At 71.6% G+C, this 57,671-nt stretch carries 49 protein-coding genes, 1 pseudogene and 1 riboswitch (1 of these 51 only partly in view); of the genes and pseudogenes, 20 read left to right on the top strand and 30 right to left on the bottom strand.

Going from position 1 to position 57,671, the window contains the following annotated elements:
* On the bottom strand, positions 1–723 hold the beginning of the coding sequence (locus DC008_RS25490; protein WP_244221414.1) for a type IV secretory system conjugative DNA transfer family protein. The gene continues 1,581 nt to the left of window position 1, outside the view; the window shows 723 of its 2,304 coding nt (coding positions 1–723); it begins with the start codon at positions 721–723; the stop codon falls past the left edge of the window.
* A 344-nt stretch (positions 724–1,067) separates the two neighbouring features.
* Between DC008_RS25490 and gabT the strand changes: the two genes are divergently transcribed.
* Complete coding sequence (gene gabT, locus DC008_RS25485; RefSeq protein WP_108708940.1) at positions 1,068–2,402, top strand: 4-aminobutyrate--2-oxoglutarate transaminase; 1,335 nt, start codon at positions 1,068–1,070, stop codon at positions 2,400–2,402.
* Between the two features lie 193 nt (positions 2,403–2,595).
* Positions 2,596–3,459 (top strand): phosphatase PAP2 family protein, encoded by an 864-nt coding sequence (locus DC008_RS25480; RefSeq protein ID WP_108708939.1) that lies wholly within the window; start codon positions 2,596–2,598, stop codon positions 3,457–3,459.
* Here the strand turns inward: DC008_RS25480 and DC008_RS25475 are convergent.
* The 8 genes from DC008_RS25475 to DC008_RS25440 form a co-directional block, all read right to left on the bottom strand.
* Complete coding sequence (locus DC008_RS25475) at positions 3,398–5,191, bottom strand: chitinase (RefSeq protein WP_108708938.1); 1,794 nt, start codon at positions 5,189–5,191, stop codon at positions 3,398–3,400. The genes DC008_RS25480 and DC008_RS25475 overlap by 62 nt on opposite strands.
* Before the next feature lie 65 nt (positions 5,192–5,256).
* Positions 5,257–5,724, bottom strand: a complete 468-nt coding sequence (locus DC008_RS25470; RefSeq protein ID WP_108708937.1) for a bifunctional DNA primase/polymerase — start codon at positions 5,722–5,724, stop codon at positions 5,257–5,259.
* Positions 5,725–5,854: 130 nt separating this feature from the next.
* On the bottom strand, positions 5,855–7,282 hold the full coding sequence (locus DC008_RS25465) for an NAD(P)/FAD-dependent oxidoreductase (protein ID WP_108708936.1): 1,428 nt from the start codon (positions 7,280–7,282) through the stop codon (positions 5,855–5,857).
* Positions 7,283–7,304: 22 nt separating this feature from the next.
* Entirely contained in the window at positions 7,305–8,105 is an 801-nt protein-coding gene (locus DC008_RS25460; protein ID WP_108708935.1) for an ABC transporter permease, read from the bottom strand.
* Complete coding sequence (locus tag DC008_RS25455; protein WP_108708934.1) at positions 8,105–9,040, bottom strand: ABC transporter permease; 936 nt, start codon at positions 9,038–9,040, stop codon at positions 8,105–8,107. The genes DC008_RS25460 and DC008_RS25455 overlap by 1 nt, the downstream gene beginning before the upstream one ends.
* Entirely contained in the window at positions 9,040–10,209 is a 1,170-nt protein-coding gene (locus DC008_RS25450; protein ID WP_108708933.1) for an ABC transporter ATP-binding protein, read from the bottom strand. Before DC008_RS25450 ends, DC008_RS25455 begins: the two co-directional genes overlap by 1 nt.
* A 4-nt stretch (positions 10,210–10,213) precedes the next feature.
* Entirely contained in the window at positions 10,214–11,461 is a 1,248-nt protein-coding gene (locus tag DC008_RS25445; protein WP_108708932.1) for a polyamine ABC transporter substrate-binding protein, read from the bottom strand.
* Positions 11,462–11,510: 49 nt separating this feature from the next.
* Positions 11,511–13,046, bottom strand: coding sequence for a gamma-aminobutyraldehyde dehydrogenase (locus DC008_RS25440; RefSeq protein ID WP_108708931.1), 1,536 nt, complete (start codon positions 13,044–13,046; stop codon positions 11,511–11,513).
* 198 nt (positions 13,047–13,244) lie between these two features.
* On the opposite strand from DC008_RS25440, the gene DC008_RS25435 reads away from it, so the two are divergent.
* Positions 13,245–13,805 (top strand): NADAR family protein, encoded by a 561-nt coding sequence (locus DC008_RS25435; protein WP_208645977.1) that lies wholly within the window; start codon positions 13,245–13,247, stop codon positions 13,803–13,805.
* Between the two features lie 16 nt (positions 13,806–13,821).
* Here DC008_RS25435 and DC008_RS36075 read toward each other — a convergent pair whose 3' ends face one another.
* Positions 13,822–14,580 (bottom strand): DUF4190 domain-containing protein, encoded by a 759-nt coding sequence (locus DC008_RS36075; protein WP_235074436.1) that lies wholly within the window; start codon positions 14,578–14,580, stop codon positions 13,822–13,824.
* Positions 14,581–14,736: 156 nt separating this feature from the next.
* Between DC008_RS36075 and DC008_RS25425 the strand changes: the two genes are divergently transcribed.
* The 3 genes from DC008_RS25425 to DC008_RS25415 all read left to right on the top strand — a co-directional run bounded on the left by DC008_RS25425 (position 14,737) and on the right by DC008_RS25415 (position 17,859).
* Positions 14,737–15,798, top strand: a complete 1,062-nt coding sequence (locus DC008_RS25425; protein ID WP_108708929.1) for an adenosine deaminase — start codon at positions 14,737–14,739, stop codon at positions 15,796–15,798.
* 17 nt (positions 15,799–15,815) lie between these two features.
* Entirely contained in the window at positions 15,816–16,511 is a 696-nt protein-coding gene (locus DC008_RS25420) for a glycerophosphodiester phosphodiesterase (RefSeq protein ID WP_108708928.1), read from the top strand.
* A 187-nt stretch (positions 16,512–16,698) separates the two neighbouring features.
* Positions 16,699–17,859, top strand: coding sequence for a serine hydrolase domain-containing protein (locus tag DC008_RS25415; protein ID WP_108708927.1), 1,161 nt, complete (start codon positions 16,699–16,701; stop codon positions 17,857–17,859).
* On the opposite strand, the gene DC008_RS25410 is transcribed toward DC008_RS25415, so the two are convergent.
* Complete coding sequence (locus DC008_RS25410; protein WP_108708926.1) at positions 17,849–18,385, bottom strand: hypothetical protein; 537 nt, start codon at positions 18,383–18,385, stop codon at positions 17,849–17,851. The genes DC008_RS25415 and DC008_RS25410 overlap by 11 nt on opposite strands.
* Positions 18,386–18,512: 127 nt before the next feature.
* Between DC008_RS25410 and DC008_RS25405 the strand changes: the two genes are divergently transcribed.
* The 4 genes from DC008_RS25405 (at position 18,513) to DC008_RS25390 (ending at position 27,641) form a co-directional block, all read left to right on the top strand.
* Positions 18,513–19,865, top strand: coding sequence for a diacylglycerol/lipid kinase family protein (locus tag DC008_RS25405; protein WP_108708925.1), 1,353 nt, complete (start codon positions 18,513–18,515; stop codon positions 19,863–19,865).
* 242 nt (positions 19,866–20,107) lie between these two features.
* Entirely contained in the window at positions 20,108–20,545 is a 438-nt protein-coding gene (locus tag DC008_RS25400) for a hypothetical protein (protein ID WP_108708924.1), read from the top strand.
* Positions 20,546–20,655: 110 nt separating this feature from the next.
* Entirely contained in the window at positions 20,656–22,689 is a 2,034-nt protein-coding gene (locus DC008_RS25395) for a flotillin family protein (RefSeq protein ID WP_164492372.1), read from the top strand.
* A gap of 95 nt (positions 22,690–22,784) precedes the next feature.
* Positions 22,785–27,641, top strand: a complete 4,857-nt coding sequence (locus DC008_RS25390; RefSeq protein WP_108708923.1) for a DNA repair ATPase — start codon at positions 22,785–22,787, stop codon at positions 27,639–27,641.
* Between the two features lie 67 nt (positions 27,642–27,708).
* On the opposite strand, the gene DC008_RS25385 is transcribed toward DC008_RS25390, so the two are convergent.
* Positions 27,709–29,148 carry a gamma-aminobutyraldehyde dehydrogenase gene (locus tag DC008_RS25385; RefSeq protein ID WP_108708922.1) on the bottom strand — a complete coding sequence of 480 codons (1,440 nt, stop codon included), beginning with the start codon at positions 29,146–29,148 and terminating at the stop codon, positions 27,709–27,711.
* A 181-nt stretch (positions 29,149–29,329) separates the two neighbouring features.
* Between DC008_RS25385 and DC008_RS25380 the strand changes: the two genes are divergently transcribed.
* The 7 genes from DC008_RS25380 to DC008_RS25350 all read left to right on the top strand — a co-directional run bounded on the left by DC008_RS25380 (position 29,330) and on the right by DC008_RS25350 (position 35,995).
* On the top strand, positions 29,330–29,848 hold the full coding sequence (locus tag DC008_RS25380; protein WP_108708921.1) for an Lrp/AsnC family transcriptional regulator: 519 nt from the start codon (positions 29,330–29,332) through the stop codon (positions 29,846–29,848).
* A 19-nt stretch (positions 29,849–29,867) separates the two neighbouring features.
* Positions 29,868–31,241: an aspartate aminotransferase family protein gene (locus DC008_RS25375; protein WP_055623261.1), complete on the top strand. Its 1,374-nt coding sequence runs from the start codon at positions 29,868–29,870 to the stop codon at positions 31,239–31,241.
* Positions 31,242–31,420: 179 nt separating this feature from the next.
* Positions 31,421–32,161: an ABC transporter ATP-binding protein gene (locus DC008_RS25370; protein WP_108710845.1), complete on the top strand. Its 741-nt coding sequence runs from the start codon at positions 31,421–31,423 to the stop codon at positions 32,159–32,161.
* Positions 32,143–33,489 carry a hypothetical protein gene (locus DC008_RS25365; protein ID WP_108708920.1) on the top strand — a complete coding sequence of 449 codons (1,347 nt, stop codon included), beginning with the start codon at positions 32,143–32,145 and terminating at the stop codon, positions 33,487–33,489. Before DC008_RS25370 ends, DC008_RS25365 begins: the two co-directional genes overlap by 19 nt.
* 96 nt (positions 33,490–33,585) lie before the next feature.
* Entirely contained in the window at positions 33,586–34,005 is a 420-nt protein-coding gene (locus DC008_RS25360) for a VOC family protein (RefSeq protein WP_108710844.1), read from the top strand.
* Positions 34,006–34,039: 34 nt separating this feature from the next.
* Positions 34,040–35,161, top strand: coding sequence for an LOG family protein (locus tag DC008_RS25355; RefSeq protein WP_108708919.1), 1,122 nt, complete (start codon positions 34,040–34,042; stop codon positions 35,159–35,161).
* Positions 35,162–35,344: 183 nt separating this feature from the next.
* Positions 35,345–35,995 carry an LAETG motif-containing sortase-dependent surface protein gene (locus tag DC008_RS25350; RefSeq protein WP_244221413.1) on the top strand — a complete coding sequence of 217 codons (651 nt, stop codon included), beginning with the start codon at positions 35,345–35,347 and terminating at the stop codon, positions 35,993–35,995.
* 102 nt (positions 35,996–36,097) lie between these two features.
* Here DC008_RS25350 and DC008_RS25345 read toward each other — a convergent pair whose 3' ends face one another.
* The 6 genes from DC008_RS25345 to DC008_RS35730 form a co-directional block, all read right to left on the bottom strand.
* Complete coding sequence (locus DC008_RS25345) at positions 36,098–36,895, bottom strand: maleylpyruvate isomerase family mycothiol-dependent enzyme (protein WP_108708917.1); 798 nt, start codon at positions 36,893–36,895, stop codon at positions 36,098–36,100.
* A 24-nt stretch (positions 36,896–36,919) separates the two neighbouring features.
* Positions 36,920–37,939 carry an ABC transporter ATP-binding protein gene (locus DC008_RS25340; protein WP_108708916.1) on the bottom strand — a complete coding sequence of 340 codons (1,020 nt, stop codon included), beginning with the start codon at positions 37,937–37,939 and terminating at the stop codon, positions 36,920–36,922.
* A complete protein-coding gene (locus DC008_RS25335) occupies positions 37,940–39,607 on the bottom strand; it encodes an ABC transporter permease (RefSeq protein WP_164492370.1) in 1,668 nt (555 codons plus the stop codon).
* Complete coding sequence (locus DC008_RS25330; protein ID WP_108708914.1) at positions 39,583–40,662, bottom strand: thiamine ABC transporter substrate-binding protein; 1,080 nt, start codon at positions 40,660–40,662, stop codon at positions 39,583–39,585. Before DC008_RS25330 ends, DC008_RS25335 begins: the two co-directional genes overlap by 25 nt.
* 76 nt (positions 40,663–40,738) lie before the next feature.
* Positions 40,739–40,844: riboswitch (TPP riboswitch) on the bottom strand.
* Positions 40,845–40,868: 24 nt separating this feature from the next.
* On the bottom strand, positions 40,869–41,975 hold the full coding sequence (gene rlmN / locus DC008_RS25325) for a dual-specificity RNA methyltransferase RlmN (RefSeq protein WP_108708913.1): 1,107 nt from the start codon (positions 41,973–41,975) through the stop codon (positions 40,869–40,871).
* A 125-nt stretch (positions 41,976–42,100) separates the two neighbouring features.
* Positions 42,101–42,385 (bottom strand): hypothetical protein, encoded by a 285-nt coding sequence (locus DC008_RS35730; protein WP_208645975.1) that lies wholly within the window; start codon positions 42,383–42,385, stop codon positions 42,101–42,103.
* Positions 42,386–42,767: 382 nt separating this feature from the next.
* Here DC008_RS35730 and DC008_RS25315 point away from each other — a divergent pair, with 382 nt between their 5' ends.
* A complete protein-coding gene (locus DC008_RS25315; RefSeq protein ID WP_108708912.1) occupies positions 42,768–44,744 on the top strand; it encodes a hypothetical protein in 1,977 nt (658 codons plus the stop codon).
* A gap of 260 nt (positions 44,745–45,004) precedes the next feature.
* Positions 45,005–45,247 (top strand): hypothetical protein, encoded by a 243-nt coding sequence (locus DC008_RS25310; RefSeq protein WP_208645974.1) that lies wholly within the window; start codon positions 45,005–45,007, stop codon positions 45,245–45,247.
* 51 nt (positions 45,248–45,298) lie between these two features.
* On the opposite strand, the gene DC008_RS25305 is transcribed toward DC008_RS25310, so the two are convergent.
* The 6 genes from DC008_RS25305 to rpsB all read right to left on the bottom strand — a co-directional run bounded on the left by DC008_RS25305 (position 45,299) and on the right by rpsB (position 51,197).
* The gene (locus DC008_RS25305) at positions 45,299–45,772 is read right to left on the bottom strand and encodes a hypothetical protein (protein ID WP_123954032.1); all 474 of its coding nucleotides are present in this window, start codon (positions 45,770–45,772) and stop codon (positions 45,299–45,301) included.
* Positions 45,773–46,448: 676 nt separating this feature from the next.
* The gene (locus DC008_RS25300; protein WP_108708910.1) at positions 46,449–47,609 is read right to left on the bottom strand and encodes a phosphatidate cytidylyltransferase; all 1,161 of its coding nucleotides are present in this window, start codon (positions 47,607–47,609) and stop codon (positions 46,449–46,451) included.
* Positions 47,609–48,166, bottom strand: a complete 558-nt coding sequence (frr, locus tag DC008_RS25295) for a ribosome recycling factor (protein ID WP_055623354.1) — start codon at positions 48,164–48,166, stop codon at positions 47,609–47,611. The genes DC008_RS25300 and frr overlap by 1 nt, the downstream gene beginning before the upstream one ends.
* 168 nt (positions 48,167–48,334) lie before the next feature.
* Positions 48,335–49,093, bottom strand: a complete 759-nt coding sequence (gene pyrH, locus DC008_RS25290) for a UMP kinase (protein WP_055623272.1) — start codon at positions 49,091–49,093, stop codon at positions 48,335–48,337.
* A 194-nt stretch (positions 49,094–49,287) separates the two neighbouring features.
* Positions 49,288–50,124 carry a translation elongation factor Ts gene (gene tsf / locus DC008_RS25285; RefSeq protein ID WP_108708909.1) on the bottom strand — a complete coding sequence of 279 codons (837 nt, stop codon included), beginning with the start codon at positions 50,122–50,124 and terminating at the stop codon, positions 49,288–49,290.
* Positions 50,125–50,303: 179 nt separating this feature from the next.
* On the bottom strand, positions 50,304–51,197 hold the full coding sequence (gene rpsB, locus DC008_RS25280; protein ID WP_055623274.1) for a 30S ribosomal protein S2: 894 nt from the start codon (positions 51,195–51,197) through the stop codon (positions 50,304–50,306).
* A gap of 270 nt (positions 51,198–51,467) precedes the next feature.
* Here rpsB and DC008_RS25275 point away from each other — a divergent pair.
* Positions 51,468–52,082 (top strand): annotated as a pseudogene (locus DC008_RS25275) (M23 family metallopeptidase); the annotation flags it as partial.
* Between the two features lie 136 nt (positions 52,083–52,218).
* On the opposite strand, the gene DC008_RS25270 reads toward DC008_RS25275, so the two are convergent.
* From DC008_RS25270 to DC008_RS25245, 6 genes are all read right to left on the bottom strand, one after another.
* Positions 52,219–52,776, bottom strand: a complete 558-nt coding sequence (locus tag DC008_RS25270) for a TetR/AcrR family transcriptional regulator (protein WP_108708907.1) — start codon at positions 52,774–52,776, stop codon at positions 52,219–52,221.
* A gap of 94 nt (positions 52,777–52,870) precedes the next feature.
* Complete coding sequence (gene whiG, locus DC008_RS25265) at positions 52,871–53,713, bottom strand: RNA polymerase sigma factor WhiG (protein ID WP_108708906.1); 843 nt, start codon at positions 53,711–53,713, stop codon at positions 52,871–52,873.
* 300 nt (positions 53,714–54,013) lie between these two features.
* Positions 54,014–55,183 carry a DNA-processing protein DprA gene (dprA, locus tag DC008_RS25260; RefSeq protein ID WP_108708905.1) on the bottom strand — a complete coding sequence of 390 codons (1,170 nt, stop codon included), beginning with the start codon at positions 55,181–55,183 and terminating at the stop codon, positions 54,014–54,016.
* Positions 55,180–56,805, bottom strand: coding sequence for a YifB family Mg chelatase-like AAA ATPase (locus DC008_RS25255; protein ID WP_108708904.1), 1,626 nt, complete (start codon positions 56,803–56,805; stop codon positions 55,180–55,182). Before DC008_RS25255 ends, dprA begins: the two co-directional genes overlap by 4 nt.
* Before the next feature lies 1 nt (position 56,806).
* Complete coding sequence (locus DC008_RS25250) at positions 56,807–57,169, bottom strand: YraN family protein (RefSeq protein ID WP_108708903.1); 363 nt, start codon at positions 57,167–57,169, stop codon at positions 56,807–56,809.
* A 163-nt stretch (positions 57,170–57,332) separates the two neighbouring features.
* Entirely contained in the window at positions 57,333–57,641 is a 309-nt protein-coding gene (locus DC008_RS25245) for a DUF2469 domain-containing protein (RefSeq protein ID WP_003993268.1), read from the bottom strand.
* Positions 57,642–57,671: the final 30 nt, after the last annotated feature.

Below are 57,671 nucleotides of genomic sequence, written 5' to 3'. Positions count from 1 at the left end.
CTCCCCCTGCGCCGCATGGGCGCGGGCGGCGAGCCGGTCCCGGGCCAGTTCCCACCAGCCGCCCAGCCGGGCGAACGGCCACACGACGAGGGCGGTGACGAGCAGATGGAGGACGGTCTCCCAGGGCGCCGAGTAGACGTCGTAGGAGTCGCTGAGCAGCACGATCAGGGAGAACAGCGGGCTGACCACGGGCAGCGGGTCCCAGCCGGCACCCGGGAAGGTGTCCGGGTAGACCAGGGTCAGGGCGGCCAGGGCGCCGAACGCCGCCCACAGGGCGCGAGCCGGCTGGGGCCTGGTGTCCAGCAGATGCCGGACGACCGCGGGCCAGCTGCCGAGCCGGGCGACGGTGTAGAGGAGCAGCGCGAAGAAGAGGCCGTTGTAGACGTCCAGCGCCTCGACGCCCGGGTACTGCAGCGCCTGGTCCTCCAGGTGCTTGGGCCGGGCCATGGTGCCGCCCCACCACCAGTCCTCCGGGGTGAACAGCCGCAGCACGGTGAACTGGTACGGCAGCGCGCCGCGCCGCCAGAACGACCACACCAGGAGGGCGACGGCCAGCGGGATCAGCATGCCGACGACGACGGTGGGGCTGATCCGTTCGGTCCGCGCGGCCTTCGGCGGCCGGTATCCGAGACGCCAGATGCCGGGCTCCGTCGCGGGCCGGGGCTCGTCCAGCCAGGCGGCCACTGAGGTGCCGGGGGCCTGGCCGGGCGGGGCTGCGGGCATCGGGGGCAGGGCGGAGCGTGATCGGGGCACGGGTGTCGCGTGCGTGCCCCGTGCGTCCTGCGTCCCGTCGCCGTCTCTCACCCTTGCCCCCTGACCAGCCGTTCCGTGCAAGCGTCAGCCAGTCAATCTAGTGCCCGGCACCCGTCCGTCCACCGCTTACGCGGCCGACGCGGCGGACCCGGGTGTTCCGGTCGCGTCCCGGGGGCCCCGCCCCGCCATGTCCACCACGGACAACCGGATGCGCGGACAACGCCCACATGGAGCATGCCCACCCCCCGCTGTCCGCCCTAGCCTGCGAGAAAAGAGAAGACAAAACGTCCGTAGAGCACCCCCAGGAGCCCGTCATGAGCGCACTTCCCCAGGAGCGCCGCGTCGTCACCGCCATTCCCGGCCCGAAGTCGCAGGAACTGCAGACCCGCCGTACCGCCGCGGTCGCGCAGGGCGTGGGCTCCGTCCTCCCCGTGTTCACCGCGCGCGCGGGCGGCGGCATCATCGAGGACGTCGACGGCAACCGCCTCATCGACTTCGGCTCCGGTATCGCCGTGACCTCCGTCGGCGCCTCCGCCGAGGCCGTCGTACGCCGGGCGTCCGCGCAGCTCGCCGACTTCACCCACACCTGTTTCATGGTCACGCCGTACGAGGGTTACGTCGAGGTCGCCGAGGCCCTGGCGGAGCTGACGCCGGGCGACCACGCCAAGAAGTCCGCGCTGTTCAACTCGGGCGCCGAGGCCGTCGAGAACGCCGTCAAGATCGCCCGTGCGTACACCAAGCGCCAGGCCGTCGTCGTCTTCGACCACGGCTACCACGGCCGTACGAACCTGACGATGGCGCTGACCGCGAAGAACATGCCGTACAAGCACGGCTTCGGCCCGTTCGCGCCCGAGGTCTACCGCGTCCCGGTCGCCTACGGCTACCGCTGGCCGACCGGTGCCGAGAACGCCGGCCCCGAGGCCGCGCAGCAGGCCATCGACATGATCACCAAGCAGGTCGGCGCCGACAACGTCGCCGCGATCATCATCGAGCCGGTCCTCGGCGAGGGCGGCTTCATCGAGCCGGCCAAGGGCTTCCTGCCGGCGATCGTGAAGTTCGCCAACGAGAACGGCATCGTCTTCGTCGCCGACGAGATCCAGTCGGGCTTCTGCCGCACCGGCCAGTGGTTCGCCTGCGAGGACGAGGGCATCGTCCCGGACCTGATCACCACCGCCAAGGGCATCGCGGGCGGTCTGCCGCTCGCCGCCGTGACCGGCCGCGCCGAGATCATGGACGCCGCGCACGCGGGCGGCCTGGGCGGCACCTACGGCGGCAACCCGGTGGCCTGCGCCGGTGCGCTCGGCGCCATCGAGACCATGAAGGAGCTCGACCTCAACGCCAAGGCGAAGAACATCGAGTCCGTCATGAAGGCGCGTCTGTCCGCGATGGCCGAGAAGTTCGACGCCATCGGCGACATCCGGGGCCGCGGCGCCATGATCGCCATCGAGCTGGTCAAGGACCGCGCCACCAAGGAGCCGAACCCGGAGGCCACCGCCGCGCTGGCCAAGGCCTGCCACGCCGAGGGCCTGCTGGTCCTGACCTGTGGCACCTACGGCAACGTCCTCCGCTTCCTGCCGCCGCTGGTCATCGGCGAGGACCTGTTGAACGAGGGCCTCGACATCATCGAGCAGGCCTTCGCCCGTATCTGAGGTCACGGCGAAACCACTGGTGGGGGCGGGTGCACCGGCCCCCATCGCCTCATCCGCCCCACCCCTTTCACCGCGTACGGTTCCGGGGGCTGGGGCGGCCGGCGTCAGAGCGTGTGAAGAAGGTGTGCGAGGTGGATGGCAGGACGCGATTCCGACTGTCTAACGCCATCTCCCTGCCGTAGGTTCTAACCAGATGAGAGATACACCCCGCCCGGAGGGGACTCTGGGCGACATCAGGCCGGGGCCTCCCCAGCTTCGACCTGGTCGTGCCCTCGCGCACACAACCGGCGCCTTCGGCTCCGGATCTCCTCACCGATCGGACAGTCGCCCGCCCCAAACCCCCCGGGGCGCGCGACCATCCGATCCGGACGGCCGCCCCGGAACCACCCCCCCTGTTCCGGGGCGGCCGACCTCCCTCCTTCTCCTTCTCGGGCTTCCCGCCCTGCTCTTCGCGCTCATCACCTGGCAGGTGGTGACGGACGGCCCGCTGGTCGGTCTCGACGAGACCGCCAGTCGGGCCCTCGTGCGTCCCGGCCGCCTCTCCGAACTGCTGGCCGATCTGGGCAACATCCAGGTCGCCGTGCCGGTCCTGGCCGCCGCTCTCGCCTGCGTCACCTGGCGGCACCGCCGCATCGGTACAGACCAATGGTGGCTGCCGGGTGTGTCCGCGGCCCTGCTGATGACCCTGGTCCCGGTGCTGGTGATCCCGCTGAAGGTGCTCACCGACCGTCCGGGCACCCCGGCCGTGCCGCCCGCGACCGGCTACTACCCGTCGGGGCACACGGCCACGGCCGCCGTCGCGTACGGGGCCGCGACCCTGCTCCTGCTGCCGCTGCTGCGCTCGGCCGGCGCCCGCCGGGTCCTCCTCCTCGTCTGCGCCGCGCTGAACCTCGGCGTCGGATTCGGGCTGACCCGGCGGGGCTACCACTGGCCGTTGGACGTCCTGGCCAGCTGGTGCCTGGGCACGATCCTGCTCACCGCCCTGTGGCTGTTCCTCAGCCGAAGTAGCCGTCGAACGTCCGCTGGAACTCCCAGCCGCCGAACCGGTCCCAGTTGACCGACCAGGTCATCAGGCCGCGCAGCGCCGGCCAGGTGCCATGCGTCGCGTACGAACCGCAGTTGGTCCGCTTGGTCAGGCAGTCGAGTGTCTTGACGACCTCGGCCGGCGGGACGTGCCCGTTGCCCGCGTTGGGTGTGGCCGGCATGCCGATCGCCACCTGGTCCGCGCGCAGCGGCGGGAAGACGTTGTTCGCGTCGCCCGCGACCGGGAAGCCGGTCAGCAGCATGTCGGTCATGGCGATGTGGAAGTCGGCGCCGCCCATGGAGTGGTACTGGTTGTCCAGACCCATGATCGGACCCGAGTTGTAGTCCTGGACGTGCAGCAGGGTGAGGTCGTCGCGCAGGGCGTGGATGACCGGGAGATAGGCCCCGGCGCGCGGGTCCTGGCCGCCCCACTTGCCGGTGCCGTAGTACTGGTACCCGAGCTGGACGAAGAAGGTCTCCGGGGCCATGGTCAGCACGAAGTCGTCGCCGTACCTGGCCTTCAGGGTCTTCAGCGCCGAGATGAGGTTCACGATCACCGGGGTCTTCGGGTTCCTGAAGTCGGTGTCGTCGGCGTTCAGGGAGAGGGAGTGGCCCTCGAAGTCGATGTCGAGTCCGTCGAGGCCGTACTCGTCGATGATCTTCGAGACGGAGGACACGAAGGTGTCGCGTGCGGCCGCGGTGGTCAGCTGCACCTGGCCGTTCTGGCCGCCGATGGAGATGAGCACCTTCTTGCCGGCCGCCTGCTTCGCCCGGATCGCCGCCTTGAACTCGGCGTCGCTCTCGACGTTCGGGCACTCGGTGACGGGACAGCGGTTGAAGCGGATGTCGCCGGAGGTGACCGAGGTGGGCTCGCCGAAGGCCAGGTCGATGACGTCCCAGCTGTCGGGGACGTCGGCCATCCGGGTGTAGCCGGAGCCGTTGGCGAAGCTCGCGTGGAGGTAGCCGACCAGCGCGTGCGCCGGGAGGCCGGTGTCGCCGCCGCCGGTGGGTTCGGCGGTCGTGGCGGTCACCGTGGCGGAGCGCGCGGACTCGCCGGCCTCGTTGAGCGCGGCGACCTGGAAGGCGTACGCGGTCGCGGGTGACAGTCCGGTGATGGTGGCCGAAGTCCCGGTCACCGTGCGGACCTTGGCGCCGTCGCGGTAGACGGCGTAGCCCGTGGCGCCGGGGACCGCCGACCAGCTGAGGGCGACGCTGGTGGAAGTGACGGACCCGGTGGTGAGGCCGGTCGGGGGCGCCGGCGGCTGGGTGGCGTCGCCGCCGGGGCCGATCAGCGAGATGTCGTCGGCGTGGTAGGCGCCGGTGCCGTACCAGCCGTGGGTGTAGATCGTGACGCGGGTGGTGCTGGGGCCGGTGCGGAAGGTCGTGGTGAGCTGCTGCCAGTCGGGGGCGGACTGGGTCCAGGCGGAGACGTCGGTGGTGCCGGTGCCGCTCGCGCCCAGGTACACGTAGGAGCCTCGGACGTGTCCGGAGAGCGTGTACGCCGAGTCCGGTTTCACGGTGACGGTCTGCGAGCAGCGGGCGTTGTCGCTGCCGGCCGGGGTCGCCCGGAGGGCGGAACGGCCGCTGCGCACGGGCGAGTCGGCCGTCGTACCGGCCGTGCAGGTCCAGCCGTCGAGGCCGGATTCGAAGCCGCCGTTGCGGACGACGTCGGCGTCGGCCGCACGGGCGGCCGACGAGAGCGCGGTGAGACCGGGCAGGGTCAGTGCCGCGGCGATGAGGAGGGCGAGCGGTCTGGAGCGGTCCACAAGTGCCTCCGGGCATGGGGGATTTGGAGGGCCGCCCCCAACTTGGTCCAGACCAATTCACCGTGTCAAGGGTTCCGGCGCTCCCCGTCCGTCCGCTGGGCGAGGCTTGCGGCCGCCTCGTGCATGGCCAGTTCGAGCAGGGACGGGTCGGTGAGCGTGCCGCCGGCGTCCGGGGGCACCAGCCAGCGGACACCGCCCGAGGCCCGCCCCGGGTACGGCACGACGATCCAGGTGCCCGCCCCGGCGGTGCGGATCCCGGTGCCCAGCCAGCGTGCCGCCGTGCCCGGCGGGACGAAGAACCCCATGCGCGCGTCGCCGAAGTCGACCAGGACCGGGCCCGGCCGGTCGAGGATGCGGGTGAGCACGTCGAGCGTGGGATAGCCCAGCTCGGCCGGCAGGATGAGCACGTCCCAGGCCCGCCCGGCCGGCAGCAGCGCGACCCCGAGCGGATTGCGCTCCCACTCCCAGCGGCAGCTCTCCGGATCCGGCGCGACCGACGCCAGCCATTCCACCGCCGACTTCTCCCCTGTCATGACGATGACCTCCCTCTTCGTCGTGGACGCCCGACGGCGTCACGAGGGAGAGGGAGGTCACCGGCGTGCATTACGCGGCTTTCGCACCTCGATTGGGTGATGTGGATCACATGGAGATCACCGGCGGGCGTCAGCTGTCGAAGCCGAGGCCCAGCCGGTCCATCGTCCGCAGCCACAGATTGCGCCGCCCGCCGTGCGCGTCGGCGCGGGCCAGCGACCACTTGGTGAGCGCGATCCCGGTCCAGGCGAACGGCTCGGGCGGGAACGGCAGCGGCTTTCTGCGCACCATCTCCAGCTCGGTGCGCTCGGTGCGCTCCCCCGCCAGCAGGTCCAGCATCACGTCGGCGCCGAACCGGGTCGCACCGACGCCGAGGCCCGTGAAGCCGGCCGCGTACGCCACCCGGCCCTGGTGGGCGGTGCCGAAGAACGCCGAGAAGCGCGAGCAGGTGTCGATCGCGCCGCCCCAGGCGTGCGTGAAACGCAGGCCCTCCAGTTGCGGGAAGCAGGTGAAGAAGTGCCCGGCCAGCCTGGCGTACGTCTCCGGGCGGTCGTCGTACTCGGAGCGCACCCGGCCGCCGTACGGGTAGACGGCGTCGTAGCCGCCCCACAGGATGCGGTTGTCGGCGGAGAGCCGGAAGTAGTGGAACTGGTTCGCGGAGTCCCCGAGGCCCTGGCGGTTCTTCCAGCCGACCGACGCGAGCCGGTCCTCACTGAGGGGCTCGGTCATCAGGGCGTAGTCGTAGACCGGGACGGTGTAGGCGCGCACCCGCCTCACCAGGTTCGGGAAGATGTTGGTGCCGAGCGCGACCCGGCGGGCGCGGACCCGGCCGTAGGGCGTGCGGACGGCCATCCCGGCGCCGTACGGCTTGAGGTCCAGGGCCGGGGTGTGCTCGTAGACGCGGACGCCGAGCTCCTTGCAGGCGCGCTTGAGGCCCCAGACCAGCTTGGCCGGGTGGAGCATGGCGACGCCCCTGCGGTCGTACAGGCCGGCCCGGAAGGTCGGCGAGTCGACCTGCGCCCGCACCGCATCGGCGTCCAGGAACTCGACGCCCTCGTCCAGGCCCCGGTCGCGCAGCTCGTCGTACCAGGCGCGCAGTTCGGACGCCTGGTACGGCTCGGTGGCGACGTCGATCTCACCGGTGCGCTCGAAGTCGCAGTCCAGGGAGTACCGGGCGACCGCGCGCTCGATCTCGTCGAGGTTGCGGGCGCCCAGCCGCTCCAGCGTGTGGATCTCCCCCGGCCAGCGGGCGAGCCCGTTGGGCAGCCCGTGGGTGAGGGAGGCGGCGCAGAAGCCGCCGTTGCGGCCGGAGGCGGCCCAGCCCACCTCGCGGCCCTCGACCAGCACCACGTCCCGCGCGGGGTCGCGCTCCTTGGCGATGAGCGCGGTCCAGAGTCCGCTGTACCCGCCGCCGACGACCAGCAGGTCGCAGGTCTCGGCGGTCGTGAGGGCGGGCTCGGGGCGGGGCCGGCCGGGGTCGTCCAGCCAGTACGGGACCGGCTGGGCGTCGGAGAGGGACTTCGTCCAGTGACTGCCAGAACTCATGGCGCTCGGGGCCATGATGTCAACTCCCTACAGGGGTCTATGCCTTCTGCTTCTTGCGGCGGTTCCCGACCGCCATGGAGGCCAGGACGAACAGTACGGCGACGACGAACATGGCCGTGCCAATGACGTTGATCTGAACGGGCGTTCCGCGCTGTGCCGAGCCCCAGACGAACATCGGGAAGGTGACGGTGGAGCCGGCGTTGAAGTTGGTGATGATGAAGTCGTCGAACGACAGCGCGAAGGCGAGCAGCGCGCCGGCCGCGATGCCCGGCGCCGCGATCGGCAGCGTCACCCGCAGGAACGTCTGCACCGGTCCGGCGTAGAGGTCCTGCGCGGCCTGCTCCAGGCGCGGGTCCATCGACATCACACGCGCCTTGACCGCCGTCACGACGAAGCTGAGGCAGAACATGATGTGGGCGATGAGGATCGTCCAGAAGCCCAGCTGCGCGCCCATGTTGAGGAACAGCGTGAGCAGCGAGGCCGCCATGACGACCTCGGGCATCGCCATCGGCAGGAAGATCAGCGAGTTGATCGCGCCGCGCGCCCGGAACCGGTAGCGGACCAGCGCGAAGGCGATCAGCGTGCCGAGGAGGGTGGCGCCGAGGGTCGCCCAGAAGGCTATCTGGAGGCTGACGGACAGCGAGCCGCACAGTCCGGAGACCCCGCACGGGTCCCGCCAGGCGTCCGTGGAGAACTCCTGCCACTCGTAGTTGAAGCGGCCCTTGGGGCGGTTGAAGGAGAACACCGTCACGACGACGTTCGGCAGCAGGAGATAGGCGAGCGTGACCAGTCCCGCGATGACGACGAAGTGCCGCTTGAGCCAGTTGACGACGGCCATCAGACCAGATCCTCCGTTCCGGACCTGCGGATGTAGACGGTGACCATGACGAGGATGGCGGCCATCAGGATGAAGGAGAGGGCCGCGGCCGTCGGGTAGTCCAGGATGCGCAGGAACTGCGACTGGATGACGTTGCCGACCATCCGGGTGTCCGTGGAGCCGAGCAGGTCGGCGTTGACGTAGTCGCCGGTGGCCGGGATGAAGGTCAGCAGGGTGCCGGAGACGACGCCCGGCATCGACAGCGGGAAGGTGACCCGGCGGAAGGTGGTGACCGGCCGGGCGTACAGGTCGTTCGCCGCCTCGTGCAGCCGCGGGTCGATCCGCTCCAGCGAGGTGTACAGCGGCAGGATCATGAACGGCAGGAAGTTGTACGTCAGACCGCACACCACCGCGAGCGGGGTGGCCAGCACGCGGTCGCCCTGGGTCATGCCGAGCCAGCTCGTGACGTCGAGGACGTGCAGGGTGTTCAGGGCACCGACGACCGGTCCGCCGTCGGCGAGGATCGTCTTCCAGGCGAGGGTGCGGATCAGGAAGCTGGTGAAGAACGGCGCGATCACCAGGATCATGATCAGGTTCCGCCAGCGGCCCGCGCGGAAGGCGATGAGGTAGGCGAGCGGGTAGCCGAGGAGCAGGCACAGGATCGTCGCGGAGCCGGCGTAGAGCACCGAGCGCAGGAACTGCGGGTAGTACTCGGACAGGGCGTCCCAGTACGTCGCGAAGTGCCAGGTGACCTTGTAGCCCTCCTCCAGGGAGCCCGTCTGCACGGACGTGGAGGCCTGGTAGACCATCGGCAGCGCGAAGAAGACCAGCAGCCACAGGATGCCGGGCAGCAGCAGCCAGTACGGCACGAGACGGCCGCGCCGGCGTGGCGGCTTCGTCTTCTTCTCGGGGGCGGCGGGGGTGAGAGGCGGGGGCGCCTCGGTGAGGGTCGCCATCAGACCGCCGCCTCTTCCTCGGTGCCGGCGTCGATGTCCTGGGTGGCGTCGAGCCCGAAGGTGTGCGCGGGGTTCCAGTGCAGGACGACCTCCGCGCCGGGCACCAGCCGCGGGTCGCGGTCGATGTTCTGGGCGTAGACCTCGAACTCGGGGCAGACGGGGCTGTCGACGACGTACTGGGTGGAGACACCGATGAACGAGGAGTCCGCGATCCGGCCGGATATGCGATTGCGGCCCTCGGGTATCTCGCCGGCCTCGTCGGCGTGGGTGACGGAGATCTTCTCGGGGCGCACGCCCACCAGCACCTTGCCGCCGGTCGTCGTCGGCGCGGAGCAGCGGGCCTCGGGGAGGACCAGCTTGCCGCCGCCGGCCTTGAGGACCAGGCCGTCGCCGCCGCGGGAGTCGATCTCGGCCTCGATGAAGTTGGAGGAGCCGAGGAAGTTGGCGACGAACGTGGTGCGCGGGTTCTCGTACAGGTCGGCCGGGGAGCCCAGCTGCTCGACGCGTCCGGCGTTCATCACGGCGACCTGGTCGGCCATGGTCATGGCCTCCTCCTGGTCGTGCGTGACGTGCACGAAGGTGATGCCGACCTCGGTCTGGATGCGCTTGAGCTCCAGCTGCATCTGGCGGCGCAGCTTCAGGTCGAGGGCGCCGAGGGGCTCGTCGAGGAGGAGCACCTTGGGGTGGTTGATCAGGGCGCGGGCGACGGCCACGCGCTGCTGCTGGCCGCCGGAGAGCTGGTGCGGCTTCTTGCGGGCCTGCTCGCCGAGCTGGACGAGCTCCAGCATCTCGTCGACCTGCTTCTTCACGCTCTTGATGCCGCGCCGGCGCAGACCGAAGGCGACGTTCTCGAAGATGTCGAGGTGCGGGAAGAGGGCGTACGACTGGAAGACCGTGTTCACCGGCCGCTTGTACGGCGGGAGGGCGGTGACGTCCTGGTCGCCGAGGTGGACGGTGCCCGCGGAGGGCTCCTCCAGGCCGGCGATCATGCGCAGGGTGGTGGTCTTGCCGCAGCCCGACGCGCCGAGCAGGGCGAAGAACGAGCCCTCGGGGACGGTCAGGTCGAGCGGGTGGACGGCCGTGAAGGAGCCGTAGGTCTTGCTGATGCCGGTGAGGCGGACGTCGCCGCCGTGGGCGGCGGACGTGGTGGTCTCTTTGGTGGTCTTCATCTCGTCACGCCCCAGTGAGCTTCGCGAACTTGGCTTCGAAATCCGTGTCTTCCTTGCTGCTCAGGGAGCGGAAGGCACGGGACTTGGCCTGCATGGCCTTGTCGGGGAGGATCAGCGGGTTGTTCGCCGCGTCCTCGTCGAGCTTCGCGAGCTCGTCCTTCACCCCGTCGACGGGACAGACGAAGTTGATGTAGGCGGCGAGCTCGGCGGCCGGCTGCGGCTCGAAGTAGTAGTCGATCAGCCGCTCGGCGTTCGTCTTGTGCCGCGCCTTGTTGGGGATCAGCATGTTGTCGCTGGAGAGCATGTAGCCGCTGTCCGGGATGACGAAGTCGATGTCCGGGTTGTCTGCCTTCAGCTGGACGACGTCACCGGCCCAGGCGACACAGGCGGCGAGGTCGCCCTTGGTCAGGTCCGACGTGTAGTCGTTGCCGGTGAAGCGGCGGATCTGGCCCTTGTCCACGCACTTCTGGAGCCGGGCGAGCGCCGCGTCGTAGTCGTCGGCGGTGAAGTCGCGCGGGTCCTTGTCCATGTCGAGCAGCGCCATGCCCATGGTGTCGCGCATCTCGGTGAGCAGCCCGACCCGGCCCTTGAGCTTGGGGTTGTCGAGCATGTCGGACAGGCTCTTCACCTCGACTCCGTCGAGCGCCTTCTTGTTGTAGGCGATGACGGTCGCGATGCCCTGCCAGGGATAGGAGTAGGCGCGGCCCGGGTCCCAGTCGGGGCTCCGGTACGACGACGCCACGTTGGCGAAGGCGTGCGGCAGGTTGGAGGCGTCGAGCTTCTGCACCCAGCCGAGGCGTATCAGACGGGCGGCGAGCCAGTCGGTGAGGACGATGATGTCGCGGCCGGTGTCCTGGCCCGCGGCGAGCTGCGGCTTGATCTTGCCGAAGAACTCGGTGTTGTCGTTGATGTCCTCGGTGTACTTCACCTTGATGCCGGTGCGTTTGGTGAACGCCTCCAGCGTCGGGTGCTTGCGCCCGCTGTCGTCGATGTCCATGTACTCGGTCCAGTTGGAGAAGCTGACGGTCTTCTCCTTCGCCGAGTGGTCCTCCGCCGAGACGCCGCCCTTGGTGTCGCCGGCCGCGGGGATGCCGCAGCCGGACAGCGCCCCGAGACCGCCGGCCGCGAGCGCGCCGCCCGCGGAGGCGCGCAGCAGGCTGCGGCGGGTCATGGCGGCCCTGCCGTTGCGCAGGCTGCGCCGCATGGCGGCCACCTGGGGCGGGGAGAGGCGGTCGGGCTCGTACTGCTCCATGCGCGTGGTGCCCTTTCGGGAGTCGGCCGCGGGTCGGGCGGCCTGGCTGCTATCGGTCCCCGAATACGGTGCGGTGCCAGTCCTTCGCGGCGACCGCGGTGTTGTCGAACATGACGTGTTTGATCTGGGTGTACTCCTCGAAGGAGTACACGGACATGTCCTTGCCGAAGCCGGACGCCTTGTAGCCGCCGTGCGGCATCTCGCTGATGATCGGGATGTGGTCGTTCACCCACACGCAGCCCGCCTTGATCTCGCGGGTGGCGCGGTTGGCCCGGTAGACGTCACGGCTCCAGGCGGAGGCGGCGAGGCCGTACGGGGTGTCGTTGGCCAGCGCGATGCCCTCGTCGTCCGTGTCGAAGGGGAGGACGACCAGCACCGGTCCGAAGATCTCGGACTGCACGACCTCGCTGTCCTGCGGTGCGTCGGCGACCAGGGTGGGGCGATAGTACGCGCCGTTCCTGAGATCTCCCCGTGGGGCCTCGCCGCCGGTCACCACGCGCGCGTAGCCGCGCGCCCGGTCGACGAACCCGGCCACCCGGTCGCGCTGGGTGTGGGAGATCAGCGGGCCGAGGTCGGTGCCGGGGGCGAACGGGTCGCCGAGGCGGACGCTCTCCATCAGGGCGGCCGTGCGCTCGACGAACGCCTCGTACAGCGGCCGCTGCACATAGGCGCGGGTCGCGGCCGTGCAGTCCTGCCCGGTGTTGATGAGCGAGCCGGCGACGGCGCCGTGCGCGGCGGCCTCCAGGTCGGCGTCGTCGAAGACGACGAACGGGGCCTTGCCGCCGAGTTCCAGATGGATCCGCTTGACGGTGGCGGTGGCGATCTCGGCGACGCGCCTGCCGACGCCGGTGGAGCCGGTGAACGACGTCATGGCCACGTCGGGGTGGCCGACGAGGTGCTCGCCGGCCTCCTTGCCGGTGCCGGTGACGATGTTGATCACACCGTCGGGGATGCCGGCGTCGGTGGCGGCCTGCGCGAACAGCAGCGAGGTGAGCGGGGTCGGCTCGGCGGGCTTGAGCACGACCGTGTTGCCCGCGGCGATCGCCGGGAGGATCTTCCAGGCGGCCATCTGCAGCGGGTAGTTCCAGGGGGCGATCGAGCCGACGACCCCGATGGGCTCACGCCGGACGTACGACGTGTGGTCGCCGGAGTACTCCCCCGCCGACTGGCCCTGGAGATGGCGGGCGGCGCCCGCGAAGAACGCGGTGTTGTCGATCGTGCCCGGCACGTCGAACTCACGGGTGAGCTTGAGCGGCTTGCCGCACTGCAGGGACTCCGCGCGGGCGAAGTCCTCCGCGCGCTCCGCGAGCACGGCGGCGAAGCGGTGCAGGGCGTCGGACCGCTCGGCGGGGGTGGCGCCGGACCAGCCGGGGAAGGCGGCGCGCGCGGCGGCGACGGCGGCGTCCACGTCGTCCGTTCCGGCCAGCTCGTACGTGTACACCTCCTCGCCCGTGGCGGGGTCGACCACGGCGTGGGTGCGCCCCGAGGTCCCCTTCGTCAACCGGCCCGCGATGAACTGGGCGCCGTCGGCGAAGCGGTCCTGGGCCGGGAATCGTTCCGGGGTCGGGTTGCCCGGGTTGTGCATGTCGCTCCCTCCGTGCCCCGGAGTGGGGCCGGCGTGGCTCAGGCTCGATTTGAGTGCCGATCCTGACAGAGCAGGTGGACTCCAACAAGTGATTCCGTTGTTGCCATTTGGTTACGCGACGGAATCTGTCGACCAGGTGTCGAGTCGGCACGGAAAACCGAGGACGGGTTGTCGGTGGTGCGTGCCAGACTCGGGCACATGGTGAGGATCGATTCCTGGGACGCCCTGAAACAGGAGGTCCGCACGGGGGCGAGGGTCAAGTATCTCCACTTCTGGGGACACCGGCCGCTACCGGACGGACGTGTCGGCGCGAGCTGTCTCAGCCAGTGGTGGCCGTCGCCGTTCACGGTGGACGGCGTGCGCTACCCGACGGCCGAGCACTGGATGATGGCCGCGAAGGCACGGCTCTTCCGGGATGCGGAGGCAGAGCGGCTGGCGCTGGCCGCGGAGCATCCGGCGGAGGCGAAGAAGGCGGGCCGGCTGGTGCGCGGGTTCGACGACGCGGTGTGGGCGCGGGAGCGCTTCCGGATCGTCGTGGAGGGCTCGGTGCACAAGTTCGCCGCCCATCCCGAGTTGCGCGGCTACCTGCTCGGCACCGGCGACCGGGTCCTGGTGGAGGCCAGCCCGGTGGACCGGGTGTGGGGCATAGGACTGGCGGCGACCGACCAGGGAGCCGCCGACCCGGAGCGCTGGAAGGGCCCGAATCTGCTGGGGTTCGCCCTGATGGAGGCGCGCGAGCGGCTGCGGGCCACCCCGTAGGAGACCCGCCGGGCCCCTACAGGCTCGCGAAGACCGAGATCACCAGCAGGCCCACACCGAGGACGATGCCGGTGATCCCGCAGATGATCCCGGCGAGCGCCTGACCGGGGTTCGTGGCCTCGCCGCGCCGCGCCTTGCCGCGTCCGATCGCGCCGAAGATCAGCGCCAGCACACCGAGCACGATGGCGATCGGCCACAGGCAGAAGATCGCCGCGGAGATGATGCCGAGCACCAGTCCGGCCGTCCCCATGCCGTTGCTGGGCAGGGGGTGGTGCATCCCGGGCCAGCCGTAGGACGGTCCGGCGCCGGGCGCGTGGGCGCCCGGGTGACCAGGGGTGCCGGGATAGCCGTACGGCACCTGGCCCGGTCCCTCGGGGCCGATCGGCGGCGGCGGGACGGGCTCGCCGTACGAGGCGGCCGGGCCGTAGGGGCCGGGGTACGCCGGCGGTGCGAAGGGGTCGGACGGCGGGACCGCCTGGCCGGGCGCCGCGGGGTGCGCCCAGGGCGACGGGCCCGGCTGTCCGGGGCCCGGGGTGGGCAGCGCGGCCATCGTCCGCTGGTCGTGCACGGTCGGGCCGGCCCAGGCCGACGGCTCGTTCGCGGCGACGGTGTGTCCGGGGCCGCCCGGCGCGGGCGGCGCCCAGGGGTCGCGCTCCTCGGCGGCGGGCACGGGCGGGCGCCCGGTCTTCTCCAGCGAGGTCTTCGGGGCCGCGGCCCCGTCCTCGGGCGCCCCGGGGCCTTCCGGCACCTCCGGCGCCTGCGTGTCGTCGGACATGCGCGGACCCCCCTCAGTCGTACGTTCCGTCATGCTAAGGCCCCGGCCGGCCGGTCGCGGTCCCGGCCTACGATGATCCCGAGTCACCGATCAGCCGATCACCCGCGCCCCGCCGCCGGCACCCCGGCCGCGCGGACGCCGTTCCGGGGAGGAACCTTGACCGACCATCTCGTCGACGCCGACGCTCCGCGCGACCTGCACGCGTTCATCGCCGGGCTGCCGAAGGCCGAACTGCACGTCCACCACGTCGGCTCCGCCTCCCCCCGCATCGTCGCGGAACTCGCCGCCCGGCACCCCGACTCCAAGGTCCCCACCGACCCCGAGGCGCTGGCCGACTACTTCACGTTCACCGACTTCGCGCACTTCATCGACGTGTACCTGTCCGTCGTGGACCTCATCCGCACCCCCGAGGACGTGCGGCTGCTGACCTACGAGGTGGCCCGCGACCTGGCCCGCCAGCAGGTGCGCTACGCCGAGCTGACGATCACCCCCTTCTCCTCCACCCGCCGCGGTATCGACGAGCGGGCCTTCATGGAGGCGATCGAGGACGCGCGCAAGGCGGCCGAGGCCGAGTTCGGGACCGTGCTGCGCTGGTGCTTCGACATCCCCGGCGAGGCCGGGCTCGAGTCCGCCGAGGAGACCGCGCGGCTCGCCACCGACGACCGGCTGCGCCCGGAGGGCCTGGTCTCCTTCGGGCTCGGCGGGCCGGAGATCGGTGTGCCCAGGCCGCAGTTCAAGCCGTACTTCGACCGGGCGATCGCGGCCGGGCTGCACTCGGTGCCGCACGCCGGGGAGACGACCGGCCCGCAGACCGTCTGGGACGCGCTCACCGAGCTGCGCGCCGAGCGCATCGGGCACGGCACCAGTGCCGCACAGGACCCGAAGCTGCTCGCCCACCTCGCCGAGCACCGGATTCCGCTGGAGGTGTGCCCGACGTCCAACATCGCCACGCGCGCGGTGCGCACGATCGAGGAGCACCCGCTGGCGCGGTTCGTGGAGGCCGGGGTCCTCGTCACGATCAACTCCGACGACCCGCCGATGTTCGGCACCGACCTCGACAACGAGTACGCCGTCGCCACCCGGCTCCTCGGCCTCGACGAGCGGGGCCTGGCGGAGCTGGCGAAGAACGCCGTGACCGCGTCCTTCCTGGACGAGCCCGGCAAGGCCCGGATCGCCGCCGAGATCGACACGTACACGGCGGGGTGGCTCGCGCCCTGAGCGGCCACAATGACCCCATGCACCATGTGACCGCCGTCGCGCACCGCGGCGACCCCTACCGCGTCCGCGAGAACACACTGGACTCGCTGCGCTCCGCGCTCGTCCTGGGCGCGGACGCGGTGGAGATCGACGTACGGCTCACCCGGGACGGTGTGCCGGTGCTGCTGCACGACGCGACGCTGCGCCGGCTGTGGGAGCTGGACCGGCCGCTGCTCTCGCTGTCGGCGGCCGAGGTACGGGGACTGACGGCGGGCGGGGTGCCGACCCTGGAGGAGGCGCTGGCGGTCTGCGAGGGGAGCCGGATGATGCTCGATCTGCCCGGCACCCCCGATGTCCGGACGGCGCGGCGGATCGTGGACGTGGTGCGGGCGTGCGGCGCCGGGGAGCGGGTGTACTACTGCGCGGGCGCCCCCGCCATGCTCGCGGTGCGGGCCGCCGACCCGGCCGCCGAGATCGCGCTGACGTGGACGACGAAGGCGCCGCCGCGCCCCGGTCTGCTGGCGGCGGTCCGGCCGCGCTGGCTCAACTGCCGCTTCACCCTGGTGGATCGCGCTCTCGCCGAGCGCGTCCACCGGGACGGGCTGCTGCTGTCGGCCTGGACCCCGGACACCGGGCGCTCCATGCGCCGTCTGCTGGACGCCGGCGTGGACTCGATCACCACGAACCGCGTCGACGTCCTGCTGGCCGTCCGGGACCGGAGCAACCGGTCCTGACACCTGGCCGGCGCGGGGGCCCGTAGGGGCCATCCCCCATCAACTCCCGTGCCAGGCACGGCTTTTGCTCGGGGCCCACTCAGGGTCCCGGCCCTCCTCGGCGACGATCCGGCTGCGGCCGGTCCGGCCGGACGATGATCACGCACCGTCCGCCGGATCACCGGTCCCTCGTCACCAGGAGCAGCAGATGCCCGTACGCCCGTTCCCCGCGCTCGTCACCTCCGCGCTCGCGCTCGCCCTGACCGCGCTGCCGCTGGCCGGCACCGCGTCCGCCCGGCCTGCCACCGGCACCTGCTCGGCCGCGGCGATCGAGGCCGCCGACCCCGACGGCCCCGACGTCGAGGCCCTGTGCGCGGCGCTGAAGGGGCTGCCCGACCACGACGCCACGGCCGCGCTGATCCGTGTGGGCGGCCGGGGCGGCTGGCACGGGGTGGCGGGGGTGCGGGACGTCCGGTCGGGGGCGCCCGCGCTGGAGGACGCCCGGTTCCGGGCCGGCTCCACCACGAAGATCGTCACGGCGGCCCTCGTGCTGCAGCTCGCGGCGGAGGGGCGGATCTCGCTCGACGGCACCGTGCAGCGGTACCTGCCCGGTCTGCTCACCGACGACTTCGCACCCGTCACCGTTCGGCAGTTGCTGAACTTCACCAGCGGTCTGCAGCCCGGCGCCTCCCTCGGCGACGACGTCGACACCGCCTACGAGCGCCGGTTCGAGACGCTGACCCCCGAGGAGGTGGTGGCCGCGTCGGTGGCCAAGGGCCCCGACCCGGAGCACGCGCCGGGTGAGTTCCAGCGGTACGGCAACATCCACTACACCGTGCTGGGCCTGCTGATCGAGAAGGTCACCGGCGACTCGTACGCCCATCAGGCGGCCGTGCGCATCTTCCGTCCGCTCGGTATGCGGCACACGTCCTTCCCGGCCGGGCCCGACCCCCGCATTCACGGCCCGCACAACCGGGGCTACGACTGGATCGACGGGCGGCTCGTCGACGTGACCGACTGGAACATGAGCGACCGGTTCGCCGCCGGCGATCTGATCAGCACGACGGCCGATCTGGAGCGGCTCCTGGTCGCCCTGTTCAGCGGCCGGGTGGTGCCGAAGCCGCAGCTGAAGGAGATGTTCACGGTGCCGGACGTCGACGGGGCGACGATGGCCGCCGGTCTGGAGCGCTTCGAGCTCAACGGCAAGGTGATCTGGGGGAAGACGGGCTCCCGGCCCGGTTATCACACGGTGGTCGCCGCCACCCGCGACCTGTCCCGGACGGTCGTGTACTCCGTCAACTCCACCGATGCCAAGGGCGACGGCCTGGCCATCGCCCAGCGCTTCGCCTTCCCCGCGTTCAACCGCTGACGGCTGCGGCGGGGGCCCCGGGCGCCGGCGCCCCCGTGAGCGCCTCCAGGCGCTTGATCCTTCGGCGCACGACGTACAGCGGTATCACCCCGACGACGCCGAACGCCATGTCGATCACGGACCACCACAGCGGGATGCCGCGGATCGGCCCGCAGATCAGGGCGAGCGGGATGATTCCGGCGCAGGCGATCATCCCGAACTCGACGACCCAGATGTTGCGGACGGGGTCGCGGTAGGGGCCGTAGAAGGCGACGGCGATGACGAGGTGGGCGAAGGCCAGCCAGTCCGTGCCGTAGAGGAGGAAGGGGTATTCGGCGTCCGCGGTGTCGAGTCCCTGCCGGACCCGCGCGATCCAGTCCGTCAGGCCGGGAAGGCTCTCCTGGACGGACAGGGCCCGCAACAGGTCCTCCGTCCAGCGCAGTTCGTGGACGAGGGGGAAGGCCGTGGCCCCGCTGAGCACGAGGCAGACGACGAAGAGGACCAACCACACACGGATGCCCTTGAGCAGGGCGGCTCTGTCGCTCATGGCCGTACCCTACGCCTGGGTTGAACATGTTCAAAAGCGGGTTCGCGGTAACGGGGTTCGACGCGGCCGTGGCGAGCATCCGTAGACAGACCGGTCCTACGATGTGCACGGGGCGAACGGAGGAACGATGGCCCTCGACCTGAGCGGGCGCGCCTTTGTGAAGCAGCGGTGGGCGGCCCGTGGCGCGCTCGTCGCCGCCGCGCTCGCCGTGCTCGTGCCGTTGGTCCACGGCGGCGGTGTCGGCCTGCTGCTCCTCCTGGCCGCGGCGGTCGGACTGGCCGTCAGCGCGGTCGCGCTGTGGTGGACGCTGACCCTGCGCGGCCCCCTGCGCTGGGTCGCGGCCCTGGTGGCGCTGATCGTGCCGGCCGCGCTCGTCGCCCTGTTCGCGCTCACCCTGCTGTGGTCGCTGCTGGTGTCGGTGGCGCTGTGGGCGGTGGCCGTCGTGAGCGGGCGGTACGCGCTGGGGAGCACGGGCGAGACCCGGGTGCGGGTGATGCGCGAGCGCAGGGCGCCGCCCGCACGGCGGCCGTTCCTGATCATGAACCCGCGCTCGGGCGACGGGAAGGTGGGCCGGTTCGGGCTGAAGGAGAAGGCGGAGCGGCTCGGCGCCGAGGTCGTCCTCCTCGACCCCGAGCGGCAGCAGGACGTCACCGCGCTCGCCCGTGAGGCCGTCGCGAAGGGGGCGGACCTGCTCGGGGTCGCGGGCGGCGACGGCACCCAGGCGCTGGTCGCGGCGGTCGCCGCCGAGCACGGGCTGCCGTTCCTGGTGATCAGCGCCGGCACCCGCAACCACTTCGCGATGGACCTGGGCCTCGACCGGGACGACCCGTCCACCTGCCTCGACGCGCTCACCGACGGTGTGGAGCTGCGCGTCGACCTCGGCTTCGCGGGCGACCGGCCGTTCGTCAACAACGCGTCCTTCGGGGCGTACGCGGCGATCGTGCAGAGCCCCGGCTACCGGGAGGCGAAGATCGGCACCAGTCTGGAGCTGCTGCCCGACCTGCTCCTCGGCGAGCAGGGCCCGCGGCTGACCGCCCGCGCAGGGCGGACCACGCTGGAGGCTCCACAGGCCGTGCTGGTCAGCAACAACGTCTACCGCACCGACGACCCCTTCGGGCTCGGCTACCGCGACCGCCTCGACGGCGGGGTGCTCGGCGTCCTCGGCATCCGCGTGGACAGCGCCGCCCAGGCCGCCGCACTGCTGCTGACGCCTGGACCACACGGCCTCACCCTGGTCACCGCACGGGAGGTGGTGGTGGACGCCGACCGGCCCGAGATCGAGGCCGGTGTGGACGGGGAGGCGCTGCTGCTGCCCACCCCGGTGCGCTGCCGGGTCCGGCCGGGCGCCCTGCGCGTCCGCGTCCCGCGCGAGCGACCCGGCGTCCCCCGCCGCAAGGCCCGGCTGGACTGGCGCCGGCTCGGCCGGATGGCGGCGACGGTGGGCCGTACCGCCGTCCACCACCGGCACCACACCGCGTGACCTCCGCGGAACGGCGCGCTCCGGCCCGCGGGCGAGCCGTCCGGCATGTAAACGTCGGCGAACATTGCCGGAAACCGGCAATGCGCGAGCGGGATGGCCTCCGGCAACATGGTCCGCGGGGAGCACGACGGACGGGCGCGATGCCGGACACCGGCAGGTGTCCCGCATCGCGCCGTACGCCGCGCCGCACCCCGGACGACACGCGCCGCCGTTCTCGGCGCACAGGGAGAGGGGGCTCGGAGATGCGCACGGTTCTGACCGCCGCCACCGGCCTGCCCACCCTGCTGCTGAGCGCCGCCCTCGTCGTGGCCGTCTGCTACTGGCTCCTGGTCGCCGCCGGACTGGCCGGTGTCCGCGGCTTCGACGCCGACGTGGACCTGCGCGGCTGGGGGCTGGGCGGGGTGCCCGTGACGGTCGCGCTGTCGCTGCTGACGTTCCTCGCCTGGTCGCTGAGCGTCGGGGCGGCCGTGCCGCTCGCCGTCCTCGTCCCCGCCGGGAGCGCCGCCGGCCCGCTGCTGCGGCTCGCCGTGCCGGTCGCCGCCCTGGTCCTGGCCTGGTCCGCGACCCGCCTTCTCGTCCGGCGGCTGCACCGCCTCTTCCCCGACGAACCCGGGCCGGCCGCGCGTCGCGCGGACCGCGCGGGCACCCCCGCGCTCCGGACGCGGGACCGCGCAGCCTGAGCCGCGCCGCCGCCCCCACCTGCCGAGCCGCGCCCGCGCACCCGCCTGCGCCCGCGCGCCCGCTCACCCACGCCTGTTCTCCGCACACCTACGCCTGAAGGACGTATGTCATGGTTCCCATGATCGTCGGCATCGGCGCGCTCGTCGTCGCCTGCCTGCTGGTCGTACTGGTCGTCGCCCGGTTGTTCCGCAAGGTCGAGCAGGGCAAGGCCCTGATCGTCTCCAAGATGCGCAAGGTCGACGTGACCTTCACCGGGCAGGTCGTGCTGCCCGTGCTGCACAAGGCCGAGACCATGGACATCTCGGTGAAGACCATCGAGATCACCCGGGCCGGCAAGGAAGGGCTGATCTGCCGCGACAACATCCGCGCGGACATCCGGATCACGTTCTTCGTCAAGGTCAACAAGACGGTCGAGGACGTCATCAAGGTCGCCCAGGCCGTCGGCACCGCCCGCGCCAGCGACCGGAACACGCTGCAGGAGCTGTTCCACGCGAAGTTCTCCGAGGCGCTGAAGACCGTCGGCAAGCAGATGGACTTCACCGACCTCTACACCAAGCGCGAGGAACTGCGGTACCGGATCATCGAGGTCATCGGCGTCGACCTCAACGGCTACCACCTGGAGGACGCGGCGATCGACTTCCTGGAGCAGACGCCGCTCACCCAGCTCGACCCCGCCAACGTCCTGGACGCGCAGGGCATCCGCAAGATCACCGAGCTGACGGCCGTCGAGCACGTGCGCACCAACGAGGCCCAGCGCACCGAGGAGAAGGAGATCACCCGGCAGAACGTCGACGCCCGCGAGGCCATCCTGGAGCTGGAGCGCCGGCAGGCCGACGCCGAGATCAAGCAGCGCCGGGAGATCGAGACCGTACGGGCGCGCGAGGAGGCCGAGACGGCGCGGGTGGTGGAGGAGGAGCGGCTGCGGGCCCAGGCCGCCTTCCTCAAGACCGAGGAGCAGCTCGGTGTGCAGCGGGAGAACCAGGCCCGCGAGGTCGCCGTCGCCGCGAAGAACCGCGAGCGGGTCATCGCCGTCGAGAGCGAGCGCATCGAGAAGGACCGTCTGCTGGAGGTCATCGCCCGTGAGCGGGAGACGCAGCTGACCCGGATCGCGGCCGACAAGGAGGTCGAGGCGGAGAAGCGGCAGATCGCCGAGGTGGTCCGCGAGCGGGTCGCCGTGGACCGTACGGTGGCCGAGCAGGAGGAGGCCATCAAGCGGCTGCGGGCCGTGGAGGAGGCCGAGCGCGACCGGCAGGCCGTGATCATCGCCGCCGAGGCGGAGGCACAGGAGCGGCTGGTCAAGGACATCAAGGCCGCCGAGGCCGCCGAGCAGGCAGCGGTGCACCGCGCGGCCGAGGAACTGACTCTGGCCGAGGCCCGGTTGAAGAGCGCCGACCTGGACGCGCGGGCCAAGCTCCGCCTCTCCGAGGGCATCCAGGCGGAGGCGGCGGCCGAGGGGCTGGCCGCGGTGCAGGTCCGCGACAAGGAGGCCGAGGTCATCGAGAAGGCCGGCCGCGCGGAGGCCGAGGCCACCGAGGCCCGGATGCGCGCCGAGGCCGAGGGGGCGCGGGCCAAGGCGCTCGCCGAGGCGCAGGGCGTCGGCGAGAAGCTCAAGGCCGAGGCCGCCGGACTCACCGAGAAGGCGGCGGCGATGGCCGCGCTGGACGACGCGTCCCGGGGCCACGAGGAGTACCGGCTGCGTCTGGAGGCCGAGAAGGACATCCGGCTGGCCGGCCTGGAGGTGCAGCGGCAGGTCGCCGAGGCGCAGGCCACGGTGCTCGCCACCGGTCTGGAGAACGCCGACATCGACATCGTCGGCGGCGACTCGGTCTTCTTCGACCGTCTGGTGTCGTCCATCGCGCTCGGCAAGGGCGTCGACGGGTTCGTCCGGCACTCCGAGACGGCGCAGGCGCTCGGCCGGCCCTGGCTGGACGGCTCGCGGGACCTCGGCGACGACCTCACCCACGTTCTCGGTTCCGTCTCCACGGCGGACGTGCAGAACCTCACCGTGTCCGCGCTGCTGATGAAGCTCATGAAGTCGGGCTCGGCGGACTCCGGTCAGCTCCAGCGGCTGCTGGACCGGGCGGGCGAACTGGGTCTCGCGGAGACCCCCCTCGCCTCGCTCAACGGCAGCGCCCAGGGCTGACCGGCCCGTGGTCCGGAGCCGCCGCACAGGGGACGGCGGCTCCGGACCACGCCTTCGCCGTCCGCCGAGACCCCGAGACGTCCGAGAGGGATCCCATGACCACCGGGACGACGAGCCTGGACACCGGCACCTACGAGGTGCTGCGGGACCGGCTCACCGCGCAGGCCGCCGAACTCGCCCGGCGCGCCGAGGAGCTGAACGCCCGCCGGGCCGAGGAGTTCGGCTCGGCCCGCCTCGAACTCGCCGGCACCGGTCGGCTGCACACCGGGCACGCCTGTGTGCCCCGCGACCTCGTGGCCGTCGGGGACGTCCTGCTCTTCGGCCACGGCCTGCCGCCGGGCGCGGGGACCGAGCCGGCCGTCGGCGACGTGTTCGCGCTGCACGACCGCGAGCTGAAGCGGCTGCCCGAGGACGCCGTGCCCGGCCTCCTCGACGACCCCGTGTTCGTCCGGGAGTTCGGCGCGCTGCACCGCTACTACCGGCAGGCCCGGCTGCTGCGGCTGCGGCTCGTCGAGGGCAGGCTGCTGGCCGTCTTCCAGACCGGTGAGACGGCGGACGACATCCGGGTGCTGCGCTGGGCGGTGACGGACGGCGGCGAGGTGTCCTTCCTGGACGCGCGCGGCGACCGCGACCATGTGGCGCCGCCCGCCCACGACTTCACCTGGACGCCGGCCACCCGCGCGGACCACCGGCTGGGCCGGCACCCCCATGTGTCCGTCGGGGACGAGTTGTTCGTCGCGACCGTCGGCGGCACTCTCACCGTGAAGACCGAGGACGACACGGAGACGGGCCAGGGCGTCTACGCCGAGCCCGTCGACGAGCCGTTGCAGGCCCTCGCGGACGCCGAGATCGCCCACGCCCGGGTGGGCGCGCTGATCCTGCTGCGGATCCGCCCCTACAACGAGGACGCCCACCGGTACCTGGTGTTCAACACGCTGACCAGGGCCGTCGTACGCCTCGACGGGATCGGGCAGGCGTGCCGCCGGCTCCCCGAGGACCAGGGGATCGTCTTCCCCGGCGGGTACTGCCTGGCGAGCGGCGCGCACAAGATCTTCGAAGGGGTCGCGGAGGAGCCCGGGCTCCTGGAGTTCGAGCGGACCGTCCGCTCCCCCAACGGCGAGGACGTCCTGTTCACGTTCCACGCGCGGGGTGCGGGCCGCGCCCTGCTGCTGCCGTACAACGTGATCCGCAAGGAGGTGTCGACACCGCTCGCCAGCGGCGGGTGGGCCCTGTTCGGCGACGGCGGGCTGGTCCTGCTGGGCGCCGAGAGCGCCGAGCCGGGCCGCGTCCACCCGGTGCGGCTGTGGACCTCCCCTTTCGTCTCCGACGTCCACGCCGCCGCGCAGCCGGCCGGTGCCGGACCGCTGGCCCGGGTCGGCAACGCCGATCTGGTGCGCGGCATCTCCGACTGCCTGTCCGTCGCCGGAGCCGTCGCCGACACCACCCCCACCGTCGAGATGTACGAGGCGCTGACGGCGGCCTGCGTCCGCGCGGCCGACGCCCACCACTGGCTGGACGAGCCGGAACTCGGCGATCTGGCCGGCCCGTTGGGGCGGGTGCGGGCGACCGCCGAGCAGGTGCTGACCGAGTTCCGTACCGTGCGGGCGCTGACCCGGCGGGCCGCCGAGGCGCTCACCGAGGCCGCCGAGCGCGTCGCCGCGGTCGTCCGGCGGCTGCGCGGCGAGGCACCCCGGGGCGCCGACGCCTGGGTGTCGGGGCTCGCCGAACTGCGCCGCGCGCAGGGGCATCTGCTCACGCTGAAGGACCTGCGGTACGCCGACACGGACCGGATCGACGCGCTGGCCGCCGACGTGGCGTCCGACCTGGACGCGTTCGGCCGCCGGGCGGTCACCGACCTGGCCCGCGAGGACGCCTTCGCCGCCCACCACGAGCGGGTCGACACTCTCCTCGCGGACGCCGCGGGCATCGCGACCGCCGCCGAGGCCGGTCCCGTCGCCGCCCGGATCGACGAACTCGCCGAGGGGCTGGACACGGTGACGGAGGTCGTCGCCGGTCTCGACATCGCCGACGTCACGGTCCGTACGGCCGTCCTGGGACGGATCGCCGAGGTCGCGGGCGGCGTCAACCGTGCCCGTGCCGTCCTCGACGGCCGCCGCCGCGAACTCGCCGACCAGGAGGGGCGGGAGGGGTTCGCCGCCGAGTTCGCCCTGCTCGGGCAGGCGGTCACCGCCGCCCTCGCGGCCGCCGGCACCCCCGACGCGTGCGAGGAGCAACTGGCCCGCCTGCTGGTGCGGGTGGAGACCCTGGAGTCGCGGTTCGCCGAGTTCGACGACTTCCTCGGCGCGCTCGCCGACCGGCGCGACGAGATCCACGAGGTGTTCACGGCCCGTAAGCAGGCCCTCGCCGACGAGCGGGCCCGGCGCGCCGAGCGGCTGGCCGGCTCCGCGGAGCGGGTGCTGCGGTCCGTCGCCCGGCGGGCCGTCGCGCTGCCCGACGCGGACGCCGTCGCGGCCTTCTTCGCCTCCGACCCGATGCCCGCCAAGGTCCGCCGGATCGTCGGCGAGCTGCGTGAACTCGGCGACCAGGTACGGGCGGAGGAGCTGGACGGACGGCTGAAGGCCGCCCGCCAGGAGGCAGGGCGCGCCCTGCGGGACCGTACCGACCTGTACGCCGACGGCGGCCGCACCCTGCGCCTGGGCGGGCACCGCTTCGCCGTGCACACCGAGCCGCTCGACCTCACCCTGGTCCCGGACGGCGACGGACTCGCCTTCGCCGTGACCGGCACCGACCACCGCTCCCCGCTGACCGACCCCGAGCTGGTGGCGGCCCGTGCCCACTGGGACCGACCGCTGCCGTCGGAGTCCCCGGACGTCTACCGCGCCGAGCACCTGGCCGCCCGGCTGCTCGACACGCACGGCGCCGAGGGCCTGGCCGGCGCGGACCTGCCCGAACTCGTGCGCCGGGCCGCGCGGGAGGCGTACGACGAGGGGTACGAGCCCGGCGTCCACGACCACGACACGGCGCTGATCCTCACCGCGCTGCTCGGCCTGTACGAGAGCGCGGGCCCGCTGCGCCACGAGCCGTCCGCCCGGGCGCGGGCCCAGCTGTTCTGGGCCCATGGCACGACGGAGGAGGCCCGCGCGGACTGGGCCCGGCGCGCGGTGTCGCTGGCCCGCGCCCGCGACACGTTCGGTCTGGCGCCCGCGATCGCGGAGCTGTGCCGGGAGCTGGCGGAGGCGATCGGCGGCGAGGGCGGCCGGCCCGCCGCGGACTACCTCTTCGACGAACTGACCTGCGGCCCGGACGGCTTCGTCGTCAGCGCCGGCGCCCGCACCCTGCTGGACAAGTTCCGCCGTACGGTCGGCACCTCCGCCTACGACGACGACCTCGCGGCGCTCGGGGGCCTGGCCGCCCGCCGCCAGCTGGTCGAGGCGTGGCTGTCCGCGTACACGGCCTCCACCGGCACCGACGTCACCGCCGGGGACCTGGCGGAGGCCGTGGCCGCCGAGCTGTGCCCGGGCCTCCCCCGCTACGAGTCCGAGGCGCCGCTGACCGCGACCGTGGAGGGCCTGCTCGGCGCCCACCCCCGGATCGGCGGCGGCCGGCTCACGCTCCGCGTCGACGAATTCCTCGCCCGGACCCGGGCGTTCGCCACGCACGAGGTCCCCGCGCACCGCGCCTATCTGCGCCGCCGTACCGCCGTGACGGCCGCGGAGCGGGACCGGCTGCGGCTCGACGAGCACCGCCCGCGGGTGATGCCGGCGTTCGTCCGCAACCGGCTCATCGACGAGGTGTACCTGCCGCTCGTCGGCGACAGCCTCGCCCGGCAGCTCGGCACCACCGGTGACACCAAGCGGACCGACACCGGCGGTCTGCTGCTGCTCGTCTCCCCGCCCGGCTACGGCAAGACGACCCTCGTCGAGTACGTCGCGGACCGGCTGGGGCTGATGCTGGTCAAGGTGAGCGGTCCCGCGCTGGGCCGGGGCGTGACCTCGCTCGACCCCGCCGAGGCCCCGAACGCGACCGCGCGCCAGGAGGTCGAGAAGATCAACTTCGCGCTGGCGGCGGGCAACAACACCCTGCTGTACCTGGACGACATCCAGCACACCTCGCCGGAGCTGCTGCAGAAGTTCATCCCGCTGTGCGACGCCACGCGCACCATCGACGGGGTGCACGACGGCACGCCCCGCACGTACGACCTGCGCGGCAAGCGGTTCGCGGTCTGCATGGCCGGCAACCCGTACACCGAGTCCGGCGGGCGCTTCCGCGTCCCCGACATGCTCGCCAACCGCGCCGACGTGTGGAACCTCGGCGACGTCCTCACCGGCAAGGAGCAGGTCTTCGCGCTGAGCTTCATCGAGAACGCGCTCACCGCCAACACCGTGCTGGCGCCGCTCGCCGGACGCGACCGGGCCGACCTCGACCTGCTCGTCCGGCTGGCCGAGGGCGACCCGACGGCCCGCCCGGACCGGCTGGCCCACCCCTACGCGCCCGCCGAACTGGAGCGGATCCTCGCGGTGCTGCGCCATCTGCTGACGGTGCGGGCGACCGTGCTCGCGGTGAACGACGCCTACATCGCGTCCGCCGCGCAGGCCGACGCCACCCGCACGGAGCCGCCGTTCCGGCTCCAGGGCTCGTACCGGAACATGAACAAGATCGCGCAGCGCGTCCAGCCGGTCATGAACGACGCGGAGCTGACCGCGCTGATCGACGACCACTACCGGGCCGAGGCGCAGACCCTGACGACCGGCGCCGAGGCCGACCTGCTGAAGCTGGCCGAGCTGCGCGGCACGCTCACCGCCGCGCAGGCCGCCCGATGGGCGGAGGTGAAGGCCGCGCACGTCCGCACCCAGGCGCTGGGCGGTCCGGAGGACGACCAGCTGACCCGCGCGGTGGCCGCCCTCGGTCTCCTCGCCGACCGCATCGCCGCCGTCGAGTCGGCCATCACCCGCGCCATGAACCCTCCTGCCGGGGGCGCACCGGACGCCTGACGGCCGCGGCCCCGGTCCCGGCGTGATGCCGGGAGCGGGGCCGCGTCCTCGCGCTCGGAAGGGAGCGTCAGACGTCCAGGGACGTCATGACGTGCTTGATACGCGTGTAGTCGTCGAAGCCGTACGCCGAGAGGTCCTTGCCGTAGCCGGACTTCTTGAAGCCGCCGTGCGGCATCTCCGCGACCAGCGGGATGTGGGTGTTGATCCACACGCAGCCGAAGTCGAGGGCCTTGGACATCCGCATCGCGCGCCCGTGGTCCTTGGTCCACACCGAGGAGGCGAGCGCGTACTCGACGCCGTTCGCCCACTCGATCGCCTGGGCCTCGTCGGTGAACGACTGGACGGTGATGACCGGCCCGAAGACCTCCTTCTGGATGATCTCGTCGTCCTGCTTCAGCCCGGACACGACGGTCGGGGCGTAGAAGTACCCCTTGTCGCCGACCTGGTGGCCGCCCGCCTCGACCTTGGCGTGGGCGGGGCGCCGGTCGATGAACCCGGCGACCTGCTTGAGCTGGTTCGGGTTGTTGAGCGGGCCGAACAGCACGTCCTCGTCGTCCGGCTGACCGGTCTTGGTGTCGGCGGCGGCCTTGGCGAGCGCCCGCACGAACTCGTCGTGGATGGACTCCTGGACGAGCACACGGGTGGCGGCCGTACAGTCCTGCCCGGCGTTGAAGAAGCCCGCGACCGAGATGTCCTCGACGGCCTTGGCGATGTCGGTGTCCTGGAAGACGACGACGGGGGCCTTTCCGCCCAGCTCCAGGTGGACCCGCTTGAGGTCCTTGGCCGCGGACTCGGCGACCGACATGCCGGCGCGCACGGAACCGGTGATGGAGGCCATCGCGGGGGTCGGGTGCTCGACCATCATGCGGCCGGTGTCACGGTCGCCGGTGATGACGTTGAAGACGCCCTTCGGCAGGATCGCGCCGATGATCTCGGCGATCAGGACGGTCGACGCGGGGGTCGTGTCCGACGGCTTCAGGACGACCGTGTTGCCCGCGGCGAGGGCCGGGGCGAACTTCCACACGGCCATCATCATCGGGTAGTTCCACGGCGCGACCTGCGCGCAGACGCCGATCGGCTCACGGCGCACGATCGAGGTCAGGCCCTCCATGTACTCGCCCGCGGAGCGGCCCTCCAGCATCCGCGCCGCGCCGGCGAAGAAGCGGATCTGGTCGACCATCGGCGGGATCTCCTCGGACCGCGTCAGGCCGATCGGCTTGCCGGTGTTCTCCACCTCGGCGGCGATCAGGTCCTCGGCGCGCTCCTCGAAGGCGTCCGCGATCTTCAGCAGGGCCTTCTGGCGCTCGGCGGGGGTGGCGTCGCGCCAGGCCGGGAAGGCCCGGGCCGCCGCCTCCATGGCGGCGTCGACGTCCGCCTGTCCGGACAGCGGCGCGGTCGCGTACGCCTCGCCCGTCGCGGGGTTGACCACCTCGGTGGTCCGTCCGTCGGCGGCGTCCCGGAACTCACCGTCGATGTAGTTGCGCAGACGACGCAGCTCGGTGCTCACTGCCGGCCTCCTGTCAGGGTCTTCACTGGTTTTGGGCTGTCCATTCTCTGAGACACCCACCCTAATCGCCCGACCCGCGTTTTCAACACCCCCACCGGCTCCGGATCTGCGAAATCCGCAGGCATAGGGGATGTGAACAACGAATTTCATCGCTTCGGCCTTGCGGAACTGTCGAGACGTCGTGCAGAGTGACCCCGTGGCCAGTCGAAGCGCAGAGCACAGGGACTCCCGCGAGTCCAGAAACGGCGGCGGTGCCCAGCTGGACGCCGTCTCCCTCGCCATCATCGAACAGCTCCAGGAGGACGGCCGCCGGCCGTACGCCGCGATCGGCAAGGCCGTCGGCCTGTCCGAGGCGGCCGTGCGCCAGCGCGTCCAGAAGCTGCTCGACCAGGGCGTCATGCAGATCGTCGCCGTCACGGACCCGCTGACCGTGGGCTTCCGCAGGCAGGCGATGGTCGGCGTGAACGTCGAGGGCGACGTGGAGTCCGTGGCCGACGCGCTGACCGCCATGGCCGAGTGCGAGTACGTGGTGATGACCGCCGGCTCCTTCGACCTGATGGTGGAGATCGTCTGCGAGGACGACGACCACCTCCTGGAGGTCATCAACCGGCGCATCCGGGCCGTCCCGGGCGTGCGTTCGACGGAGAGCTTCGTCTACCTCAAGCTCAAGAAGCAGACCTACATGTGGGGAACCCGATAACCGTGAGGACCCGATAACCGTGAGCACCAACAGCCCTCAGGACCTCGGCAGGACCGCGTACGACCACTTGTGGATGCACTTCACGCGCATGTCCTCGTACGAGAAGGCCCCCGTCCCGACGATCGTCCGCGGTGAGGGGACCCACATCTTCGACGACCAGGGCAAGCGGTACCTGGACGGACTCGCCGGTCTCTTCGTCGTACAGGCCGGACACGGCCGCACCGAGCTCGCCGAGACCGCCAGCAAGCAGGCCCAGGAGCTGGCGTTCTTCCCGATCTGGTCGTACGCCCACCCCAAGGCCGTGGAGCTGGCCGAGCGCCTGGCCCACCACGCCCCGGGCGACCTGAACAAGGTCTTCTTCACCACCGGCGGCGGCGAGGCCGTCGAGACCGCCTGGAAGCTCGCCAAGCAGTACTTCAAGCTCGTCGGCAAGCCCACCAAGCACAAGGTCATCTCCCGCGCGGTCGCCTACCACGGCACCCCGCAGGGCGCCCTGTCCATCACCGGCCTGCCCGCCCTGAAGGCGCCCTTCGAGCCGCTGGTCCCCGGCGCGCACAAGGTGCCGAACACCAACATCTACCGCGCCCCGCTCTTCGGCGACGACCCCGAGGCCTTCGGCCGCTGGGCCGCCGACCAGATCGAGCAGCAGATCCTCTTCGAGGGCCCGGACACGGTCGCCGCGGTCTTCCTGGAGCCCGTGCAGAACGCGGGCGGCTGCTTCCCGCCCCCGCCCGGCTACTTCCAGCGGGTCCGCGAGATCTGCGACCAGTACGACGTGCTGCTCGTCTCCGACGAGGTCATCTGCGCCTTCGGCCGCCTCGGCACCATGTTCGCCTGCGACAAGTTCGACTACGTCCCGGACATGATCACCTGCGCCAAGGGCATGACCTCGGGCTACTCCCCGATCGGCGCCTGCATCATCTCCGACCGCCTGGCCGAGCCGTTCTACAAGGGCGACAACACCTTCCTGCACGGCTACACCTTCGGCGGCCACCCCGTGTCGGCGGCGGTGGGCCTCGCCAACCTCGACCTGTTCGAGCGCGAGAACCTCAACCAGCACGTCCTGGACAACGAGGGCGCCTTCCGCTCCACCCTGGAGAAGCTCCACGACCTGCCGATCGTCGGCGACGTCCGCGGCAACGGCTTCTTCTACGGCATCGAGCTGGTCAAGGACAAGGCGACCAAGGAGTCCTTCACCGACGAGGAGACCGAGCGCGTCCTGTACGGCTTCCTGTCGAAGAAGCTCTTCGAGAACGGCCTGTACTGCCGCGCCGACGACAGGGGCGACCCGGTGATCCAGCTGGCCCCGCCGCTGATCTCCGACCAGGGCACCTTCGACGAGATCGAGCAGATCCTGCGCGTCACCCTCGAGGAGGCGTGGACGAAGCTCTGACCCACCGGCCCGTCGGCGGGGGTGCGCCCGTAGGAGTGAGAAGGGTGCACCCCCGCCGCGTGCTGTCCGGCGTTCGACGCCCCGGTCCTTAGCGTGCCTGGTAACCGATCGGCCCTGTCTTCGTTCCCCCGGACGGGGGAACGGCACGGGAACTACGGATCTGAACCGAGGTGTACGCCATGGTGGCTCCGCCGGACAACGACGTGCTCTGGGCACGCGCCCTGCACTATTCGTACAACGACGGCTCGCCCGCGCTCAGCGGTGTCTCGCTCGGGGTCCGGGAGAGCGAGATCCTCGCCGTGGTCGGCCCGCGCGGCAGCGGCAAGACGGCCCTCCTGCGCTGTCTGTCGGGACTGGTCCCGGCGCGCTCCGGCGAGGTCTGGTTCAACAGCGTGCCGGTGCACACCATGGGCGCCCAGGCCCGCGACCGGCTCCGCCGCGACCGCTTCGCCTGGATCGACCCGGCCCCCTCGCTGGTCCCCGAGCTGAACGTCTGGGAGAACACCGCCCTGCCCCTGATGCTGCGCGGCACCGGCCGGCGCCGCGCCAAGCAGGCCGCGCTGGAGTGGCTGGAGCGCCTGGACATCGGCGACGCCGCCCGCAAGCGCCCGCACCAGCTCGTCCAGGCCGAACGCCAGCGCGTCAGCATCGCCCGCGCCCTGGCCCCCGCGCCCCAGGTCCTGTTCGCCGACGAGCCGACGGCGCCGCTGCGCCGCGCCGACCGCACCCAGGTGCTGCGCACCCTGACGGCGGCGGCCCGCTCGCACGGCATCACCGTGGTCATGACCGGCCACGACACCGAGTGCTCGGCGTTCGCCGACCGCACCATCGCCCTGCTCGACGGACGGCGCGTGAACACCGTGCACCTGCCTCCCGTCCCCGAGACGGAAGGCCGGGCGGCGTGCTCGCTCTCCGCCTGACCCGCGGCGCCCGGCCCGCCGTCCAGCTGCGCCGGCTGCTGGTCACGGCGGCGTCGGCGGGCACCGGGTTCCTGCTGCTGTGCGCGCTGGGCTACGCCCTCGCCCACCCCGGCTCCCCCGCCGACGCGACCGCCCGGCTCGTCTGGTGCCTGCCCCCGGTCGCCGCGACGGTGCATCTCGCGGTGGCCGTCGCCCGCACGGACCCCGGCACCCGGCCGCGTCCCGGCCTCGCCGCGGTGGGCCTGGGCCCGGCGCGCCTGATGCTGGTCTCGGCCACCACCACGGCCCTGTCCTGTGTGCTCGGCTCGATGCTGGCGCTGCTGGTCTTCCTGCATCTGCGGGGCGACCTCACCGGTATGCCGTTCGACGGGGCGGCCACGGAGGCGCTCGCGGCGGGCACCCCGCTGCCGGTGCCGGGCTCCCTGACCCTGCTGGCCCTGGTGCCGGTGCTCGCGTCGGCCGCGGTGGCGTTCGTCCTGCGGCCCACGGTGCTCGGCCCGGCGCCCGACGGCGGCGGCAGACGGTCGTACGGCCGCTTCGGGGCGACCGGGCGGGTGGCGGCCCGGGAGACCTTCGGGTCCTACGGCCGGTTCGGCACCCGGACGGGCGGGGCCGAGCGGGGCGCCGGGCGGGAGGAACCTGAGCCGGCGGAAGGCACGGTGGCGGTGGAGACACCCGCCGTCGAGACCCCCGCCGTCGAGAGCGTGCCGGAGCTTCCGGCGCCGCACCCCGCGCCCAAGGGGCTGCCCTGGGGTGTCGCCGTACTCGCGGCCGGCCTGGCCGTCGAGACGTACGCCGCCGGCGCGACGGACGACGGCGGGCCCGCGCTGCCCGCGGCGCTGCCCGCGGGACCCACCGGGGTGCTGGTCGGCTGGCTGCTCACCGCGGTGGGCCTCGCGCTGCTCGCCCCCGGCCTCACCCACCTGTGCGGCCTGCTGCTGCAGGCCGTGCGCCCCGGGGCGCTGCGGCTGCTCGCGGGCCGGGGCCTGATGGAGGAGGCCACCCGGATCGGGCGCCCCCTCGGCGTCGTCTGCGCGGTGGCCTCGGCGGCGGTCGCCATGACGCCCCTGCCGGACTCGGACTCCTTCGGTCCGCTCACCGCGCTGGGCGCCGCCGTCGTCACCGGCTGCGCCGTCGCCACGCTCTGCACGGCCGCCGTCGAGGCCCGGCAGGACCGCTCCGGCACCACGGCGGCCCTGCTCCGCCTCGGTGCCCCGGCGGGGACTCTGCGCGGCGCGGCGGCCCTGCGGGCGGGCGCCCTGCTCGCCGTCTTCGGCCCGCTGACCCTCGTCGTGGCCGAACTGGCCGCGCTCCCCCTGTCCCACTGATCCCGCCCCCGGAAAAATCTCCGGGCGCCGATGAGTTTCGCGAGGCCCCCCGGTCTACCTCACCGAACAGCGACGAACCGAATGGGAGAGACCGCGATGACCGCCCCCGCGTACCAGCAGATGATCTTCGTCAACCTGCCCGTGAACGACCTGGACGCCTCGAAGAAGTTCTTCACGGAGCTGGGCTACTCGCTCAACCCGCAGTTCAGCGACGACAACGCGGCCTCGGTCGTGATCAGCGACACCATCGTCGCGATGTTGCTCACCAAGCCGTTCTACGCGACCTTCACCAAGAAGGAGATCGCGGACGCCACCACGACCAGCGAGGTGCTGATCTGTCTGAGCGCGGAGAGCCGCGCCAAGGTCGACGAGCTGGTCGAGAAGGCCGTGGCGGCCGGCGGCACCGCGTCGGACCAGGTCCAGGACATGGGCTTCATGTACGGCCGCGCCTTCGACGACCTCGACGGGCACACCTGGGAGGTCGTGTGGATGGACCCGGCGGCCGTCGAGGGCTGAGGGACAGCCAGGAGCGACGACTTAGCATGGGCGGGTGCAGACGATGCCCGCCCATGCGGCCCACCACGACGACCATGAGATAGAGACGCTCGAGGAGTTCGACGCGGTCGTCTCGGCGCGCGGCTCCCTCGCCGGATTCCGCGTCCAGGCCGTCGATCTGACGGACCGTACGCGCGAGCTGCTCACCACCGGCGCGGCGAGCGCGGTCTTCCTCGGCTGCCCGATGCGCGAGGACGCGGCCGCCAAGGTGCGGGCCGAGGGCGCCCTGGTCTTCCCGCCGCTGCCCGACCTCCCCTTCGACCCGTACCGGGGCCATGTCTACACCCCGGAGGAGCTGTTCGCGTCCCTGGCGGACGGCTACGAGGCCACGCCGGACGCCCGCGCCTACGCCTGGCTCCAGCGCACCAAGGCCGACCGGGACGTGTACGCCTCGACGCTGCGCGCGCTGCACGACGACGCGGTCTCCGACGCCCTGGACGAACTCCTGTCCGGCGCACGGGTGGTGGGCGTGATGGGCGGTCACGCGATGCGCCGCGGCACCACGGAGTACGAGGGCGCGGCCCGGCTCGGCCGGGAGCTGGCGCGCACCGGTCTGACCGTCGCCACCGGCGGCGGTCCCGGCGCCATGGAGGCGGCCAACCTCGGCGCGTATCTCGCCCCGTACGGCGACGAGGAACTGGGCGACGCCCTTCGGCTGCTGGCCAAGGCACCGGGCTTCACGCCCTCCGTGACCGACTGGGCGGCGGCCGCCTTCGAGGTGCGGGAGCGCCTGCCCGGGGGCGGCCGTTCGGTCGGCATCCCGACCTGGTTCTACGGCCATGAGCCGCCGAACCCCTTCGCCTCCCACATCGCGAAGTACTTCTCCAACGCCACCCGCGAGGACGGCCTGTTGGCGCGCTGCACGGCGGGGGTCGTCTTCCTGCCCGGGGCCGCCGGCACCGTCCAGGAGGTCTTCGACAACGCGACGCCCAACTACTACGAGTCGCGCGGCGAGCCCACACCCATGGTGCTCGTGAACCGGGCGCACTGGACCGAGAGGCTGCCCGTGTGGCCCCTGCTCCAGTCACTGGCGCGCGAGCGGTCGATGGAGGCGCGGATCGCGCTCGTCGACCGGATCGAGGAGGCGCCGGAGGCGTTGAAACGTCTCCTCGGTTAATAAGACGGCAAAGCCAACGCCCGTCGGCCGCATATGCGTTGACAGTGCTTATGCGACGCTTATAAATCTGTGAGTCTCACGGGGACGGTGATGTCCCGTCGCCGCCCCCTTCCAACCCCCCTCAGTGGTGCAACTCCCGTAAGGACAAACGTGTCCATAAACCGCCGTACTGTCGCACGTTCCGTGCGGGCCCTGGGCGTGGCGTCCGCCTCGGCCGCCCTGGCCCTCTCCGTCGCGGGCAACGCGCTCGCGTGCGACATCAGTGAATTCTCCGCCGAAGCCAAGTGCGACGGCGACAAGGGCGTCATCACGGTCACGGACAAGGACCCCAGCGGTATCCCCGCGACGGTCACCGTGTTCCTGCAGAACAACGGCGCCGACCTCGAGAAGGTCGGCGAGCAGGTGGTCAAGGGCTCGCGCGAGGGTGTCACCATCACCTTCGCCGAGGACTGGAAGCCGAACGCCGAGTACCGCGTGCACGTCAAGGCCGCGGGCTACGTCGACGAGGACATCGAGCCGAACCTCACGACGCCGTCCACCGCCTGCAAGAAGGACGAGGAGAACCCCCCGGCTCCGTCGGACACGCCGACGCCGTCGGACTCCGCCTCGACCCCGGCCGAGGAGACCGAGAGCCCGGCTCCTTCCGAGAGCGCGTCGACCACCGCCCCGGCGGAGAACGTCCCGTCCCCGGCGGCCGGCGACTCCAACCTGGCCGAGACCGGTGCGAACTCCAACACCGGTCTGATCGCGGGCATCGCGGTCGCCCTGGTCGCCGTCGGCGGAGGAGCGGTCTTCTTCGGCCTGCGTCGCCGTGGGGCCAAGAGCGAGGGCTGATCCCGCCCTTCCGTCACACCGTTGTGGCCCGTCCCCTTCCCGGGGGCGGGCCACTGCCGTGTCCGGAGCCCGCACCAGGCCTTCGCGCTCAGCCCTCAGCCCTCAGCCGAACGTCGCCCGCTCCAGCCAGAACTCCAGCAGCTCCCGCTCACCCAGGACCTCCAACTCCGGCGCGTCCAGCGGCAGTCGGCGGTAGAACGCCAGCAGGACGTCGGTGAGGCTGCCGCGCAGCGCGACCGTCGCCTTCTCGTGCCCGCGCCGCCATACGATCGCGTCCCCGCCGAGGTCGACGAACCACTCGGCGTCCACCCCGGGCGTGGGGTCGGTGGCGTGCAGATGGATGCTCGCGCCGGGCCGGCGCAGTTCGCGCGCCGGGTCGTCGGGGATGGTCCGCTGCGCCCACTGCACGATCTCCAGCCACTCGTCGATCGCGTCGGCCGCGATCTCGGGGGCCACCTCGTACGGCAGTCCGGCGGCGAGCGTCGCGTCGGCGCGGTGGATGGTGAGCTCGTGCGTCATCCGGCGGGCCCAGAACCCGGCGGTGGGGACCCCGGCCCACGACCACACGGCCGTGTCCGGGCCGGCCTCCCGCAGCGTGCCGACGAGCAGGTCGCCGGTCTCCGCCAGCCAGGCGTCGAGCGCGGCGGGGTCGCCCTGCGCGTCGGGGCCCTGGGCGCCCGGCACGGTCTCCTCCGGGATCTCCTTCTCGGCGCGTGTCCGCACCATCAGCTCCACCCAGCGCAGGGCCTCTCCCGTGTGCCGGACGAGCTGCTCCAGCGACCAGTCGGGGCAGGTCGGCACGATGGCCGACAGGTCGGCCCCGGAGGTCACCACGGCCCTCAGCAGGCCGACCTGGTGATCTATCTCGTCGCAGTAGCGATCATGTGCGAGCGTCGTCATGCCCGCACCCTAAGCGCCGGGCGATCAGCCGAGCACCACGATTTCCGCCGGGTCGAACTCCACGCCGACCACGTCCCCGACCTCGGGCGCCTCCCGCAGCGCGCAGGCGGCCTCCAGGCGCGGCGCCTCCTCGGGCCGTAGCTGCAGGGCGACATGGGCGCCGCGGAACGTCCGCGCGGCCACCGTGCAGCGCAGTCCCTCGTCGGGCGCGACGAGCCGTACCCCGGCGGGCCGTACGAGCAGGGGCCGGGTGCCCTGCGGGGCGTTCTCGCCGACCGGGAGCTTGCCCCAGGGGGTGTCGGCGGCCTCCCCGGCGACAGTGCCCTCGACCACGTTGTCGAAGCCGAGGAAGCGGGCCACGAACGCGTCGGCCGGTTGCTGCCACACCTCCAGCGGCGTCCCCGTCTGGGCGATCCTGCCGTCCCGCATCACCACGACCCGGTCGGCCAGCGCGAACGCCTCGCCCTGGTCGTGGGTGACGGCGAGCACGGTCGTGCCCAACCGCCCGAAGAGCTCCCGCAGTTCGACGACCAGGCGCTCCCGCAGCGAGCGGTCGAGCTGCCCCAGCGGTTCGTCCAGCATCAGCAGTCGCGGCCGGGGCGCGAGAGCACGGGCGAGCGCCACCCGCTGCTGCTCGCCGCCGGACAGCGAGGCGACGGCCCGCGCGGCGGCCCCCGGCAGCCCGACGAGGTCCAGCAACTCGGCGACCCGCTCGGCCTGTTCACGGCGGGACGCGCCGCGCATCCGGGCGCCGAAGGCGACGTTGCCGCCGACGTCCCGCTGCGGGAACAGCTGGTGGTCCTGGAACATCAGGCCGACGCCGCGCCGGTGCGCGGGCACCCCGGCCTGGTCGCGCCCGTCGAGGGTGACCCGGCCGGCGTCCAGGGGCTGCAGCCCCGCCACGGCCCGCAGCAGCGTCGACTTGCCGCTGCCGCTGGGCCCCAGCACGCACACGATCTCGTGCTCGGCGACCTCCAGATCGACGGTGTCGAGCACCGCCCGCCCACCGAAGCGGACCGTCGCGCCCTCGAGGCTCAGCAGCATCTAGAACTCCCCCGTCCGGTCGGTGCGCAGCCGCTCCAGCACGAGGAGCGCCACCGCGCACACCACCATCAGCACCGTCGAAAGGGCCATCGCCTGGCCGTAGTTGAGGTCGCCGGCCCGCCCCAGCAGCCGGGCCACGGCGACCGGCAGCGTCGGGTTGTCGGGCCGTGCGATGAACACGGTCGCGCCGAACTCGCCCAGCGACACCGCGAACGCGAACCCGGCCGCGATCAGCAGCGCCCGGCGCACCATCGGCAGGTCGATCTCCCGCCACACGCGCCACGGCGAGGCACCGAGGACCGCGGCCGCCTCCCGCAGCCGGTCGTCGACGGCCCGCAGCACGGGCAGCATGGTCCGTACGACGAACGGCACCCCGACCAGCGCCTGCGCGAGCGGCACCAGGATCCAGCTGCTCCGCAGGTCGAGCGGCGGCTCGTCCAGGGAGATCAGGAACCCGAATCCGACGGTCACCGCGGACACCCCGAGCGGCAGCATCAGCAGCGCGTCGAAGCCCCGCACGAACCGGCCCGCGTCCCGCCGGGTCAGCGCGGCCGCCGCGAGTCCGCCGACCAGCACGGCGATGAGGGTGGCGACGACGGCGTACTGCAGCGAGTTGCCGATCGCCTCGATCGGGGCGACGAGGAAGACCCCGCCGTCGGCCTCGGTGAGCGCCCGGTAGTAGCCGAGGTCCGGCGCGTCGAGCGACCGCTGCACCAGCACGGCCAGCGGCAGCAGCAGAAGGACGACGATGACGGCCAGGACGCCGGCCAGCAGCGCCCACTGCCCGGCCCCGCGCGGCCGCCGCGCCGTCAGGCCCGCGTCGACCAGCCGCAGGGTGCTCTCCCGCCGCCGTACGGTCCAGGCGTGCACGGCGAGAATCGCGCCGACCGCCAGGAACTGCACGATCGTCAGGACGGCGGCGGTGGCCAGGTCGAAGATCTCCGAGGTCTGCCGGTAGATCTCCACCTCCAGGGTGGAGAACGCCGGTCCGCCGAGGATCTGCACGACGCCGAACGACGTGAAGGTGAACAGGAAGACCATGAGCGCGGCGGCGGCCACGGCGGGCCCGAGCGCCGGCAGGGTGACGGTCCGCCAGGCGGTCCACCGGGACGCCCCCAGCATCCGCGCGGCCTCCTCCTGCCGGGGGTCCAGCTGCGCCCACAGCCCGCCCACCGTCCGTACGACGACGGCGTAGTTGAAGAAGACGTGCGCGAGCAGGATCGCCCACACGGTGGTGTCGAGCCGTACGCCCCACAGCTCGTCCAGCAGTCCACCGCGACCGACGAGCGCGAGGAACGCGGTGCCGACGACGACGGTCGGCAGCACGAACGGCACGGTCACGACAGCCCGCAGGACCTGTTTGCCGGGGAAGTCGAAGCGGGCGAAGACATAGGCGCCGGGCAGCGCGATCAGCAGGGTGAGCGCGGTGGAAGCGAGGGCCTGCCAGGTGGTGAACCACAGCACGTGCCGGATGTCGGACTGCCCGAGCACGTCCCACAGCCGCCCGAACCGCCACTCCCCGTCGACGTTCAGGCCGCGCGCCACGATCGCGGCCACCGGGTAGGCGAAGAACACCGCGAAGAACGCGACGGGCACGGCGACAAGACCGAGCCGCGCCGCCGCGCTCCGCGTACGGCGTCCCACTACCTCAGGACGAGCGAGGTCCACGACTTGACCCAGTCGTCACGATGGTCGGCGATCTTCGCCGGGTCCATGGTCTGGGGGTTCTCGGCCGCCGGCCCGAACTCCGTGAACTCCTTGGGCACCTGCGCGCCCTCGACCACGGGGTACACAAACATGTTCAGCGGCATGTCGCCCTGGAACGTCTTGGTCAGCATGAAGTCGATCAGCGCCTTGCCGCCCTCGGCGTTCTTGGCGTTGCTCAGCAGACCGGCGTACTCGAACTGCCGGAAGCAGGTGCCGTCCGCGACGCCGGTCGGCGCGGTGGTCGGCCTCGGGTCGGCGTAGATGACCTCGGCGGGCGGCGAGGAGGCGTACGACACGACGAGCGGCCGGTCGCCCTTGGCCTTCTTGCCGCCGGCGGACCCGGAGAACTCCTCGTTGTAGGCCTGGTCCCAGCCGCTGACGACCTTGACGCCGTTGGCCTTCAGCTTCTTCCAGTAGTCCTGCCAGCCCTCGTCCCCGTACTTGGCGGCGGTCCCGAGCAGGAACCCGAGGCCGGGCGAGGAGGTGGAGGCGTTCTCGGTGACGAGGAGGTCCTTGTAGGCGGGCTTGATCAGGTCGTCGAACGAGGTCGGCGGGGCCAGCTTGTGCTTGCTGAAGTACGCCTTGTCGTAGTTGACGCAGATGTCGCCGGTGTCGACGGGGGTGACCCGGTGCTTGCCCTGGTCGACCCGGAACTCGGGCAGGATCATGTCCGAGCCCTTGGCCTCGTACGGCTGGAACAGGCCGTTGTCGAGGGCGCGGGACAGCAGGGTGTTGTCGACGCCGAAGAAGACGTCGCCCTGCGGGTTGTCCTTGGTCAGGATGGCCTTGTTGACGGCCTCCCCGGCGTCGCCGTCCTCCAGGACCCGGACCTTGTAACCGGACTGCTTCTCGAAGGCGGCGAGGACGTCCTTGGACACGGCCCACGAGCTGTGGCTGACCAGCGTGACGGTCTTGGAACCGCCGCCGCTGTCGTCCCCGCCGGACGACCCGCAGGCGGACAGCGTGACGAGCCCCAGCCCGACGGCCAGGACGGTGACCTTCTTGGTGATGCCCACTTGATTCCTCCTGGAGTGACCAGGAAGAGACGCGGCCCTGCCCGTGGCCCCGGGGGGCTCGGGCAGGGCGCAACAGCTCGAGTGATGACCGATCTCCCTACCCAGAATGACCTGGGCCAGGTTCGGAGGGTCTGCGGCCGGTGCCGCACTCTCAGCGCTGTGGCGCTCCCCTGTCGGAATATGCAGATGTGTTGACGCCGGTCAGACTACCGCTCGGTGGCGGCGAGCTGACCACACGCCCCGTCGATCTCCTGACCACGGGTGTCCCGGATCGTCACCGGTACACCGTGGGCGGCGATGGCTTCGACGAAGGCCTTCTCGTCCTCGGGCCGCGAGGCGGTCCACTTCGACCCCGGCGTCGGGTTCAGCGGAATCAGATTCACATGCACGGGCTTGCCCTTGAGCAGCCGCCCGAGCCGGTCACCGCGCCAGGCCTGGTCGTTGATGTCCCGGATGAGCGCGTACTCGATGGACAGCCGGCGCCCGGACCGGGCCGCGTACTCCCACCCGGCGTCCAGCACCTCCCGCACCTTCCACCGCGTGTTCACGGGGACGAGGGTGTCCCGCAACTCGTCGTCGGGCGCGTGCAGCGAGATCGCGAGCCGGCACTTGAACCCCTCATCGGCGAACCGATGAATGGCAGGCACCAGCCCGACCGTCGAAACGGTGATCCCACGCTGCGAAAGCCCAAGGCCATCGGGCTCAGGATCGGTGAGCCGCCGAATGGCCCCGACGACCCGCTTGTAGTTGGCGAGCGGCTCGCCCATCCCCATGAAGACGATGTTGGACAGCCGAGCGGGCCCACCGGGCACGTCGCCGTCCCGAAGTGCCCGCAGCCCATCGACAATCTGATGAACGATCTCAGCGGTCGACAGATTACGGTCCAGCCCGGCCTGCCCCGTAGCGCAGAAGGGACAGTTCATCCCACACCCGGCCTGCGAGCTGATGCACATGGTCACCCGGTCCGGGTACCGCATCAGCACCGACTCGACGAGCGTCCCGTCGAACAGCCGCCACAGCGTCTTGCGCGTGGTCCCCTGGTCGGTCGACAGATGCCGCACGACGGTCATCAGCTCGGGCAGCAACTCGTCCCGCAGCTTGGCACGCGACCCGGCGGGGATGTCGGTCCACTGCTCCGGATCGTGCGCGTACCGCGCGAAGTAGTGCTGCGACAGCTGCTTGGCACGAAACGGCTTCTCGCCGATAGCGGCGACGGCGTCCTTGCGCTCACCGGGCGTGAGATCGGCAAGATGCCGCGGCGGCTTCTTGGCTCCGCGCGGGGCGACGAATGTGAGTTCTCCGGGTGCAGGCATAACCCTTCCAGTGTGGCAGATCAACTCTGGATGCCCAGGCCGGAGCGGGGTGGGGGCGGTCACCCACGGGTGCCGTCTGTCATCGTCGGCCAACCTCGCACGGCCCGGGGACGGCCCAGCGGCGATCACTCGTCGGCCGCCTGCCACTCGTCGAGCCGGACCTTGACCTGGTGGTCATGTGCGGTGTGCCAGTGCACCGCCCCACTGACGAAGGCGCCCAGGGCCGGGAGGTCCATCCCCTGCGGCATGGCCGTGATCTCCGCCGGCGCTACGGCGTGCGGCACGCCGTCTACACGTGTGAAGACGCCGAAGGGCCGGCGACCGATGACCTCTCCGGTGACCCGGGCCTCCATGGGCAGGGCCGCGACGGTTGCCTCCCAGCTCTTCCGCACCAAGTCCGCGGCCGGCACCTGGCGACCCGTAGGCCCCTTGGGGCCGGTGCTCAGTAGATGCGGGCGAGCCTTGGGGGGCTGCCTGGAGGACCTACGCAGGCGCCATGCTGGGCTGCTGAGTGCCGCTGCCGTCCGCCGTCGATGCCGTCAGCAATGCCGTCGCTTCCTTGGCACTGCTGCCCTGCGCCCCCGCTTCAGGTCGAAACATCCGCTCATCTGTCGGACGTCCTCCGAGTTGCCGCCCGATCAAGTCCGTGTGGTGATACCCAGGGGAAGCAATCGGGGTGCCGCACGTTGGCCGGGCTGTAGACGCTGATGGAGGACAGTGATGGCGAGGCGACTGGCCCAGGCGGCTCCTGCCACGGGAGGGCGAGGCGGTGTACTGAAGATCGTCGCCGCGTTGGCCGTGGTGCTCGCGGCACAGGCCCTGCTCGCATTGTGTCTGGTCAGTGCCCAGCAGCTTCTGGTCCCCCGGAACATGCCGTTCGGTGTGACCGGCCCGCCCTCTCCCGTGGTCGCGGAGGTTGCATCGCGTGCCGGGCTCGAGCTGACGTCCTATCCGAGCGAGTCGGCAGTCACGGCCGCGGCAGATCGCGGCGAGCTGTACGGCGCTTACATCGCCGAGTCCTCGTCCGACACGCTGGTCGTGGTCCCGGCGAAGAGCTTCTTCGCCCAGACCGAGCTGGAGCCGGCGTTCCTCGCAGCGGCGCACAAGCTGGGCCGGCCCGTCACCGTGCGGGAGGTCGCGCCTCTGACGTCGAGTGACCCGGTCGGCGCAGTGACGTCGCTGCTGCTGCTCCCGCTGCTGATCGGCGGCTATCTGGCTGCCGTGCTGGTCTTCAAGGCAGCCCACGGCGTCGCCGCCGCACCGTGGCGGGCGGCCATCCTGATCGGCTATGCCCTGGTGGGCGCACTTCTGACCGACCTGATCGCCGGACTGGGGATCGGCGCGTACTCCAGCAGCCACTTCTGGCCGCTGCTGCCGTGCTTCTGGCTCATCACCTCGGCCGTGGCGCTGGCGGCCGCGGCACTACAGGCCCTGGTGGGCAAGCTGGGCACACTCCTCGTGGCGGTGCTGTTCATCGTCATCGGTGGTCCGCCGGCCGGAGGACTGGGCACCTATCTGCTGCCGGTCTACTGGCGCAACATCGGAGTGCTCCTCCCACCACAGAACGCGGTCACCCTGGTCAACCACGTGCTCTACTTCGACGGAAACGACATCGCCACCCCTCTGATCGTGCTGTTCCTGTATGCCGCCGCCGGAACAGCCGTCATCGCCTGGTTCGGCCGCATCCGGCGGGCCAGGCCGACCACCGGAGCAGGCGACCCACAGGCGCCGTCGCCGACACCAGGCACGGCGGGCACCACCGATCGCCGCCGGGCCATGATCGGGATGCTCGTCGCGCTGGGCGTCTGCGCTGTCATGCAAAGTCTGTTCGCCACCACGTACATGAGTGCCGGGCATGCCCCCAAGGCGTCGAACCTGCCCTTCGGCACGGTCGGATCCTCGCCCCTCCTGGCCGCGGCCGAGAAGAACATTTCTCTGAAGGTCACTCAGTATCCGGACGAAGCAGCGGCAAGGACCGCGATGGACGAGGCCCGTATCTACGGCGCACTGGTCTCCTCAGGCGGATCGAACGCCCTGATCGTGGTGCCCTCCATGAGCGACCTGGCGCCCCTCGATCTCGCGGTGCACTTCGAAGAGGCTGCCCGCAGCACCGGGCAGAAACTGAAGGTCCAGCAGTACACCCCCCTGCCGCTGGCGGCCAAGGACCCCTTCGGCCTGGTCCAGGCACTCATGCTCGTCCCCCTGCTCATCGGCGGATACATGAGTTCCACCCTGCTCATGGCCGCCACGGGCAAGGCGGCAGGCCGCTGGCGCGCCGCCCAGCTCGCCGGGTTCGCCGTCATCAGCGGCCTGGTCATCGACCTGATCGTCTGCTTCTGGCTGGAAGGCTTCCCCAGCAGCAAGTTCTGGATCACCTGGCCCATCTGCTCACTGATCGTCGCCGTGGTCGCCTTCGTCGCCGCGATCCTGCAGAAACTGCTCGGCCCCATCGGCACCCTCGTGACGGTCGTCCTGATGATCCTGCTCGGCAACCCCTCGTCGGGCGGCGCGAGCGGGGTGCCGTATCTGCCCGACTTCTGGCGCGACCTCGGGCCCTACCTGCCACCCCGCAACGGCTACATCCTCCTGCATCACACCATCTACTTCGACGGCCACGGAACCAGCCAGGCGTTGATCAATCTCCTCATCTACCTCGGCGTCGCCACGGCCGTCCTCATCGTGCTCGACCTGCGCCGCACCGAAGCGACGGTACCGACCGACGCCACCGAAGCCGCCGCCGTGTCCGTCCCGATCGGAGCCGTGCCGTAAGCACTCCGCTCCTTCAACCGTGTTGTCGGCGCCGGTCGTCGTTGAGTGCCCTCCGCCGGCCCCGAGACGGCCCGAGCCGGGTTCGTGACCGCCTCGATGCGAACTACGGGCGGGGCGGTTGCTGAAGTCTGTCGGGGCCGTCAGTCCGTCGTCCGGGGCTGGTCGCGGTCGGTCGTGGACGTGGTGGTTGCTGCACTTCGCTGCTGTACAGCACGGCCTCTCCCGCGCCGGACCCTGCCATGTGGATGCCAGAAGGGAGTGTGTCTGGTTCCTCAGAGATCCGCCGGGCTGTTCATCGAGCCGCCCGGGCAGCGGACGAGGCGACCGCGGCGCTGTGCGCCGAGGCGGACGAGAGCCGGGTGCGCATGGAGTCCCGCCTCGCCGCGGAGATCCCCTCGCCGCGCGGGGCGGCCGAGGAGACTGCACAGGAGTCGGCCCAGGGTCTTGGCTCGGAGTCGGATTCCGAGGAGGAGAGCGAGGCCGAGGACTCGGTCAACGCGTAGCGAACACAGGAACCCGGGGTTCCTCTGGACCCCGGGTTCTCGCGTTCCCGCTCAGCAGGATTCGTCTGCTTTCTTCCTGAACTCCTTCAGGGACATGACCTTGCCGCCGGTCAGGACCTCGCCGGGCCCGAGCTTATTGAGGTCCGCCGGGCGGAACGTGGTCTCTCCGCGGTAGTCGACGCTGTTGCGGTGCCCCGAGGTGAACCTCAGCGTGTACCTTCCCGCGGTCAGTCCGCCGGTCCCCTTCTGCCGAGCCCGCCAGTCCGCGGGCAGGGAGGACAGGTCGAGGTCCTGCTCCCCCTTCATGGGCTTCGGCGGCGCGCCCAGCCAGTAGTCCAGCCCGGGGGGCGCGGCCTTGCCGGACGGCTCCCCGCCCAGGCGGATGACCTTCACCGAGGTGACCGCCGACCCCGGGCACGGCCGCAGCCGGACCCGGACCTCGCCCCCCTGCGTCGAGTAGACGGCGATCAGGGGGTGGTCCGGCGGACCACACCCGGCGGCCATCAGCCCGGCCAGAGCAACCACGGCGCGTATCCGACGCCGGGGCGATGCCATCGTATGTGCCACCGGGCCCCCATCTGCTGAAGTGAGGTAGGACCCTACCTGCCTGTGAGGGGACTTGAGGTCCTGGGACACCTGACTGCATGGGCTCTGTAGGCCCGCCCGTAGATCCTCTGCGGACCTGCTGCTACCTCATCCACCACTCTCCCCACCTCCCATCCCGTACGCCGTGGAGCGGGCGTGGTTCCTGGCGTCCAGGTGGAGCGCGCCACCGTACGAACGGCCTGGACCTCAGGGGCCGCGTCTGCTCGGCTCTGCCTGGGTCGATGGTGTGCGGGATGGGAGCACCCCGCGCACGCCACTACGGACTCGCAGTCGGGAACGGCGCCCCCTCCACCCCGGTGCCGGCCGATCCCCCGCCGGAGGCATCGTCTTGACCGTAGGCCGCTCTATGCGGTGATCGACTCATACCTACCGGCCTGTCCACCTGTGGGCGCGCGTCGGCGGCGGCAGCGCCGAGCGGGCCGAAAGCAGGAGCGCGGGCGCAGCCAGAGCCGGGAAGCGCGCCCGGCGGAGCGGAGCGCAGCCTGGGCCCCTCGGCCTGCTGCGCGCCTGGGAACCGGAGGAGTAAGACCTCACCACAAGGAAGCCCCCGCTCTTCAGAAGCGGGGGCTTCCTCGTGGTCACGCGTCGCGTTCGGTCAGCTCGAGCCCACGAACAGCACCAGCAGCAGCCACACCACCGGGGCCGTCGGCAGGAGGGAGTCCAGGCGGTCCATGATGCCGCCGTGGCCCGGCAGCAGGCTGCCCATGTCCTTGATGCCCAGGTCGCGCTTGATCATCGACTCGCCGAGGTCGCCCAGCGTGGCGCTGGCCGCCACCGCGAGGCCCAGGAGCAGGCCCTGCCACCACTGGCCGTCGTCGATCAGGAACTGCATGCACAGCGCGCCCGCCACCATCGCGAAGCTCACCGCGCCCAGCAGGCCCTCACGGGTCTTGCCGGGGCTGATGCGCGGCGCCAGCTTGGTCCGGCCGAAGCGCCAGCCGATGGCGTACGCGCCGGTGTCGCTGACGACCGTCAGCAGCAGGAACGTCAGGACGCGCCACGCCCCGTCGTCCGCGGTCAGCATCATCGTGACGAACGTGGCGAGGAACGGCACGTAGAACGCGGCGAACACGCCCGCCGTGACGTCCCGCAGATAGTCCTCGGGCGGCTCCGTCATCCGCCAGACCAGGACGGCCAGCGCGGTCAGCGCCATAGCCACCCAGGCGCCCTCGGCACCCCGCACATACCCGGCGACCACCATCGCGGCGCCGCCGACGGCCAGCGGGACGAGCGGCGCCCGGATGCCCTTGCGCTCCTCCAGCCGCTTCGTGAGCTCCCACAGGCCCACGACCACGGCCACCGCGACCACACCGACGAACACGGCCTTGACGACGAACAGCGACGCCACGATCACCACACCGAGCCCGACGCCGACCCCTATGGCAGCGGTCAGGTCGCGTCCCGCGCTCTTCTTCTGCGGCGGGGGCGCCGGCTGCGAGGCGTCGGGCATGGGCTCCGGATTCTGCGGTGTGGCGGCCGGGAACGGCTGCGCCTGCGGCGTGTGGTGAGGCCGCGCCTGCGGCGGTTGTTCGCGGAACAAGGGGCCGCTCAGCCGAGCGGCCCCCCGGTCGTCATCCTGGTCTCCGCCGTACGCGGGTTCGTCGGGCACGATGGGCATGGGGCGAGTCTGCTGCGCCTGAGGCGCATCGTACGCGGGACCCGCCGGGTCGGCCCCTTGGACAGGTCCTCGATCGTCGGGCCCCCAGTACCCGGCCTGCCCGGCCCCGGTCGGCGCGCCCCAGGAAGAGTCGTTCATCAGACCTCGAGCAGCTCGGCTTCCTTGTGCTTCAGCAGCTCGTCCACCTGAGCGACGTACTTGTGGGTGGTGTCGTCGAGCTCCTTCTCCGCACGCCGGCCCTCGTCCTCACCGATCTCGCCGTCCTTGATCAGCTTGTCGATGGCGTCCTTGGCCTTGCGGCGGACGGAGCGGATGGACACCTTCGCGTCCTCGCCCTTGCCCTTGGCGACCTTGATGTACTCGCGGCGGCGCTCCTCGGTGAGCTCGGGGAACACCACACGGATGATGTTGCCGTCGTTGCTCGGGTTGACGCCCAGGTCGGAGTCGCGGATCGCCTGCTCGATGTTGCGCAGCGCGCTCTTGTCGAACGGGGTGACGACCGCCATGCGCGGCTCCGGCACGGAGAACGAGGCCAGCTGGTTGATCGGCGTCGGCGCACCGTAGTAGTCGGCCACGATCTTGTTGAACATCGCCGGGTGCGCACGGCCGGTGCGGATCGCGGCGAAGTCCTCCTTGGCGACCACGACGGCCTTCTCCATCTTCTCCTCGGCCTCGAGGAGGGTCTCTTCGATCACCACTTGCTCCTGCGTGTCTTGAGTGAAAGGCCCGGCTGCGGTTCCTGTGGGGGCGGCGGCCGGCTGCGTCGCGTCTTCTTCCTGCACGGTTCCCGACCGGCAGGACATTGTCCATCCCCCGGCCAGGGTCCGTCCCGTCCGTCCCCCGGACGGATCGGCGTCGGAGCGTCAGCCCCGACCTCCCTGCTCACCCACCAGCGTGCCGATCTTCTCACCCTTGACGGCACGGGCGATATTGCCCTCCGCCAGAAGCTCGAAGACGAGGATCGGGAGCTTGTTGTCGCGGCACAGAGTGATCGCCGTGGCGTCGGCGACCTTGAGGTCCCGGGTGATGACCTCGCCGTATCCGAGGGAGTCGAACTTGACGGCGTCCGGGTTGGTCTTCGGGTCGGAGTCGTAGACCCCGTCGACGCCGTTCTTGCCCATCAGCAGCGCCTCGGCGTCGATCTCCAGGGCGCGCTGCGCGGCGGTGGTGTCGGTGGAGAAGTACGGCATGCCCATACCGGCGCCGAAGATGACCACGCGGCCCTTCTCCAGGTGCCGCACGGCGCGCAGCGGGATGTACGGCTCGGCGACCTGACCCATGGTGATGGCGGTCTGGACCCGGCTGTCGATGCCCTCCTTCTCCAGGAAGTCCTGGAGGGCGAGGCAGTTCATCACGGTTCCGAGCATGCCCATGTAGTCGGAGCGCGCGCGGTCCATGCCGCGCTGCTGCAGTTCGGCACCACGGAAGAAGTTGCCGCCGCCGATGACGACGGCGATCTCCGCGCCGTCGCGTACGACGGCCGCGATCTCACGTGCGATCTTGTGCACCACGTCCGGGTCGACACCGAGTCCCCCGCCGCCGGAGAAGGCCTCTCCTGACAGCTTCAGCAGAAACCGGCCGTGTACTTTGCCGTCGTCGCTCTTCTGGGCCTTGGTGGTCATCGAGATCCCGCCTTTGTTACTGGGTGCACATGCGAAGAAGGCCATTGCCGGTGGGGTGTGTTTCGCATCCCATGCGCGGCAATGGCCTCCTCGTCAGATCTGCTGTCGTCCGTCAGCCGCGCGAGCGCGGTGGCGGCGTCCGCCATCGACTGCCTTCGACCCTATAGGGACGGGGCGTCGAGCGCGGTACGGACTCAGATGCCGACCTTGATGCGCGTGAAGCGCTTCAGGGTGACACCGGCCTCGTCCAGGATCTTCTGGACGGACTTCTTGTTGTCGAGCGCGTACGGCTGACCGAGCAGCGTGGCGTCCTTGAAGAAGCCGTTGAGGCGACCCTCGACGATCTTCGGCAGGGCGGCCTCGGGCTTGCCCTCGGCGCGGGTGGTCTCCTCGGCGACGCGACGCTCGGACTCGACGACGTCGGCCGGCACGTCCTCCTTGGAGAGGTACTTCGGCGCGAAGGCGGCGATGTGCTGGGCGACGCCCTTGGCGATCTCGGCGTTCGGCTTGTCGAGCTCGACGAGGACACCGATCTGCGGGGGCAGGTCGGGCATCGTGCGGTGCATGTACGCCGTGACGTAGCCGTCGCCGAACTGCGCGAAGCGGTCCAGGACGATCTTCTCGCCCAGGTTGGCGTTGGCCTCGTCCACGAACGCCTGGACGGTCTTGCCGGGCTCGATCTCGGAGGCGAGCAGGGCCTCGATGTCGGCCGGGGAGGTCTTGGCGACGTGCTCGGCGATGGCGTTGGCCACGGCCTGGAACTTCTCGCCCTTGGCGACGAAGTCCGTCTCGCACTTCAGCTCGACGAGGACACCGGAGGAGTTGTCGTCGGCGATGATCGAGACCACGGCGCCGTTCTCGGCGGAGCGGCCCTCGCGCTTGGCGACGCCCTTCTGGCCCTTGATGCGGAGCGCCTCGACGGCCTTCTCGACGTTGCCCTCGGCCTCGTCCAGCGCCTTCTTGCAGTCCATCATGCCGGCGCCGGTGAGCTCGCGGAGCTTCTTGACGTCAGCGCCGGTGTAGTTCGCCATGAGTCTGTGAATCTTTCTGGAAGTCTGGAAGATCGAAGAACGACGGGGTCTGCGGCTTCCATGGACTAGCCGGGGCCGCGGACCTTCCGTCGACCTACAGGTGAACGGCGGGAGCGGGTGTCACCGCGGCACGGAGGCCGTGGGATCCAGTACCGCTCCCGCCGTCAACGCTGACGGTGTCAGGCCTGCTCGCCCTCGGCGGCCGGAGCGTCGGCGGCCGGAGCCTCCGCAGCGGGGGCCTCGGCGGCCGGGGCCTCCGCAGCCGGGGTCTCGGCGGCGGCCGGAGCCTCGTCGGCCTTCTTCTCGCCCTCGAGCAGGTCGCGCTCCCACTCGGCCAGCGGCTCGCCGGCGGCCTTCTCGCCCTTGCCCTCGGTGGCGACACCGCTGCGGGCGATGAGGCCCTCGGCGACGGCGTCGGCGATCACGCGGGTGAGCAGGGTGACGGAGCGGATCGCGTCGTCGTTGCCCGGGATCTTGTAGTCGACCTCGTCGGGGTCGCAGTTGGTGTCGAGGATGGCGACGACCGGAATGTTGAGCTTCCGGGCCTCACCGACCGCGATGTGCTCCTTCTTGGTGTCCACGATCCAGACGGCGCTGGGCACCTTCTGCATTTCGCGGATACCGCCGAGGGTCTTCTCCAGCTTGGCCTTCTCGCGGGAGAGGACGAGCAGCTCCTTCTTGGTGAGGCCGGACGCGGCCACATCCTCGAAGTCGATCTGCTCGAGCTCCTTGAGGCGCTGCAGACGCTTGTAGACGGTCGAGAAGTTGGTGAGCATGCCGCCCAGCCAGCGCTGGTTCACGTAGGGCATGCCGACGCGGGTCGCCTGCTCGGCGATCGCCTCCTGCGCCTGCTTCTTCGTGCCGACGAACATGACCGTGCCGCCGTGGGCGACGGTCTCCTTGACGAACTCGTAGGCGCGGTCGATGTACGACAGCGACTGGAGCAGGTCGATGATGTAGATGCCGTTGCGCTCCGTGAAGATGAAGCGCTTCATCTTCGGGTTCCAACGACGGGTCTGGTGACCGAAGTGGACGCCGCTCTCCAGCAGCTCCCGCATCGTGACGACGGCCATGGCCGTGTTCTCCTTGGTTCTCGGTTGTGCCGCGGGGACCGGACGGCTCCCGCGCCTGACGCCCGCGTGCGCCGTGCCGCAAAGGACCGAGGGGCGCTGACACCGACCGTCTCCGGTGCGATGTCGGGGCGTGCGAAGTCGACCCGGTGACCCGGATCGCCAGAAGAAGTGTACGGGACCCGGGAGCCCCCGGGTGACGCCGCTGTCCACAGCACGGGACTTATCCACAGATCCCGGCCATGATCGGCGGGATTGCGGCACCGTTCGGACATGCGACAGAAGCGATACGAGACAGCGGCGAGGATCTCGGGGCGCGTGACCCTGCTGCTCCTGCTGACGGCCACCGCCCTCCTGGCACCGGTACCGGACCTGACGCCGACCGCCGTGGAGGTGCGTGCGGCGCCGGGCGCCGACCCGGACGCCGGCCCCGACGTTCCGAGACTCGGGCGGGCCTGGCCCGTGGGCTCACGCCCGCCGGTCCTGCGCGCCTGGGAACCCCCGGCGACGGCGTACGGCCGAGGCCACCGGGGCGTGGACCTGGCGGCGCCGGCCGGCACACCGGTCCGGGCCGTTGCGGCCGGACGGGTGTCCTTCGCGGGGCGGGTGGCCGGCAGGGGTGTGGTGTCGGTGGAGATCGCCGGGACGGGGGATCCACCCCTGCGGACGACGTACGAGCCCGTGCGGGCGTCCGTGGCGAAGGGCGACGAGGTGGGGGCGGGTGACGTCGTCGGAGTCGTGGAGGCGTCGGGGTCGCATTGCGTGGCGCCGTGCGTCCACTGGGGGCTGCGGCGGGGGGATGCCTATGTGAATCCCTTGTCGCTTCTGCCGCCCTGGCTTCTCAACGGGCCGACACGGTTGCTGCCGGTGTGGGGGGTGGGGGTGCCCGGGGGTAGGCGAGGGTCCCCGGGCGGGCGGCATTTCACTTGGGGGCGGGGTGGGAGGGGGGAGGGGGGAGGGAGGGGGCCCCAGAGGCGCCGCGAAAGCTCGTCGCTACGCCTCCTCCACCTCAGCCCGGAGCCCCTCAGCCCCGCACGCCTCGCAGCGCCATCGACACGGCCGCGTCCGTGATCGCCGCCGGTTCCTCCGCGGCGCCCAGTTCGATCCTGCGTGCGGCTGCGTCGACGACGCCCTGCAGCAGCATCGCGGCCAGCCGGGGTTCGGCGTGCCCCATGTCCCGGAGCGCCTCGACGATCATCGCGATGAGCCCGCCGTGCGCGGCGCGGATCTTCTCGCGGGCGCCGGCGTCCAGCTCGCTGGCGGAGATCGCCACGACGGCCCGGTGCCGCCGGTCCCCCACCAGGGCCAGCTGGCGGCGCACATACGCCTCGATCTTGCCCTCGGGGGTCGTCTCACGTTCCATCGCGGCCTCGACCTCGGCGGCCCAGACCGGGAAGTCGACCTCGCACAGCTCCTCGACCACGGCGGCCCGTGACCGGAAGTACTCGTACACGGAGGAGCGCGCGAGTCCCGTGCGCTCGGCGAGGGCCGGGAAGGTCAGCGCCTCCGTCCCGCCCTCGGACAACAGGGAACGAGCCGCGTCCAGCAGGGCGGCTCGCTGCATCGACCGGTGCTCGGCCACGGAGGCCGCTCGAATCCTTGGCACCCGTCCACTGTACGGAGGCCGCTCGCCGGACGGGAGTGTCTGCGCCGAACACCACTGTCGTCGGGCCAGGTCAACGACCGAAGCCGGCCAGCTTCGCCCGGAGCTGGAGTACGGACTTGGTGTGGATCTGGCTGACCCGGCTCTCGGTGACGCCGAGGACGTTGCCGATCTCGGCGAGGGTGAGGCCTTCGTAGTAGTACAGCGTGACGACGGTCTTCTCGCGTTCGGGCAGTGTGTTGATCGCCCGGGCGAGGAATCTCCGCAGTTCCCGGTCCTCGGCGACTTCGACGGGGTTGTCGGCGGTGGTGTCCTCCAGCGTGTCCATCACGCTGAGTCCGTCGCCGCCTTCGGCGCCGACGTGCAGCAGCTCCTCCAGGGCGACCACGTTGGCCAGCGACAACTGGCTGAACACCGCGTGGAGTTCCTCGACCGCGATGCCCATCTCGGCGGCGACCTCGGACTCGGTCGGTGTCCGGCGCAGCCGGGCCTCCAGGGTGGCGTAGGCCCGCTCGACGTTGCGTGCCTTCTGCCGGACGGAGCGTGGGATCCAGTCCAGCGCCCGGAGTTCGTCGATCATCGCGCCGCGGATCCGGGTGATCGCGTACGTCTCGAACTTGATCTCCCGGTCGATGTCGAACTTCTCGATCGCGTCGATCAGTCCGAACACCCCGGACGACACGAAGTCGGCCTGCTCGACGTTGGGCGGCAGGCCGACGCTCACCCGGCCCGCCACGTATTTGACGAGGGGCGAGTAGTGCAGGATCAGCTGTTCGCGCAGCCGCTCGTCCCCCGTCGCCTTGTACGACCGCCACAGCTCGTCGAGTGTCGAGGGAGCGGGCGGCCGCGCGCTGCCACCGTCACGGGCGGCTGGGGGGATCGCCGCCCGGTCGGACCCGGAGGTGTGCTGGGGCATTCGTTGCCTAGTGCCGTTCTGCCGTGAAGCGGGGTGCCTGGGGAGCCGTCGGTCTGGAGGTCGTCGTGGTCGCCGTGCTCGCTTTCCGTGTCGTGGGGGCCGGCCGGAGCCGGAACTCCGTGAGCGTAGCGTGACTGACGTGTCGCGGTGCGCGAAGGGCGGAGCCCGAAGGGTACGCAGATACGTTCCGCTGGACGCCCCGCAGGGGCACGGCGGTTGCTCTACGTGATCACACGAACACCCCAACTGGGGGAATTCTCAAGGGCGTCCGTGTTCCCCCGTACGGCCGAACACGCTCGGTCAGCATGGACTTCGGCGGGTGCGGGCGGTCATCATCGCCTGGCGTGTCAACTTCCAGCCGTCGCCATGTCGTTCGACCCAGCCGAGTGAGCGGAGTTCGTACAGTCTCGCGACGGCGTCGTCCTCCGCGGTCTGCGCTGCTCGGGCGATCTCGTCGGCCCTGGCGGCGCGCTGTCCGGGCAGTGCGGCGAGGACGGCCCGGGCTCCGGGCTGGAGGAGGTCGCGGGGCAGGACGGGTCCGCGTCGCTCGGGGGCCAGTTCCCCCATGTCTCCGACGAGTTCGATGATCTCGGCGGCGTCGGTGACGAGGACGGCGTCCTGCCGCAGCAGTTCGTGCACGCCTGCGGAGAGGGCGCTGGTGGCGGGGCCGGGTACGCCCATGGTGTGCCGGCCGAGGCGCCGGGCGGCCCGTACGGTGGCCAGGGAGCCGCTGCGGTGGGCGGCCTCCACGACGACGGTGCCCCGGGTGAGGGCGGCGATCACGCGGTTGCGCACGATGAATCTGCTGGGGGTGGGGTGCTCCCCCGGCGGCAGTTCTCCGACGACCAGCCCCTGGTCGGCGATGCGGTTGATGAGCTGGGTGTGGCCGCGCGGGTAGGGCCGGTCGACGCCGCAGGCGAGGACGGCGACGGTGGCTCCGCCGGCGCCGAGGGCGCCGCGGTGGGCTGCGCCGTCGACTCCGTAGGCGCCGCCGGAGACGACGACCCAGCCCTTTTCGGCGAGGGAGCCGGCGACGGTGGCGGCCATGTGCGCGCCGTATTCGGTGCAGGCGCGCGCTCCGACGACGGCGACGGAGTGCAGGGCCCACATGCGCAGGTCGGCCGGGCCGCGCACCCACAGTCCGAGGGGCCGTGCGTCGCCGAGGTCGTCGAGCTGTCGGGGCCACTCGGCGTCCCCGGGGCTGAGGAACCGCATCCCGGCGTCCTGTGCGACGGCGAGGTCCCGGGCGGGGTCGGCGCGCTCCGCCCGGGCGCGTAGCCCTTCCCAGCGTTTGGGTCCGACGCCCGGCAGGGGTGGCTTCGTGTCGTCGCGCAGCCTGCGTACGACCGTCGCCGGGCCGTACTCGCGCACCCAGCGCCCGGCGGTCTCGTCACCGGGTTCGAGGACCTGGCTGAGGAAGACCCGGTCGAGCAGTGCCTCCCCGTCCCCGAGGGACCCGGTGCCGGTCACGTCAGGGCTCCGATGGCCGTGGGGACCCCGCGGGGGACTCCGGTGCGCAGTTGGAGGGCGAGGGCGACGTCGGTGGCGTCGGGCCGGTCGTGGCCGACGAGGTCGGCGACGGTCCAGGCGACGCGCAGGACGCGGTCGAGGCCGCGGGCGGTGAGGACGCCGCGCTCCAGGTTCCGTTCCGCTTCGTCCATGGCGCCGCTCCTGGCGTGCCAGCGGCTGCGGAGCTCGCGGCCGGGGATCTCGCTGTTGGTCCGCCAGGGGGTGCCGGCGAGGCGGGCCGCGGCGCGTTCGCGGGCGGCGCGTACCCGTTCGGCGACGGTGGTGGTGGATTCCCCGCGGGCGCCGCGTTCGGTGAGCTGGGCCCGGGTGACGCGGTCGACCTCGACGCGGAGGTCGACGCGGTCGAGCAGGGGTCCGGACAGCCGGGCCTGGTAGCGGCGGATGGCGGAGGGCGGGCATTCGCACCGGTCGTCCGTGCGGGAGAAGCGGCCGCAGGGGCAGGGGTTGGCGGCGAGGACCATGAGGAACTTCGCCGGGAAGCGGACGACGCCGGCGCTGCGCGCGATGACGACGTGCCCGGCTTCGAGGGGCTGGCGGAGGGCGTCGAGTGCCCGGCCGCTGAATTCGGGCGTTTCATCCAGAAAGAGCACGCCTCGGTGAGCGAGGGACACCGCGCCGGGGCGGGCGAAGCCGGGTCCGCCGCCGACGAGGGCCTGCATGGTGGCCGAGTGGTGCGGGGCGCAGTAGGGGGCGGTGTCGATGAGGGGTTTGCCCGAGGGCAGGAGTCCGGCGATCGAGTGCACGGCGGTGACTTCGAGGGATTCCTGCCTGCCGAGGGGCGGGAGGATGGTGGGGAGCCGCTCCGCGAGCATGGTTTTTCCGGCGCCGGGTGGGCCTTCGAGGAAGAGGTGGTGGCCCCCGGCGGCGGCGACCTCGACGGCGGTGCGTGCGGAGGTCTGTCCGACGACGTCGGCGAGGTCGTGTCCGTGCTCACCGGCGGTGGCGCCCAGCTTCTGCATGCCGGTGGCGGCGCCGGTGCCGGGCATGCGCAGTCCTGCGAGCAGGGGGTCGGGGCGGCCGTGGTCGTCGGGTTCCTCGTCGGGGACGGGTTCGTCGGCGAGGACGGCGATCAGCTGTCGCAGGCTGCGGACGCCGAGGACGGAGACGCCGGGCACGAGGGAGGCCTCGGCGGCGGCGCATTCGGGCACGACGACCTGTTCGTATCCGGCGTCGGCGGCGGCGAGGACGGCGGGGAGGATGCCCCGGACGGGGCGCACCCGGCCGTCCAGTCCGAGTTCGCCGATCATGACGATGTCGGCGAGGACGCGGGGGTCGATGCGTTCGGCGGCGCCGAGGACGGCGCAGGCGACGGCGAGGTCGAAGCCGCTGCCGGCTTTGGGGACGGATGCCGGGCTGAGTCCCACGGTGAGTTTTTTCTGCGGCCATTCGCCTCCGGAGTTGACGACGGCGGCCCGTACGCGGTCGCGGCTCTCGGTGAGGCTCTTGTCGGGGAGTCCGACGAGGGTGAAGGCGGCGACGCCGGGTTCGAGGTCGGCCTGGACCTCGACGACGACTCCTTCGACGCCGACGAGTGCGACGGAGCAGGTGCGTGCGAATCCCATGTCAGGCCACCCCTCGCGCGTGCTCGACGACGGGGGCGCCGCGGTCGGGCAGGACGATGCCGACGAGGTCGATGCGGACGCCTCCGGGTGGGGCTCCGCCGTGTGTGTGGATCCAGCGTTCGGCGAGGCCGCGCAGACGTCGGGCCTTGTCGGGGCCGACGGCGGCCATGGGGTGCTCGAAGCCGCCGGCCCTGCGGGTCTTCACCTCGCAGACGACGAGTACGTCGCCGTCGCGGGCGACGATGTCGATCTCTCCGGTCCTGCCGCTGCGCCAGTTGCGTCCGATGACGGTCATTCCGGCTTCGGTCAGCCGCCTCGCGGCGAGATCCTCGCCGTACTTGCCGAGTGCGTTGCGTGCGTTCATGTCGGCACCACCTCCGGCGCCAACGATGAACCTGCTTGACCGCGCTATTGGATCTTGGTGGACGACTGCGGGGCTGTGGACAACTCCGTCACCCGTGCGGGTGAACTCCACCGGTTGGGCAAGAACACCCGGGCGACCGCGCCCGCCTGGAGGTGCGTCGACGTCACCCGCTCGGCAGCTCGAGGTCGCTCTTGTTCAGCTCCTCGATGTTCACGTCCTTGAACGTGAGCACACGGACCTGCTTCACGAAACGGGCCGGCCGGTACATGTCCCAGACCCAGGCATCCGCCATGGACACCTCGAAGAACACTTCACCCTGGACCGAGTGCACCTGCATCTCGTAGTCGTTGGTCAGGTAGAAGCGCCGCTCGGTCTCGATCACGTACTTGAACAGACCGACGACATCGCGGTACTCCCGATAGAGCTTCAGCTCCATCTCGGTCTCGTACTTCTCGAGGTCCTCGGCGCTCATGGCATGTTCCCCTTCAGCCGTGCGATCCCC

Origin of the sequence: Streptomyces nigra, from assembly GCF_003074055.1 — a bacterium.
GTDB lineage: Bacteria > Actinomycetota > Actinomycetes > Streptomycetales > Streptomycetaceae > Streptomyces > Streptomyces nigra.
This window is presented reverse-complemented; position numbering and strand designations above follow the sequence as displayed.

Excerpts from the sequence above, each read along its gene's own strand:
- DC008_RS25300 (WP_108708910.1), bottom strand. The coding sequence starts at position 47,609 with ATGAACGACTCTTCCTGGGGCGCGCCGACCGGGGCCGGGCAGGCCGGG.
- DC008_RS25360 (WP_108710844.1), top strand. The coding sequence starts at position 33,586 with ATGACCGCCCCCGCGTACCAGCAGATGATCTTCGTCAACCTGCCCGTG.
- DC008_RS25340 (WP_108708916.1), bottom strand. The coding sequence starts at position 37,939 with ATGCTGCTGAGCCTCGAGGGCGCGACGGTCCGCTTCGGTGGGCGGGCG.
- whiG (WP_108708906.1), bottom strand. The coding sequence starts at position 53,713 with ATGCCCCAGCACACCTCCGGGTCCGACCGGGCGGCGATCCCCCCAGCC.
- DC008_RS25250 (WP_108708903.1), bottom strand. The coding sequence starts at position 57,169 with ATGAACGCACGCAACGCACTCGGCAAGTACGGCGAGGATCTCGCCGCG.
- DC008_RS25460 (WP_108708935.1), bottom strand. The coding sequence starts at position 8,105 with ATGGCCGTCGTCAACTGGCTCAAGCGGCACTTCGTCGTCATCGCGGGA.
- DC008_RS25470 (WP_108708937.1), bottom strand. The coding sequence starts at position 5,724 with ATGACAGGGGAGAAGTCGGCGGTGGAATGGCTGGCGTCGGTCGCGCCG.
- DC008_RS25480 (WP_108708939.1), top strand. The coding sequence starts at position 2,596 with ATGAGAGATACACCCCGCCCGGAGGGGACTCTGGGCGACATCAGGCCG.
- DC008_RS25410 (WP_108708926.1), bottom strand. The coding sequence starts at position 18,385 with ATGAGCGACAGAGCCGCCCTGCTCAAGGGCATCCGTGTGTGGTTGGTC.
- DC008_RS25395 (WP_164492372.1), top strand. The coding sequence starts at position 20,656 with ATGGTTCCCATGATCGTCGGCATCGGCGCGCTCGTCGTCGCCTGCCTG.
- pyrH (WP_055623272.1), bottom strand. The coding sequence starts at position 49,093 with ATGACCACCAAGGCCCAGAAGAGCGACGACGGCAAAGTACACGGCCGG.
- DC008_RS25390 (WP_108708923.1), top strand. The coding sequence starts at position 22,785 with ATGACCACCGGGACGACGAGCCTGGACACCGGCACCTACGAGGTGCTG.
- DC008_RS25345 (WP_108708917.1), bottom strand. The coding sequence starts at position 36,895 with ATGACGACGCTCGCACATGATCGCTACTGCGACGAGATAGATCACCAG.
- DC008_RS25440 (WP_108708931.1), bottom strand. The coding sequence starts at position 13,046 with ATGCACAACCCGGGCAACCCGACCCCGGAACGATTCCCGGCCCAGGAC.
- DC008_RS25420 (WP_108708928.1), top strand. The coding sequence starts at position 15,816 with ATGCACCATGTGACCGCCGTCGCGCACCGCGGCGACCCCTACCGCGTC.
- DC008_RS25445 (WP_108708932.1), bottom strand. The coding sequence starts at position 11,461 with ATGGAGCAGTACGAGCCCGACCGCCTCTCCCCGCCCCAGGTGGCCGCC.
- DC008_RS25400 (WP_108708924.1), top strand. The coding sequence starts at position 20,108 with ATGCGCACGGTTCTGACCGCCGCCACCGGCCTGCCCACCCTGCTGCTG.
- tsf (WP_108708909.1), bottom strand. The coding sequence starts at position 50,124 with ATGGCGAACTACACCGGCGCTGACGTCAAGAAGCTCCGCGAGCTCACC.
- DC008_RS36075 (WP_235074436.1), bottom strand. The coding sequence starts at position 14,580 with ATGTCCGACGACACGCAGGCGCCGGAGGTGCCGGAAGGCCCCGGGGCG.
- DC008_RS25465 (WP_108708936.1), bottom strand. The coding sequence starts at position 7,282 with ATGGCCCCGAGCGCCATGAGTTCTGGCAGTCACTGGACGAAGTCCCTC.
- gabT (WP_108708940.1), top strand. The coding sequence starts at position 1,068 with ATGAGCGCACTTCCCCAGGAGCGCCGCGTCGTCACCGCCATTCCCGGC.
- DC008_RS25450 (WP_108708933.1), bottom strand. The coding sequence starts at position 10,209 with ATGAAGACCACCAAAGAGACCACCACGTCCGCCGCCCACGGCGGCGAC.
- DC008_RS25245 (WP_003993268.1), bottom strand. The coding sequence starts at position 57,641 with ATGAGCGCCGAGGACCTCGAGAAGTACGAGACCGAGATGGAGCTGAAG.
- rpsB (WP_055623274.1), bottom strand. The coding sequence starts at position 51,197 with ATGGCCGTCGTCACGATGCGGGAGCTGCTGGAGAGCGGCGTCCACTTC.
- DC008_RS25255 (WP_108708904.1), bottom strand. The coding sequence starts at position 56,805 with ATGGGATTCGCACGCACCTGCTCCGTCGCACTCGTCGGCGTCGAAGGA.
- DC008_RS25370 (WP_108710845.1), top strand. The coding sequence starts at position 31,421 with ATGGTGGCTCCGCCGGACAACGACGTGCTCTGGGCACGCGCCCTGCAC.
- rlmN (WP_108708913.1), bottom strand. The coding sequence starts at position 41,975 with ATGCCTGCACCCGGAGAACTCACATTCGTCGCCCCGCGCGGAGCCAAG.
- DC008_RS25415 (WP_108708927.1), top strand. The coding sequence starts at position 16,699 with ATGCCCGTACGCCCGTTCCCCGCGCTCGTCACCTCCGCGCTCGCGCTC.
- DC008_RS25455 (WP_108708934.1), bottom strand. The coding sequence starts at position 9,040 with ATGGCGACCCTCACCGAGGCGCCCCCGCCTCTCACCCCCGCCGCCCCC.
- DC008_RS25435 (WP_208645977.1), top strand. The coding sequence starts at position 13,245 with ATGGTGAGGATCGATTCCTGGGACGCCCTGAAACAGGAGGTCCGCACG.
- DC008_RS25405 (WP_108708925.1), top strand. The coding sequence starts at position 18,513 with ATGGCCCTCGACCTGAGCGGGCGCGCCTTTGTGAAGCAGCGGTGGGCG.